A 57671-nucleotide genomic window follows, 5' to 3' on the forward strand; every position below is an offset into this window, starting at 1 on the left:
TGCCTTCTTTAGTATCTAACTTAGCGTTTATTGTACCAACATTGCTAATATTTCCAGCTTCATCTTTAGCTACTAATTCTAATTTTTCACCATCTTTTACATCATTTAATGTTGCTTTAAAGTTACCATCAGCATCAGCTTTTACTTCAGTTTTACCATTTATTGTTACCACTGCATTTGGCTCTGTTTTACCTTCTACAACATAATTACCATTTAAATCTGGAGTTCCTGTTAATTCTCCTAATAATGGAGCTGTAGTGTCTATTGTCGTTGTAGCAACATCAGATACTATTTTATCATTTACATTATAAGTTACTTCTACCTTAACTTCTCCATCTTTTTCTGGAGTATAAGTAGTTGTAAATGAGCCATCTTTATTAAATGTAACATCAACAACTTTATCATTAATTTTAACAAGAGCTTTATTTTCAACAAATTCAACAGCATTTCCATTAGCATCAACTGGCTTAATTGTTCCACTAATTGTAAGAACCTTATTATTATTTAAAGTATTTTCAACATTAACACCATTGCCTGCAATTTCAACATCAACTTTAGCATCTACTTCTTTACTTGCAGCTTCTAATATAGTAACAACATCTGCTTTACCTTCAAATTTAACTTGAATTAAACCAATATTATTACCAATAATATTCGCATCAAGATTGATTGTAAATGTGCCATCTGCATCAATGTGTCCAACAACTTTAATATCATTTACAACACTATTTAATATATTACTTTGAATATCAAATTCGTAATCTCCTGCTACGCCTTGATAATTTTCTAATTTACCTTTAAGCACTAAGCTATTGCTATCAACTGTTGCTGAATGATCTTTTATAGTATCATCACCATTTACTTCTGTAATAACAAGTTTATCAAATACTGGAGCTACTGGCTTATCTTCAGGTTTAACTTCTGGAGTTACAACATCTTCAGTTTTATCTTCTTCAGGTTGTTTATTGTCTTCAGTGTTTTCAGGTTTATCTTCAGGTTTAACTTCTGGAGTTACAACATCAACTGGTTTATCATCTGTATTATCAGGAGTAGCTGGAACATAAAATATATTTGCTGTATCGCTTACGCTACCTATACTTAATTTAATCATTCCTTGTTCGTTATTTACAACATTAGAATCCATTGTAAATGTAAATTCACCATTAGCATTTACATAAGCTGTAACTTTTTGCTCTAAACCTGCATTGTTTAAATTGCTATTTACTGTAAATGTGTATTCGCCTTCTTTACCTTTGAAGTCATCTAATTTAGCAGTAATTACTAATTTTCCTTCACTAACTTCTGCTCTATCATCAACTGCTGTATTATCACCATTGATTGAAGTAATAAGAATATCTGTAAATAGTTTAGTAGCAGGGTTTAATGGAGTAGATGGGATAACATTATCAACTGGTTTATCTTCAGGAACAACTGGAGTTGGTTCAGGTTTAACTTCAGGAGTTACAACATCTTCAGTATTTTCAGGTTTATCTTCAGGTTTTACTTCTGGTTGAGTATTGTCTTCAGTTTTATCTTCTTCAGGTTTATCTTCAGGTTGAATATTGTCTTCAGGTTTATCTTCAGGTTTAACTTCTGGAGTTACAACATCTTCAGTATTTTCAGGTTTATCTTCAGGTTGAATATTGTCTTCAGGTTTATCTTCAGGTTTAACTTCTGGAGTTACAACATCTTCAGTATTATCAGGTTTTTCTTCAGGTTTAACTTCAGGTTGAGTATTATCTTCAGTTTTATCTTCTTCAGGTTGAGTATTGTTTCCTGTATTATTTTCTGGATTTTCAGGAACTACATTGTCATTAGCACCATTATTTCCTGGAATTGTAGGAATTTCGCCATTGTTAGCTTCTCCATTAATTTCAGGTGTTACTTGATTACCTTGTGCTAATAAATCATTAAGATTTGCAGCACCTAAGCCGTTGTTGTTAAAGTTAGTAATAACATTATTATCAACTTCTCTTGATAATACATCTGCATAAACTGTGCTTTCGCTACCTGATTGGTCAAATACAACATCATTTAATGTTCCAGTAGCACCAGCAGCACCAGCTTCACCAGCAGCAGTTGCGTCTAATTCTATTTCTCCATTGTTATTTACTAAGTTATTGATTAAGTTATTGATTTTATCATCAATTGCAGCTTCATTTTCAAAGCTTTCACTTGTTAAAATACTATTATCAATCTTTGCAACATTATCTCCTACAATATGTAAAACTTTGCCACTGCTAAGTTCTATATCAACACTTGTATCTTTTCCGATTGTTCTAATAGTATCATTTAGTGATACTGCATCGCCTACATTTAGTGACTTCTCACCATTAACATTAATAGCTTTAACATCGCCTATTAATTTAATAATTTTTCCAGCTTCCGCCATAATATTTCTCCTTGTTGAATTTCAAAACAAGGTTAATTTAACGAAAATATATAAATTCTATTATTGCCCTTCAGTGCAAAAAATATAATTTTTACAAAAAAAGGCAAAAAAATGTATAAAATATTAATTACAAGCTTTAGTAAAACCTAATTCACAAGCTTTTTGAAAGAATTTTTTTGATTTAGAAGAATCTGTTTTGATATATGTCTTATCATTATCTTTTAATCCATCTTCATACATATATCCAAGTCTAGAACAAGAATAACCATCGCCAATCTTACAAGATTTTTCATAGTTTTTTATAGCTTTTTCAAAATCATTATTATGTTCTTGTAATACCGCTAAGCTAGCACAAGAATCTTTATCATCTAATTCGCAACCTTGCTCATAATACATTTGAGTTTTTTCTATATTGTTTAAATATCTATAAACATCTCCTATTGACTTGCAAGCTTTATAATTTTTATTATTACACTCTTTATCGCTTAAATCAGAAAAATTAGATATTTTATTATTAACAACTTGGGTAGTTAAATACCAATTTGACACCATCTGACAACCATAATCATCGCCTAAACCACAAGCTCTTAAATAAAAATCAATTCCTTGATTAGGATTTAAATTATTAGCAAGTTCTATACAAGAATTAGCAATTCCACCATTGCAAGCTTTAAATAATTCGTCTTGTTTAAATTCTTTATATTCTTTTTTTTGTAAATAAGCATAATTATCACAAGCTTCATAAATATCATTCTTACAAGCATTATCTAATAAATCATTCGCTTTTTTTATATCCTTATTAACACCAAGTCCTAGATAATACATTTTCCCAAGACTTCCACAAGCTTTTTTGTTATTCAAATCACAAGATTTTTTATAATATTTATAAGCATAAGAATAAGAAATCCCCGTTCCTAATCCAAATTCATTCATCTCTCCTAATCTATAACAAGCATTAGAATTATCTTTATTACATTCTTGTTTAAAATTAGGATAAGCTTTTTTATATTCACCCTTTTCAAACAAACTTTCATTAGCACTTAAAGATACCAAAATACCTAAAGCTAATAATATTTTTCTCATACAATCTCCTTAAAAAATATCAAATAAATTAAAGTAAAAATAATATGTAAAAATCGTAAATACTGAAGAGATTAAAAGGGTTGCATTTAGGAGTATAGTTGAAAAATGATTAACGATTTATTAGCTGCAACCCTTTAAAACAAGGAATGGCGTATTATAACCTCACAATTATTAAAATAATATTAAACTAAATAAAAATTTTATAAATATTTTATTTTTTATATTATTTATAAATTATTTTCTAAATCTATGCTAAATAAATCATAGTTTTTCCTATAATCTTTTGTAGAAATATTAAAAAACCCTAATAAAGAACTAAATAAATTATCTTGAGATAGTTTAAAATCAAGTTTATCTTTATTGTTATACTCATAATTAGTCCATAAAATAGCCGGAATTTGAATTTGTTCTTTTGGTGCTAAATAATATGGCATTCCGTGCAAATAAAACCCATTTTCTCCTAAACTTTCTCCGTGATCACTTAGATAAAATAAAGCTTTTTTATCAGCATTATCAGTTTTTAAAACATCAATCAAACTAGCTACTATAAAATCAGTATAAAGCAAGGTGTTATCATAAGTGTTATATAAATTATCTTCGCTACATTCTTGCAATTTATTTGTATTACAAGTTGGAGTAAATTTTTCAAATTCTTTTGGATATCTAAGATAATAACTTGGCCCATGAGAACCTTGTAAATGCACTATTATTAATGTATTTTTATCTTTTTTACTTTTTAATATATTCTTAGTTTCATCAACTAACCATCCATCATAATCTTTACTTTTAATAATAGAATTAATGTCATTACAAACATTTTGACAACCTCCAGAATTATTATCTATCCAACGCACATCAATAAAACGATTTAAAAGATTTAAAACATTCTCATAATTTTCACCTTTTTTAAAATCCACCCTATCATGCAATGAAAACATACAAGGTAAAGATTGAGCAGTGGCAGTCCCGCAAGATGTAAAATTACTAAAATAATTAATATTTAAATTCTTAGTATAAAAATTAGTATCGTTTTTAGCATATCCACCTAAAGAATAATTCTTTGCCCTTGCAGTTTCTCCTACTACTAAAATAAAAGTTTTGCTCTCATTATCATCTTGAATAGAAGCATCAAGCCCTATTTTTACCATCTCTTCTTTAGGAGTAAATTTTGATTTTGTTATTTTAATAGCAGAATATATTTGATGAAATGGCACATTGTAATATCTTATGTCATCATTAGTTCTAATAAAAGGTATAAAAGTTCTAGAATTAGTAAATACTATGACAAAAATCAATATAGCACTTAAAATAATTGAAACTATTTTAGCTAGATAATAACCTTTTTTTATATTAATAAATCTTAGCAATACTATTGGTAATACAACGCTTAATAATATAAAAAATACAAAAGATAAAGAAAATAAATCGCTCATTTCTCTTTTGTCTGTTAAAAATACATTAGCTACCATATTTCCATCAATAACTACATTGTAAGTTTTAATAAAATATATACTAAATCCAGTGCATATTATTAAAATAACAGAACAAATATAAGCCAAAATTCTAAAAAAACATAATATATTAATAACTAAAAATATCAATGTAAAATATATAATATTTACTATTGTAAAAAAATAAATATCACTTATTTTATTACTCAAAAATGTAAGCATAGAAAAATAATTCAAAGCGATTATATATGCACTTAAAACAAAATTAAATAAAATTGGATTTATCTTTAACATTTACTACCTTTTTGTATAGTTTTTATCATTATAAATAACTTAATTTAAGGAATAGTTTTGAGATTAATTTCGTGGAATGTAAATGGTTTAAGAGCAATTTGTGATAAAGATGGGTTTTCATTTTTAGAAAAATACCCTACTGATTTTTTAGGTATTCAAGAAATAAAAGCAACACCTGATAAATTTCCAAAAGATATAAACAATTTAGGCTTTAAAGATATTAAATCAAATTCAGCAAAAAGAGCTGGATATTCTGGTGTTATGAGCTTTTTAAATTTTGAATGCGAGAGTAGATTTGCCCAATTTTTTCCTGATGATGAAGGAAGAGTTTTAGAGCATAGTTTTAAAGATATTGTTTTGTTTAATATATATTTTCCAAACGGACAAAGCGGTGATGAAAGATTAGATTATAAAATGAAATTCTATGATGATTTTTTAGAATATTTAAAAAAATTATTATTAGAAGGTAAAAAAATCATAATTTGTGGAGATGTAAATACAGCACACCGCCCAATAGATTTAACTCACCCAAAAGCTAATGAAAAAACAAGTGGATTTTTACCAATTGAGCGTGAGTGGATTGATAGATTGCTTGATGCTGGATTTGTTGATACATTTAGATATATAAACGGAGATATTCCTGAAAAATATTCGTGGTGGAGCTATCGTGCAGCTGCTAGAAATAGAAATGTTGGTTGGAGAATTGATTATTTTTTCATATCAAATAATCTTACCCCTTATTTAAAAGACGCCTTTATATTAAGCGATGTAATGGGCTCTGATCATTGTCCTGTTGGTATTGATATTGAAATCTAAAATAAATGAGTTTTTAAATTCTAACAATATTTGCGTAGTTTCTACAAACGAGCCTTATTCGGCTACTTTGTTTTATAAATTTGATGAGATTAATGAAGCATTGCTTTTTATCTCATCGCCTACTTCAAGGCATATTAAATTAGATGAATTATTAAGTGCAGCAATTTATGCAAACAATCCAATTAAAGGCGTTCAAATAATAGGAAAATTATTATTAGCAAATGAAACCCAAAAAAGGCTTTATTTAAATACATATAAAGCTGCTAATTTTGCACTAAATCACAAAATTTATGCGCTAAAGCTAAAATATTTAAAATACACAGATAATACCCTAATGCTACCTAAAAAAACGGAGATTTTTTATGAATGAATTTATACTTGATATAAGTGCTACTTTATTTTTTAGTTTTTTACTAATTTATTTTGTAATTAAAAGGATAAAAAAATGAAAGCATTAATTATTTGCGATAGTTTTAAAGGCTCTCTTAGTTCAAAACAAGCAAACGACGCTATCAAAAAATCTTGCGATAAATTAAATATAAACTCAATTCAACTAGCTATTTCTGATGGTGGAGAAGGTTTTTTAGAAAGTATAAATGATAAAATCAATGCTACAAAAATCTATTTAAACTTAAAAAATGCTTATGGTATTAGAGATTATAAGGGTTATTATCTTTTAAAAGAAAATAAAGCATATTTTGAAATGGCAGAATTTGCAGGATTAATCGCTCTTAATGAAAATGAAAAAAATCCTTGCAAAACTAGCACAATTTCACTAGGTATTGCCATAAAAGACGCTATTAATAATGGTGCAAATGAGTTTATAATAGGCATTGGTGGCTCGGCTACAAATGATGCTGGAATAGGAATGCTAAGTGCTTTAGGATACGAATTTTTAGATGAATTTGAAAATATTTTAAAACCTATCGGAGAAAATCTAATAAAAATTGCAAAAATAAATGATAAAAATGTATTAAAAGAGCTTAAAAACTGCAGCTTTAAAATAGCTTGTGATGTGAAAAATCCACTATATGGAGAAAATGGTGCAGCGTATGTCTATGCAAGGCAAAAAGGTGCAAATGATGATGAAATTAAAATGCTTGATTTGGGTTTAAAAAATTTTGCAAAAGTTTGTGAAAAATATTTAGCTAAAGATTATTCACAATTTCAAGGTTGTGGTGCTGCTGGTGGGCTTGGATTTGGCTTTAAAGCATTTTTAAATGCGGAATTTGAAAGTGGTTTTTCGTATATTAAAAACCTTTTAAATCTTGAAGAATTGATTAAAAACTCTGATTTAATAATAACAGGAGAAGGTGCTTTTGATAATCAAAGTTTAATGGGAAAAGTAATCGGAGAAATTAATCAAATTTGTAAAATTTATGATAAAAAATTAATAATATTTTGTGGTTTAAATAATAGTGATTTTAAAAATTGCTTTTCTTTAACAAAAGCATTTTCTAATAAAACAAAAAATGAATTAATGCAAAATAGCATTGCCTATCAATGCTTAAATGAGCTTTCGTTTAATGTATTGCAAACTTTTCTTGCTAAAAAATAATTTTTAACAAGGAGATATTATGCTTAAAAAAATTATAACTCACGAGCTTTTTGCTCCAATTTTATTGATTTTTATGACTATACTTGCTTTAGCTCTTAAAAATTCAAATCTAAACACTTATTATGAACTCATTACTAATTATAAAGCAGGTGTGATTTTTGGAGATTTAAACCTTATAAAACCACTTACTTTATGGGTAAATGATGGGCTTATGGCTATATTTTTCTTTTGGGTTGGATTAGAAGTTAAAAAAGAAATCCTAATAGGAGAATTAAGCAATATAAAAGCTGCTAGTTTGCCACTAATTGCAGCACTTGGTGGAGTAATTGTCCCTGCTATAATTTATAGTTTAATTAATATAAACGATAGCTTTGCTCTACAAGGCTTTGCAATACCGACTGCAACTGATATTGCTTTTGCTTTAGGAGTTTTATTATTACTTGGAAATAAAATTCCAAAATCTTTAACAATATTTTTACTAAGCCTTGCAATATTTGATGATGTTGCTGCAATTATTATAATCGCTTTATTTTATACAAATGAGCTAAGTATTTTAAGTCTTAGCCTTGCTACTTGTGGTTTAGCTATTTTGCTATTATTAAATTATTTGCATATTTGTATAAAAAGCCTTTATGTGATTATTGGTGCATTTATTTGGGTTTGTGTTCTTAAAAGTGGAGTTCATGCGACTTTAGCTGGTATGGCGTGTGCGTTTTTTATACCATTAAATACTAAAGATAATAAAGAATTTTTAGAACACATAATGCACGATTTAACACCTTATATAAATTATTTTATATTGCCTTTATTTGCTTTATTTAATGCTGGAGTGTTGATTAATGGTCTTAATTTAAATGATTTTAATGCGGTATTTTTTGGAGTATTTTTAGGTCTATTTTTAGGCAAACAATTAGGTGTATTTAGCTTTTGCTTAATTGCTAGTAAATTTGGCTTTAAATTACCATCAAATAAAGTTCAATTATATGGAGTTTGCATACTAACAGGTATTGGTTTTACTATGAGCTTTTTTATAAACACTCTTGTGTTTGAAAATAATCCTGAATTATTTAATAGTGCAAAATTAGCAATACTTAGTGCTTCTTTTGTATCAGCTGTATTAGGCTATATTTGGCTAAGATTTATAAGCAAATAATCATATTAACTCCTATAAAAAGGAGTTAATTTAAATTCTATTGTATTTATAATAAGCAGCACAAGCACCTTCACTACTTACCATACAACTTCCTATTGGATTATTAGGCGTGCATAAATTACCAAAAACTTTGCAATCAGTTGGCTTTGCAAGTCCTTTTAAAATCTTAGGGCATAGACAGGCTTTGTTTTCTGCTTTTGTATTTGTTTTTATATCAAATACTTTTTTTGCGTTTATATAATCATATTCATCTTTTAGCTCCAAACCGCCATTACTAATAACGCCTAAGCCACGGAATTCAAAATCATCACGCCTAAAGTATTTTTCAATTAATTCTTTAGCTTTTTCATTACCATTTTTACTAACTAATCTTGAATATTCATTATAAACATTATGAGTTTTATTCTTAAATTGTAAGCTTAAATTTAATAGTGAGTGCATTAAATCAACAGGCTCAAAACCACTTATAGCAAATGGTTTTTTATAAGTATTAGCCATATTTAAATATGCGTTTTCTCCTATTATCACGCTTACATGTGATGGGGCTAAAAAGCCATCAATATTACAATCTTTATCATTTAATAAGGCTTCAACAGGCTCAGGAACTCTTACATGATTTATATGAAAAAATACATTTTTAAGTCCCATTTCAAGCACTTTTTCAATCAAAACCGCACTCATAGGAGTAGTAGTTTCAAAACCTATTGCAAAAAATATAATCTTTTTATCTTTATTTTCATTTGCGATTTTTAATACTTCTAGTGGACTATAAAGCGCTCTAATATCCTTGCCTTGTGCTCTTAATTTTTCTAAACTCGTATTACTAGCAGGAACTTTAATTAAATCAGCAAGCGTGCAAAAAATAGCACCTTCCATACTTGCTAAAAAAATAGCTTCATCAAGCCTACTTTTTGGCATTACACAAACAGGACAACCTGGCCCATGAATAAAATTAATATTAGGCAAAAGAGAAGGGATTGAGTATTTTATAAGCGAATGTGTATGTCCGCCACAAATCTCCATTACATTATAAACCCTATCAAGCTTAACATTATTAATTAGTTTTTTTAAATTATTAATAATATTTGCGTCTTTATATTCTTTTATGTAATTCATAAAAACCTACTTTCAATCTCTTCGCTACCTATCTCATCTGCAATTTGCTTATATAATTCTAAGCTTTCCTTAGCAGCTGCTTCATCAATTTTTTGCATAGCAAAACCAACATGAATTAATACAAAATCTCCCACATTAACCTGCTCAGGTATCAAATCAAGGCTAACCCCACGCTTAATCCCTAAAGTATCAACCTGTGCAAAATTATTTTCATCAACACTTAAAACTTTTGATGGTATAGATAAACACATATTAACTCCTTAAAGATTTAAAATATTCGCAAAGCTCGGCAATTCCTTCGCCTGTAGTGCTGCTAACGCAAAAGATTTTTACATTTGGATTTAATTTTTTTGCTTCTTGCGTGATAGTTTCTAGGCTAAAATCAAAATATTTTGCTATATCCATTTTAGTTAATACTATCACATCAGCTCTTTTAAACATAACAGGATATTTTGCTACTTTATCACTTCCTTCAGGACTTGATAAAAGCACAACATTTAAATTCTCGCCCAATTTATATGATGCAGGGCATACTAAATTTCCTATATTTTCTATTACACAAAACTCTGAATTACTAATATCAAGATTTTTTAGAGCTAAATCTATCATTTTTGCGTCTAAATGGCAGCTTTGACCTGTGCTTATTTGATATGCTTTAGCACCTGCTTTGATAATCCTATCAGCGTCCTTATTAGTCTCTAAATCCCCTTCAATTACGCATAATTTTAATAAATTATTTTTTATAATATACTCAAGTAGAGTGGTTTTACCACTACCAGGAGAGCTCATAAAATTAAGGCAATATAAATTAGATTTTTTAAAAAATTCTTGATTAATTTTTGCTTGATTTTCGTTTTCAGCCATAATTTTTGCTTTTGCTTCAATGATTACTTTCATTACCTACTCCTTAAATTTTTCACATTTTACTAAGTAAAAGTATTTACAATGGCAACAAAAATCATTTTATAAATAATAGACCAAATTCTAAGTAAAAATTTAATACTAATATTTAAATTAATTAAAACTTAATTTTTAAAATTAATTTAAATATTTAACTTTTAAATATAAAATTTATCAATTTTTTTTAATTAAAGGATAAAAAATGGATATTCTTATGAATTTACCTAATTCTTTACAATTTGCTATACAACTAGCTATTGTATGTATTTGCCTATTTTATGGCTCAAAAAAAGGTGGAATTACTCTTGGAATGTTAGGTGGCGTTGGGCTTATTGTGATGATTTTTGGCTTTGGTGTAAAACCAGGAAAACCAGCAATTGATGTTATGCTAACTATTTTAGCAGTTGTTGTGGCTAGCGCAACACTTCAAACCAGTGGTGGTCTTGATGTAATGCTTCAAATAGCTGAAAAAATTCTTAGAAAAAATCCAAAATATATTAGTATTTTAGCTCCAATTACAACTTGCACCCTAACAATTCTTTGTGGCACAGGGCATGTTGTTTATACAATTTTACCTATTGTATATGACATAGCTATTAAAAACAATATTAGACCTGAAAGACCGATGGCAGCAAGTAGTGTTTCAGCACAACTTGGAATAATTGCTAGCCCAGTATCAGTGGCTGTAGTAACTCTAACAGCATTTATTATTAATAGTAATCATCACTTAGCAGGATTTGATGGATATTTGGACTTACTTAAAATTACAATACCATCAACTTATTTAGGAGTGCTTTGCGTTGGAATATTTAGCTGGTTTAGGGGTAAAGATTTAGATAAAGATAGCGAATTTCAAGAAAAAATTAAAGATGAAGAATTTAAAAAATATGTTTATGGTGGTGGGTGCAAATCATTAATAGGTGAAAAATTACCTAATAGTGCTTGGTTATCAATGTGGATATTTTTAGGCGCTATTGCCTTAGTTGCTATTTTAGGATATTTTTCAAATCTACGACCTGCATTTAACACAAAAGTTGATTCAGCAAGTATTTTAATCGTAGATAATAATGCTAAAACAATAAAAGAAATACCTATTAAGAATTCAAATCTCATAATTACTTATAATGAATTAAATAAAACTATTAAAGATGGTAAAGTAAAAAGCACGAAAGAAAATATAAAAGCAATTAGCATTGATAATAATCTACAAATAACACAAGAAAATAACTATGTAATTATTAATAATGAAAAATTTGAAAATGCAAAAATTATTTTTAGCGATAAAAAAGAACAAGCAAAACCTTTAGGTATGGTTGAAGTAATTCAAATTTTTATGCTTTTGGCAGGTTCATTAATAATAATCTTTACAAAAACTAATGCAAATAATATTTCAAAAAGTGAGATATTTAAATCTGGAATGGTTGCTCTTGTGGCTGTATTTGGAATCTCTTGGATGGCTGATAGTATGGTTGCAACACATACTCAAATGATAAAAGATAGCTTAGGAAGTATATTAAGCGAATATCCTTGGACTTACGCAATAGTTTTAATAATAATTTCTAAATTAGTAAATTCTCAAGCAGCTGCACTTGTAGCGTTTGTGCCACTAGCTTTAAATATAGGAGTTAATCCAGCTGTTATTTTAGCATTCGCACCAGCTTGTTATGGCTATTTTATTTTGCCAACATATCCAAGTGATTTAGCAGCTATTCAATTTGATAGAAGCGGAACAACTCGTATAGGAAGATTTGTAATAAATCATAGTTTTATTATTCCTGGTTTTATAGGTGTTATTACTTCAAGTATTTTTGGATATTTTCTTGCGAGTTTTTATGGTTACTTATAAATTTTGCCATATTTTAGGGCAAAATTAAGATTTTAATTTTACTAATATTTAACTAGAATTTAAAATATTATTTTCCAATAAAACTATAATTTAAAACCTAGAAACTATAATCTCAATTATCTTATCATCTTCTAATTCAAGCCTAATGCTAACACTTTTGCCCAAAAGTATTTTAGTAAAATAAAAATATTCATTTTTCATTTTAAATTCTAACTGGCTTAAAGTCTTTTGTATCTCATCATAGCTTTTGCCTTTTATATCATTATTTATATCATCTAATATGCTTTTATCAAGCACAAGGCAAACTCTTTCAAGGTTACTACACTTTAAATTTGACTTTAAAATCCTTGTTATAAGCTCATTGGGTTGTTTTAAAAAATCATCATAATACCACCAAGCACAAAGTATAGCCAAAGTTAAAGCTAAGTATTTTTTAAAATAAACATTATAGTTTTTTCTAGCAGTATATAAATATACAAAGCCAAATATCGCAAATGGCACGAGATTTTTAAGAGTATCAATGCTCTTATAAACGCTTTTATCATAAAGACAAAAATTATAAACAATCTTAGCAAGGCAAACACACGATATAAAAAGCGAAATATGTCTTAAAAGCAAATAAAACTTATCTTGCAAGATTATCTTACTATCCAAATCATCTTGAAATAGCAAAATATAAATCCTAGAAAAAAGAAAAGCAAATATAAAGCAAGGAATATAACTAAAATCTCCTATATAAAATGGTATAAAAAACAAAAACCAAGCTAGATAAAAAAGCGTATTTTTAAAAATCATATTAGCTTTTGCTAAAAAACCTTTTAAAGCCATTTTGTTATCCTTAAAAGTAAAAATATTTAAATTTAAAAATCACTAAAAATAAAATTGAAATTCCTAATTTAAATACCTTTTAAAATATCTTGAAAATACATTAAATTTTAACGGAATTTAAAATCGGAATTTCAATATTTTTTATCCTTTAATATCCTAATTATTCAGCCTTTTTATCCAAAAAATTATCAATATTTTTTGTAATATACATAAGAACATATAAAACTATCATTATAAGAATTGTTCCTGTAATTAGTGCGAATTGCTCCATTTGAAGCACAGAAAATAATACTGCATAAACACCGCCTAAAAATAGTAGCATTCCAAAGCCAAATTTTTTACTATTTGTAAGAGCTTTTATATAAAGTGCGTTTGGTATTACGACCATTAATGTAGCGATAATATAGGCAAGTTCAAAACTAAAATATTCTGACATTGAAAGCAAAACCAAATAAAACAAAGTTAGCGAAAATCCAACAACTCCGTATTGGATATAATGAGTTGGTTTTTTGCCTAAAATTTCAAAAACATAAACCACAAATAAACTAAGCATTATAAATAATATGCCGTATTTAGCAGCTCTTATTACTTGTCTATAATGAGTAATGCCTTCGTATAGATTAATGCCGATTAGATTATCATTTAGATAATGATTTGAATTATTTATAGCTTTTTGATAATTCATAGTAAATGGCATAATTTCATATTTTGCGTTAAAGCCGTTATTATCAAGATTTTTACTAACAGGCAATGTCCCATAAAAACTCGGTTTGCTTTCTTTTGAATTAATATCTAAGGTATTCTTTTGCGCTAAAGGAAGTATCTCTATACCTTTTGAGCCCCTTAATGTGAAAGAAATTTCAAAAGGTGTATTATTTTTCAACATATTTTTATTAATTAGTGATGAAATTCCATATCTTAAATGAGAATTTTTACTATTTGTCCCTGCGTTAGGTTTTAAATCAATGCTATTTAGTTTAAAAGTTGAGATATTTACTAATGATTTTGCATCTAATAAACCTAAAGATAAATAAATTTCATCAAAGTCTTGCGGTAATTTTTCATCTAAATCAGCAAAATTACCACCAATGCTAATATTTGCGTTATAAACACTAGCTTTATATATTCCTTTTTGTCTAACCTCATCTAAAATATCAATTTTTACATCAATTTGGCTTGGGATTATGATTTTTTCGTAAGGGACTTTTTGCGTAATCGTATTGCCTTCTTCATCTTTTATATTTTGTTCTTTAGTGCCATTTATTACTAGAAAAATCCCATGTATTGTTTGCTTTTGACCCCATTCATTACCTAGAGTATCAACCATATTTTCATAAGTATCATTTCTCTCATTTATTATGCCGTTTATGAAAAACAATGGTATTTGAAGTAATATTGCAAGTAAAAATATAAAACCTACTTTTTTAGTTATTGAATTAGATGGTGTTTTAATCATTTTATTTCCTTTTAATTTTTAAAATATTTATCATATACAAAATAAGCTTAAATTACAAATACCAAACGAAATTCCTATTTTAAATTCCACTGCAAATAATTAAAATTTATATTTATTAAAATCACTCAACGATTTTTTTATTATATTTTTCCACAAAGCTTAAATACCTAGCTTTTTTAAAAGTTCGTTTGATTTTGCTAGGTTTTTGCTAAGTGATTTTAGGATTTCATCTACACTTCTTAGCTCTTTTTCTTCTTTTATATTTGGATTTTTTGCACTTAAATCATAGTTTTTAAGAGCAAGTTAGCTTTTACTTACAAGCCAAGAATTATTAGTAACCTTACGCTCCTTAACACAAGCTAGAAAATCTTTAAAATGCTCATACTCTAAAGGCTTATTTTTAGTTAGTTTATAAGGTGGTATTAGCTCATAATAATACACCTCATCACTATCATTTAAAAACCTTTTACCAAGCGAGAAAAACAGCACATTAGTTTTAACAGCACTATAAGGCAAAAATACCCCACTAGGAAGGCTTAAAACACACTCTAAATTATACTCATTTACTAAATCTTGCTTTACGCTTGTAAAGGCGTTTGAGTTTTGAAACAGCACTCCTTCAGGCACTACCACAGCACATCTGCCGTTTATCTTAAGGCTTTTTAGGATATGTTGTAAAAATAGTAGCTCAGTGGCGTTTGATTTTACTAAAAAGTTGTTTTGGATTTGCTCTTTTTCTTTGCCTCCAAATGGTGGATTTGCTAGAATTATTTCATATCTATCATCTTCGCTTATGTCGGTGATTTTTTTATTTAGGGTGTTTGTTTTAATGATATTTGGGGATTTTATGCCGTGCAAAATCATATTCATCACACCCATTGCATAGCTTAGTGGGGTCTTTTCTTTGCCGTGCAAGGCGTCATTTTGCATAAAATCTATCTCATCATTGCTAAGGCTTGTTTTATCTCTCATCACATGCAAAAAGCTCTCACACAAAAACCCACAACTACCACAGGCAGGGTCATACACACGCTCATTTGCCTTTGGGTCTATCACTTCAACGATAGCTTTTATAAGTGGTCTTGGGGTGTAAAACTCCCCACTATTTCCCCCATCGCTCCCCATATCTTTTAGCAGTTTTTCATACACTAGGCTTAGTGCAAACGCATCATCATCTTTGCTAAAGCTACATTCATCAATGATATTTATGATATCTCTTAGCGTGTGTCCGCTACTTATTCTGTTGTCAATATTTTCAAAAATACCACCGATTTTATACTCAATGCTTTTAAAATCATCGTTATTTTTAAAGCTTTTTAAATAGACAAAAAGCTCATTATTTACAAACTTAGTCAAATCATCACCGCTTAGGGCATTTTTAATATCTAGTGTGCCATCTTCTTTTTTAGGTGCTGCCCAACTGCTCCAAGCAAATTTGCTATCAAGTATGCTTACATACTCTTTATCATCATAAAACGCCTTATCTTCAAGCTCTTTTTCATAATCATCTAAGAATTTTAAAAATAGTATCCAGCTAATTTGCTCCGTATAATGCATAGCCCCACTTATGCCATCATCACGCCTTAAAATGTCTGTTATTTGGTCTATTTTGTTTTGCATTTTTGTCCTTTTATATCTTTTTGATATGTTAATTTTTTAACATATTAGGCTTAGAATTTATTTCGTGTATTTTAAATCTTTGCTATTTTAAAATATATGTATTTTACACTTACTTTAAAGCTAAATCACTTAAAACACACAAATCCACTTAAAAAAGCATAAATCCTAAAAAGTCTAATTTTTAGCATAGAAATTCTAAGACTTATCCAACCACCGAGTAATGCTCGGTAGTTACCAACAAACGAAATTCTTTATAGAATTTATTCGTGTATTTTTAGCTCAAATGTCACTTGTTTGAAATTATGAATAAATGAAATTCCTATTTCAAATTCCATTCCAAACAAACGACATTTAAGCTAAATTATGGATTTAAATTCCACTCACAAGCCACCCTTAAAGGCTAAGTCTAATAAACTTTCTTTTAACTCTTTATAATCTTTTAGCCTTTTTGTATAAAGCTCTTTTAGCTCTTTTATGGTCTTTGCTTTGCTTTCTTGCTCTTTTAATGGTGGCAATGCTATATTACAAGAATGTAAAACATTTAAATTTAATTTAGCCGTATGTGTTCCACCACCTATCTTGTTATTTTCAATCCAAATATCCATAAAAGGAGAGTTTAAAAAATGAACTAAATAATCTACACAAAAACCACCTTTAGGTTTTAATAACCCTAAACTAACGAATATGCTAAATTCAAAATCTAAATCTACTTTAATAGCTTTACCTAGCGTTCCAATACGACAAATTAAAATATCGTTTATTTCTGGCTTGGCTCTTTTTGTAAGCTTTAAATGCTCTTCATTGCTAATATATCTAACATCGCTTAAATCAAAAAATCCTTTTGAAATATTTTTAACCGATAAAAATGGTATTCCATCATCTTGATATGTTGGGGTTTTATGTGTTCCATCTGTTATATTGCAAATATCCCCAAGTTTTTCCCATTTCCAAGTGGGTGGGAGTGTGTAAGTGTCGTTGTCTAGCTTTGATTTTAGGGGGTTAAAACTATCATTTAGGATACTTTGCCACAACTCATCAAGGCTTAGCAAATCAGCTTTTACTAGCCTTATACTCTCATCAATACTTGCAAATTTTTCATCAAGTATCTTTACGATTTTTCTTTGCTCTTCTAATGGTGGCAACGGAATTGTAAAATTTGAAAATTCTTCCTTTGTAATAGTTTTTATAGTTGCACCACGAGCCTCTTTCTTTTCAATATCAAATCTGCTTTTTAATTGGTAAGCAAAATATTTTTTATCAATATCAGATAAAAATTTGGTAAAAACAGCAAGTGTTCTATCCATAAAACAATCATATTGAGTAATAGCAACTTTACCGATTGTCCCTTGTAATGTTACAATCACGCTACCTTTTTCAACAAAAACACTTTTTGGTTGAGCTAATGTAGAAATGTTTTGTTTAGTTAAATCTTTTAAAAGAAAATTATCTCCGACATCAGCAACTTGAACAAATGGCATTGAACCATCTCCACCATACCACTCTTTATTTCCATATGGTTGTGGAAAAGAACCCCTACGATATTCTGATATTTCTGTAATTTTTTTCCACTCCCAACCATTCGGTAATTTTGTCATTTACTGCACTCTTTCATTATGGATTTGGCATTTGTAATAATTTAAAAAATGTTTTATTTCTCTCTAATGCAAATTTTTTTAAATCTTGTATAGATAAAAGTGTCAAATATAATTGTTCTTTCTTATCTTTATCATTTCCTCTAAATGCATAAATCCCTTCATAACTTCGTATAGAATTTACAATTTGAACTGTATTATTGTTATTATCATTTGAATATGCTTTATAAATATCTTCTTGGTCTGCTATGATATATCCATAAAATTTACAGTTTTTGACATCTATATTTGCCCCACCTTTTGTCTTAGCTTCTTTATAAATTTTTTCTGCATATCTTATTATTTGTCTTATCATTTCACTAGGGTTATATGCTTGAGTTGGTCGTTTTAACTCTAATAACACAACCTGTGTTGGTTGTGTATCATTATCCATATAATATAATTCTACATCAGCATTTTCTTCTCCAACTTGTGCATTATATGCTGATGTAAAATATGAAAATCTATCATCAAGTAGCCATAAATTATGTTTTGCTATTTCTAAACTTTTGCATTCTCTATCAGTCAATAACTTATGAAAATCATCTTCTTTATATTCTTTATTAGCCATCATTTTATCTAATAAATTTATTATACGCTTCCTATGCTCTACATATAAATATAAAGCTGATTTTTGTAATCTTTCATCAAGTTGTTTGTCTTCTTTTGAATTCCAAAAATCTTTTTCAGCATTTCCTTTTTCATAAATTGCATTTTCTATAAAGTCTCGCTCTTGTTCTATTTTAAAACCATTTATTTGTTCTTCTGATGGCATAAATTCGGCTAAGTAAGGTAGATTTTCTTTTGCTTTTCTTAACATTTTAATAGACATTGTTTTTTGTTTCTTAAAATCATCTTTAAAGTAATTATCTAAGATTTTACTTATCTGTTCTTCTAACTCATCTTTTATGCCATCTATATCTATATCCAAGCCATCTAGACTTATTCTATCATCTAGCAAATCAGATGAAATAAATATAGTTTTATTATTATCCTTTAATTTTCTATCATATTTTATTTTTGAATTTGTTGATAATCCGTGAGCTACTAGTTTAATATTTATACTATCTGATTCTAATAAAAACAATTTAAACTCATACTCTTCGTTACTAATGATAATTTTTTCATTTAAAATTTCTGGAGTTGCATAATTGATTTCATAGCTATTTTTATTGATTGTAAAAGTTATATTTATTTTTGTTTCACTAGCTAATAAAAATATAAAATTTTCCATAAGCCAAGTTTGTATATTATTTTCATTGTCGTATTTTTTTATAAAAGTTTCTAAGAGCTTTTTATTTACTATCATCTCTAATATGGTGCCATCTTCTTTACCTTTAGCTTCATATGCTTTTAATTCAAATAAATTATTGATATTTTCTTGTGGATATTTAAAGAATAATTCTTTTTCTTGATTGATTGTTGTAAAGTATGCAATTGTCGTAAAATATGCAATTGTCAGTCTGCCTAAACCTTTCGAAGGTAGCTTATTGTCTCTTTTGTTTTTATTTTCTTGTGCTAAATTGCAAAAAAGTTCTTTATCTTCTTCTGAGAAACCAATGCCATTATCTTCGATAGTGATTTTATCTTCATCAATACGAATGTTTATTTTTGGATTGTAATTTTTAGTATTTCTATTTTTAATTATACAAGCATGAATAGCATTAGAAATACATTCTCTTAATAAAAGCTCTACACCGTTTTTTTTATTTTTATAAAATTTTTCAGCAATTTTTTTTATTTCTACATATGAACTTGTCATTTTATCTCCTTAAAAGTACAATTATACCCTAAAAAGCTCTTCTTGGAGCTTTTCAAAACTTGCCTTGAGTAGCTCTTTTGAGCCAAAGCCTTGTGCGATTTTGTCCTTATCTAGCGCACTGTTTGTTAGCAAGGTGCCAAGTCCTGCGTCAAATTCTTTTATGCCAAATCTTTCGTATTTATCAAGCAAGAAATTCATAAAAGCCATAGCATTATCATCTTTTATATCCTTTATAAACTCCGTATTTTTAAGGCTTTGCACTCTGTCCTTTCTGCTCTTTTTAAACGCCCCAAAACTAAGATAAGCAAACACATCATACAAATCACAATCATTTGCGTGTAAAACATGCCTTAGCTCTTCTAAGTCTTCATCGCTTATGCCATTTGCTTCTAAAGTCTTTAAAAACTCAAGCCTAGTTTTTTTCTCACTCCAAATCTGCCTTAGCATTTGTTCGTTTGCTACGACCGCTCTAACCTTACCTAGCACTGCTTCTAAAAACTCTTTAGTATTTAGTGGGATACCATCGTTTAAGGTGTATTTTATCTCTACCTTTTCTAGTCTTGGGTATTTGCCAAGATATACCACTGGCTTATCTTTGCTTGGCTTTTTTGTGATTTCTTTCGGTTCTTTTTCTTCTTTGTTCTTTGGCTTTAGCTTGATAGGCTCATCACTCATCATCTCGCCATCCCACTCACTATCATAAAAAAGCTCGGTTGAGTTAGTAAAATCAATTATCGTGAAAAAATCCTTGCCTTTATAAACTCTAGTTCCTCTACCTATGATTTGTTTAAACTCTACCATAGATGCAATATTTGAAAGCAAAACTATATTTCTAACATTTCTAGCATCTACTCCTGTGGTTAGCATTTTTGAGCTTGTGAGTATCACTGGGTAGGCTTTGTCGTTGTCTTGAAAAAGGCTTAGATAATCAAGCCCGATTTTACCTTCATCGCTAGTAACCCTTACACAATAATCATTGTGATTTACGCTTTTGTGTTTATCAATGTAGTGTCTTATTTCACTTGCGTGTTTTTGATTAGCACAAAAGATGATGGTTTTGTCCATATAGAATCTTCCATATTTTCTAGGATTAGCTTTGCTACTAGGTCGTTGTAGGCTGGTATGCTTATGTTTTTTTCAAACTCGCTAAATTTATAGCGGGGTTTTTCTAGCTCTCCTTTTACTATATCGCCAGTGCTGTAAATATAGCCATCGCTTAGGCTTGTGCTTAGCTTTTTTACCTTATACGGGGTCAAAAATCCATCATTTATGCCGTCTTTTAGGCTGTATTTATAGATACTTTCGCCAAAGTATTTATAAGTATCTATATTAATATCTGCTTTTGGTGTGGCTGTTAAACCTAACTGGGTGGCACTTTCAAAATATTTTAAAATCTCTTGCCATGAGCCATTTTCGTTCGCTCCGCCCCTATGGCACTCATCAATGATTATAAGGTCAAAAAAATCTTTTGGAAATTTAGTGTAAAACTCATTGTAATTTTTGTCTTCACTTGCTAGGCTTTGATATATTCCAAAATACACATTTGCACTTTTTATCATTCCGTCTTTTTGGCTTGATTCTAGACTAACGCAGTCATTTTCTATTGGGTTAAACTCTCCTAAGGCTTGATTTCTTAGGCTTATTCTATCGCATAGAAAAAGGATTTTTGGCTTTCTTGGGGCGCTATCTTTGTTCCATCCAGCGTTAAGCAGTCTTGTAACTATTGCAAAGGCTATGGTGGTCTTGCCTGTGCCTGTGGCTAGGGTTAGAAGCATTCTTGATTTGTTTTGCAAAATGCCTTTTATCACGCTATCAACGGCTATTTTTTGATAGTATCTTAGCTGTTTGTTTTCTACTGCTAATTCTTTTTGGCTTAAAAGGTTTTGCTTTGCTAACTCGCCAAAGGTTTTTTGATATAGCTCATCAGGGCTTGGGAATTCATCTATAAATTCGCCTTTTGATAACCGCATATCATACTCATAAAGCTCATGCCCATTGGTTGAATATACATAGCGAATATTTAGGATTTTTGCATATTCTTTGCCTTGCTGTAAGCCGTCTTGGCAGTCTTTACCTATCCTTTTGGCTTCTATTATTGCTAGGTTGTTGTTTTTGTGATGAAGTAGATAATCAGCGAATTTTCTAGCCCCACGCTTACCGCCGATTAGTATCCTACCATCAGTGAAATAATACTCTTTCCTAATGTTTTCCTTAAGCCACCCAGCGTTTTCTAGCTTTATATCAATGTATTTTGCTCTAGTTTCGTTTTCTAACATTTAAATCCGCCAATAATTTATGAAATTTATTAGAAATATATATAAAATTATTAAAAATTACAAATATTAAAATAATTTTTATATTAATAATCTTTTAATAAATGTAATAAATTACTTATAAAAATTTGTTCTTTGCTTTTTAATTCTAATATTGGACTTTCATCTTCTTTAATACTATCTAAATTAATCCCTAAAATAGCCATGCTGCTATCTTTACCAACTACTTGCTCCATAGTCACATCATCAGTATTAGGAGATAAAAATATCCCCAAAGGTGCGTTAAATCTATACATATAAGCACTCATTTGATACAAGTCTTCTCTACTTATAGCGCCATCTACACAAGATATTTGACCAAAACAAGAATAATTTTTATATTTTGCATCTAGCACAGCTACAAGCTTACTATCTTTATAAATAAAAAAATCAGGTCTAAGCTCTCTTTTGTTATCATTAAAAAGATAGTTTTTACTAGCAAAATTACCATTAACGACCCTAAAACCTTGCAAATTTTTACTCATTATCTTATACAAATACCCTTCCCAAACTTCGCTCAAATCTAAAAAATATCCAAAACCATTAGAATTATCAAAACTTGATTTTGAGCCTTGATTTTTGATGATTAGCTCACTTAAAGATACTACCTTTTGATAAGCTTTATTTAGCGGGGTATAGTGTATGCTTTTTAGCTCATCTAATCTCACATCATCACCAACTTTAAAATCTCTTAACATTTGAATGTGTGATGAAACACTATTTAACATATTGCTAAAACCTAGCTTTAAAAGATGATTGTATGCCTTTAAAATAGCTCTATTTATAGGGGTATTGTAAGTTTGTTTTGAGTAAGAACAATAAAATCTATTAGCATTTACAAGGTTGTGTTTTATATGATTTGATATATCTAGGCTACCTTTAAAATACTTTTGATTTTTCTTTATTCTTTCGTAGTTTTTAGGGATATTTGATTTGTTTAAAGCATACTCAAGCGAGCCAACCCAAAGCATACATAAAAGCCAGTGATTATGCTCAGAACTTGCTGAACCTGTGACGCTTTTAGGCAGATAAAGCCCTAAAGCGTATGAGTAAAGATAATCCCTAATAGTATCTCCAAAACGTGGGAAGATTGTGATATTTATAGTGCCTTTTGAGTAAAAGCCTACATAATAAGAAGTTTTTAAAATGATATTATTTTCATCAATATAATCACAATCAATTATATCAACATCATCTTTTTTATAAGCATTCGCACTAATGCTTATAAAATCTAGCTTATTGTCTTTTAGCTCTTTTATGGCTTGCATAGCTAGGCGTGTGTTTGCTTGAGTTTTAAAAAAACATATATACTCATTACAATCACGCAACTCTATGCTTTTAATCTCTACTTTTGATTGCAAAAATTCTTCTTTTTTCATTCTTCATCTAACTTTTTAACAAAATGTTTTTTTATCTCATTTATGCTCTTTTTAACATTGCTATCATCATAACTTAATCCTAGATATTCCATCAAAAGTGGCTCAATATGATAAATCCAAAGCTTTTCTAAGTGTTGTGGGTTTATGACAAACTCATCTTTATCCATAAAGTTTTTTATTTTCATAAAATACGCATGACCGATTTTGTAATAATCTTGAGTATTTTCTAGCTTTATACCTTTTAAGCCTTCTGTATTGATTTCTTGTTTTAATCTTTCATCGTTTGTTAAAATGTAGTTTAATTCTTTACATCTTTTGATATATCCATTGATGTTAGTTTTTATATCTTGATTGTTATTTATTTCTTGAGAATTATTTTCTTTTGTGATATCAGGAATAATACCAGCTATCACATCATAATCCACACCTACTTCATAAAAGCCAAATCTTCTTCTAAGTGCTAAATCAAATGTAGCCAAACTTTTATCTACATTATTCATAGTGCCTATGATATAGACATTGCTAGGTATACAAAACTCATCAAAATTAGCCACACTCACACTCTCATCACGATATTCAAGAGCATAAAGCAACTCCCCAAATACTTCACTAAGATTAGCTCTATTTATCTCATCTATTATAAAAATAAATTTTTTATCTTTATTTTCTTTTGCACAATCGCAAAACTTTTTAAATATCCCATCATTTAGCGTATAAGATAAGCTACCATCATTTTTTACATTTGGAGCTATACCACCTATGAAATCTTGATAAGAATAATTTGGATGAAACTGCACTATATCCCAAATAATATTTTTATCTAAATTTGTTTCGTTAATTTCGCTTTTTTTGAAGTTTTTAATTCTATAGGGTTCGATAATTTTATTAATATCTTCTTTATCTTCATCGTTATCGGTATTCTCTTCATTGTTATTAAAACTTTTCAGTTTATTTATCCAATCATATACTACTTTTTTAGCTGAATAAGTCTTACCTGTCCCTGGTACTCCATAAAGTATGATTTGCTTATGAGTTTTAAGTAAATCTGAGATATTTTTCATATCGGTTTCGCCTATACATAAAAGAGATATGATTTTTGAAAGCTTTTGTAAATTTTCTTTCTCTTCTTTGGTTCTATCTTCGTTTGAATTTAATTTAGTATTAAAAATTTTTTCATAAATTTTATCACTCACGCTTTGCCAAATTTTAGGAAAACTATCAAAATGACAATCAGTGATAATCCAAGGATATTCTTCTAAGTTTTCTCCGAAATTATATTCCTTATTGTCATGCCATTTGTATTTCAATATTTTAAAATTTTTATCTTTAAATAATTCAACAAAAATCTCTTGCATAAAATTAGATTTTAAAAAATTTCTAAAAGCATCTAAGCTTATAGGGTGTATTACCTTATCAGCATTCGCCCACATCCACATAAACTTATATGGGAAGCGAAACTCTAAAATTTCTTGTTGTTTTTTATGTTCTTCAATTGCGATATCTTTTTTACTATTATCATCGGTAAATGTTCTGCGAGTTAGCCTGCCTATTTTTGCTTTCTCCCTAAATGGATACATTAACGATATGTTATTATTTTTTGTAATATCTTTTAAATTAGCATCAAAGCATTTTTTTATAAATTTAACAAATTCTATAAATAAAGTATTATCAGAAAAATGAGAATTAATCCAAGATGACTGACCTTGTGAATAAGTAGAGCCTTTATACTCATCATAATAAATAGAATTTGAAAGAATTCTGTATTCATTTATAACTTTTGGATTTTTTGTAAAATCAAAACCACCCATAATACTAAGTAAATAAGTAATGAAATTCTCCTTTTTTATATTTTCTATTTCTTTGTTAATATTCAATTCTAGTTTTTTGCTTAAAAAATTATTTTGATTTTTAATACCAATAAATCTAATATCTTGCACAAAAACTCTAGCTAGACCCATATTATTCGTTCTTAAGTCGTTAATATTACTTATTTCTTCATGATTTTCTACTGCTGTAATTATTTTATCATAATCAATATCATTTTTCTCAATAATACTAAAAACATCTTTTACATTATCAATTCTATCGTTAACTACTTCTTTATCTTTTTTTAAACCTTTAAAACCATCATTTAAAAAATACTTCAAAACATTTTCATCTATATACATTTTTTCTCCTTAATTGTTTTATGACTACAAGAATATTAGTATTTCATAAATCTTGTAATTTCTATTTTAAATTCTTAATAAAAATATCAAAATTTAATCCTAATTGTTTTTACCTTACCATCAAATTTATAATCATCTGGGTTTAGTGCTTCAACCCTTTTAAACTCTTCACAAGCTATATCAAGTCCTTTTTCACAAGCTATTTCATAATATCTTTTAAGTGTTTTGATATTGCCTTCAAAATCAAATTGTAAAAATTGCTCTACAAATTTAGCTTTTTGCATACAAACATTAACATTAATTTCACAAGCTTTTAAACTATATTCATCATATTTTCCATTATTTTTACTAGCGTTTAATTCAGCGTATCTTAAACAAGCTTTTTCATTTTTGTTTTCACATAGTTTTAATAAAATTTCTTGATTTTTTGTGCCTTCATTAAAAGCTTTTTCACAATTATTATTTTGTAAGCATTCAGCTTCTGCTAACGCTAAATTATTGTTTTTTAATTTTATATATTCAAGCTCAACACAAGCATTATAATTTCCCGCATTGCACGATTTTTCAACATATTTAACATTATCTACCATTTTATGCTCAACCAATAAATCGCAAGCTTTTATATAATCTATTTCGCAAGCCATAGATAAACTTTCTTCTATTATAGTATTAGAAAGATGTCTTTGAGCATATATAAAATCAATGCAAACTTTTGGAAAATCCATATATAACTTATCTCTTAATTCCTTAGCTTGATATTGATAAGCAACTCTTGTAATATCATAAAAATATTCAGCACAAGTTTTTTTATAATTAAACTCTTCAACATTTTGACAAAAATCAATAGGTGAAGGACTACTTTTTATCACTTTATAACAAGCATTTAAATCATTATTTTTACATTCATAATCATCATCTGCATAACAACAAAACAAGTACAAAAATAAAATTAAAATCTTTTTCATAATTCCTCCTTATAAATATCTTTTAGATAATTAATTGATAATTCTTTACATAAATCATTATCTTTTAAGCATATATAATCTATAAAATATTTTGCTCTTTTATAATTTTTCATTTTATATTCAATCATAACAGCATCTTTACAAAACATAATATTGCTATTTAAACACAAATTCTCATATATTTTAGAATAATTATTGTAAAAATCCTTATTTAAATTAGTAGTATTTTCTATATATTTTTTACAAGAATTTAGTTTTGTTATATCGCATTCATCTTTATAAATATTAAGCATATTATCTTGATTAAAATCATAACTATAACAACTTCCACCATACTTACAAGCTAATTTCATATAATGCTTTAAAGCTTTATAATCCTTTTTATCTTTAAATTCTTTAGCTAAAATTTCACAAGCTTTAGCATATTTATTATCACACGCTTTTTTATAATCTTTTATTAGCATACAAGCTTCATTTATATTATTATCACAAGCTCTTCTTAAATATTTAGTCTTTTTAATTTCATCTTTATTAACTGCTAATTCATAACAAGTGCTAGGGTTTTTCTCACACATCAAATCATCATTAGTTTTATATTTATAATTTATAAAAACATAGCAAAATCTACTATCTTCATTACATTTATTTTCAAGCAATTTATAAAAATATTCTTGATTTTTAGAATTCTCATTTATTAAAGCATAAACTATATCAAAACAAGAATTATTATCATAACAACCCAGCTCTAATGCTCTAAAATAAATATTTTTATCAGTAATTAAAGAATTTAAATAAAGTTGTTTTAAATAATCACAATATTTATAATTTTTATCATTACAATTTTTTAAATATATTTCATTTATTTTGTATTTTTCTTTATTATCTAAACTTAAATAAATCTCATTTATTGCTTTACATTTATCCTTAAATTTATCTATAAAATCATAATCTTTTACATATTTTTTAACCAAAATATCACAAAACTCATTAGCATTTATATTAATAAAAAATATCATAATAATTATAAAAATTCTCATTTATTATCCTTTAAAAACATACAAGCCTTACTCTCACCTAATTCACAAGATTTTTTATATAAAATATCACTAAAAATATTTATATTATTTAGTTCTAATGCAAGAGTAAAACAAGCTTTAGAATTATCTTCTTTACATAATTTATAAAGCCTTTCATAATTTTTATCAGAAACTACAAAATAATCAATTTTATTATGTTTTATACTTTCTTTTCTAAGAAAATCACAAGTATATTTTTTATTTTTTCTGCAATATTTAGCTAGTCTATCAAAATCAATAGAATCTGTATCAAACGAAGCTAAACAATCAAAATCATTACCATACTCGCAAGATAATTTATTATAAAACCTATTTTTATTTATATCTAAAATATAAATATCAGCTAATTTATTGCAAGCATTTGCATATCCTAAATCACACGATTTTATAAATAATTTTTCATTATTAAAATATTCTAAACCTAGTTTATAACAAGCTAAAGCATAGTTTAAGTCGCAATAATATTTATAAATTTTAATAGCTTGATTTTTATCGTTAATATTAGAAGATTGTGTTAATTTATCAATATTTTCTATAGAACTTATAAAAAATAAAAATATAATTAATTTTTTAATAATTAGCATAAAATCCCCCTTTAAATTAGGAGATTATAGCTAATACTAATAAAATTAGTTTTTATTTTTTAATAAATCTCTGATTTCTGTTAGCAGCACTATATCTTCGCTTGGTGCAGGAGCAGGAGCTGGTTTTTCTTCTTCTTTTTCTGCTTTTTTAAGCTTATTGATTAGCTTTACAACAACGAAAATTGAAAACGCAATGATTAAAAAATCAACTATATTTTGAATAAATAAACCATAATTAACGGTTACATTTTCAGCTTCTTTAGCACCTTCTTTAATAACCAATTTTAAATCACTAAAATCAACTCCGCCTGTTAAAACTCCAATAATAGGCATAATAATATCAGCCACAAGTGAGCTTACAATCTTACCAAAAGCAGTTCCTATAACCACACCCACAGCTAAATCTACAACATTTCCACGCATTGCAAATGTTTTAAATTCTTGTAATATTTTCATATTCTCTCCTTGAAAAAAAGGCGAGATTTTAACAATAAATAATAAATTAATCCTTAAATTCCATATTGTTTAAGAAATAGTTTAACTGCCCTAAAGCTATGCAGCCATCGTTTATCGCTTCGTTTTTTGGAGTATAGAATTTATATTCTTTATCATTTAGCAAAAGATTTAAAATGCTTTTATTACAAAACACCCCGCCACTTAAAATCGCTTTTTTATTAGGACTTAAAAACTTAACAATATAAACAATGGTATTAATGAATTTTGAACAAGCTAAAACCTTGCTTTCATTTAAGCAAGTTGCAAAAATATCCTTATAAATAATCTTATTATTTTTAAACTCAATTTTGTAAATATCTTTGATATTTTCATCATAAAAACTCTCAATAAGCATTCCTGAATGTGCTTCAAATTCATTTTTCTTAATCCCTAAAACTAAAAAGGCAAAAGCATCAATAATTCTACCTAATGAGCTAGTATTTATAGTGCAATTTTGCAATGCTATATCATAATTTAGATTAGTTTCACACGGGATTTCGTATTTTTTTAAAATACTATAAGCTAATAGTTCATTATTTTTTACATTAACTAGCTTAAACTCATCAAAACAAAAAGCTGTATTTATAGTGTTTTTAGTAATATCTAGCACTTCGCCACCACTTATATGATGATTATTTTTATATCCTGTGCCATCAAAACAAAAGGCTCTAATATTTCTTAGTCCAATACTCATCGCATGGGCTGCGTGATGGTAGATTTTTATAATCTTTGTATTTTTACTAATTCCTATTTCAAATTCTTTTGTTATTTTTTCGCTATGAATAAAATGTGGGTGTAAATCACACAAAACATAATCAAATTTAATCTTATAATTTTTCACAAAAAATCTTAGAGTTTTTACAAAATGTTTATAAACACTAATATCCTTTAAATCCCCAATATAAGGCGAATTAATACAAAACCCATTTATGTATATTAAAAACTCGTTTTTTTCTTCCATTCCAAGAGCTAGGATATTTATATTTTTTTTAATTTTATGCTCGTAATAAAAAGGTCTAAAGCCCCTAGCACTTCTTAAATGATGGTATTTATTGGCTACAACTTGCCCTACACTATCATCAATTTTATTAATTATTTTTCTATTATGATTTATTATTAAATCAGGTTTTAAAATCTTAAAATCGCTTTTTTTAGAATAAATCATCTCGCCACTTTTGTTTGCACTTGTAGCTACTATTGCAAAATCAAGCTCTTTAAATAATATATGAAATATCGGAGCACTTGGCAAAAATACTCCGATATTTTTAAAATCAAAATGTATATTAAAAGCACTCTGATTAAGGCTTTTTAGTAGCAATATAGGTCGCTCTTTGCTCTTTAAAATACGCTCTTCAAACTTAGTAAAACTAGCATATTTTTTCGCCATTTTTATATCTTTTACCATTATTGCAAGTGGTTTTAAAGCTCTATTTTTTAGCATTCTTAATTTATTTACCGCATTAAAATCATTAGCATTGCATAATAAATTAAACCCACCAACACCTTTTAAAGCTACTATTTTTCCAGCTTTTAGATATTTAACAGCCTTTGCTAAATCAAGATTAAGCTTAGCCCCACAATCATTACAAGCAATAGGCTCTGCGTAAAATCTCCTATCATTAAGATTATTATATTCACTATCGCAATTTTTACACATTTTAAAAACACTCATAGAAGTGTTTGTTCTATCGTAAGGGATTTTAGAAATTACACTAAATCTAGTGCCGCAATTAGTGCAATTTATAAAGGCGTGATTAAATCTTCTTTTTAATTTAGGATTATTAAGCTCTTTTATACAATCCTTACAAGGGGCGAAATCAGGCAAAATTACTGCAAGATTACGCTTATCTTTGCTTGGTTTTTTAATAACAAAATCATTATAAGTTTCATTTGTTTTAATTATTTTTACTTTTTCTATACTTGCTAATGGACGATTTTTTTTAAGAATTTGTTTTAAGTCTTTTATAAAAACTTTTGCTATTTTTTCATCACAATCAAGTGCTAAGCTAACTCCTAAAGTATCATTTAAGATATAGCCATTTAGCTTTTTTGCTTTGGCTAATTTGCAAACTTCAGGGCGAAATCCAACTCCTTGCACCCTGCCACTAAGTTTAATTAAAACACTCACAATTAGCCCATTTACTGAACTTAAATTGCTTGTTTAAAAACGCATTGTAATTTAAAAAACTCTGATAATTCATAAGCATTGAGCAAATCTCACGCTCGTTTTCGTTAAGTTTTCCTATCATTAAAACAAGTGCTTCAAAAACACCAACTTCTATTAAAGCTGCGTTTGCTAATCTAAAGCTCATAATTGATGAGATAAACTTAGCTACATTTAAGCCATCTTCATTAATCTCACAATCAATTCTAACTCCCTTTGTATAAGTATTTGGCACTACTTTTAAAATATCAGAATCTAGCAAAATATCTGCTAATTTTATTAATGAAAATATATTTTTATTTTCTAAACTAAACTCATTTAAAATGAACTTTTCTTGATAATTTTTTAATAATTTTTCGCCTTGTTCTAAGCTAAGTAATAATTTTATTAATTCATCTTTATTTTTAGGGATATTAAAGCTTAATTTATCAATATTAAAAGCAGTTGATAATTGATTTGAATACGGATTATTAATTACACAAAATGTATCAGCAAAAGGAGCTATTAATAATAAATCTTTAGGCTTTTTTACAAAATAAAGCTCATCTGTATTTTTTAACTCATTAAAAAGCTTTTTACTATTAGCAAATGATACATATAAAAAATCTCCTAAATTATGTGCTTTTTTATAAAGTGGTTTTAAAGCTAATTTTACAAATGGTTTTTCATAAGCATTAAGTAAAATTTGAGTATTTTTATCACAAATAAAAGCCTTTTGTAATAATTCATAATTAGCAATTATTACAAAATCACTTTTTGTTGTTTTAGTATAATCTAACTCATTTAAACCTAAATCATCAAAAACTTCATCACATAAGTTTAAAGGCAATCTTGGAATTTCAATTTCAAATTCTTTTGTTTTTTGTGTATTTTCTAGCTCTATTTTAAAATCTTCTAAAAATAAAAAATAAGGTATTTTTTTAAAATATTCATTAAAGGCTAAAACTTTATCTTCATTATCATCTATAACTAAAGAAAACTCATCATCTTCATAATAAAGCTTATAATTTACATTATTTATCTTGGCAATTTTTAGTAAAAATAATCCGAAATCTTTTAATTTTATTTTGAAATCATATCTAATTAACACTGCTTAAATTCCTATAATTTTCTATCGCTTGTTCTATACTAAAATCATTTTTAAATTCTAACAAAAATCCATCTTGTTTAAGCTCTTCTAAAAGACATTTTTGCATTAAAGCAAAAGATTTTTTAACCTCATCGCTTAAAGATATTTTCATAGGTTCAAGTCTTTTAGGCACAATGCCTAAGATTTTGCAAATTGGCAAATCGCCTACTAAACTCATAAAATTAAGCATCATTTGCATTTCAAGTTCGTGAGCACTTCCTTGATAATTTATATTACTTGGCACTTTGTCATAGTCAAAAAACACAACATCGCCCACTTCTAAATCATCAGCATTTATACAATCAATCACATAAACTTTATCAAAATCAGCAATTATATGAGCTAAATTCATAGCCATCGTCCCGCCGTCTAAAAATACTAATTGATGCGAATCTTGATTTTTAAATTCTTCTTTAATATAAATATTAGGAGCTAGATTTTTCCTAAAATACTCAAGAAAAATAACTCCAGCTCCTTCATCTCCTATTAAAATATTTCCAATTCCTAGGACTAAAACTCTCATTTGTATTTATATCCACTAAAAATAGCGTCCATTGCACCATCTTTACCTTTAATTGCATTAAACACTGCCATATAAATATGAACACCAACAAAAATCATAGTAACCCAAGTTAAAATATGATGAATTATCCTAACATTTGCAAGTCCGCCAAACATTACTTCAAATGGTTTAACAAAAGGAGTTATTGCACCAGCAAAACCTTCGTGATAAACATTAATATATAACACAAAACCTGTGATTATTAATAATGCTAAAACAATATAAAAGAAAAAATAACTCACAAATTGAAGTGGATTATATACACCTTTTAAATGTGGGTGTTTTCCTAAAAATAAATAAAACTTAATTTGCTCTATCCATACTCTTAAACTAAAGCAATCTTTAATACTAACTCTTTCTTTTTTACTAAGCTTATCAAATATAAAAAGATAAAGTTTAAAAATAAAACAAGCTAATAAAACAAACCCAGCTACATTGTGCACGAAACGAAATTTAGCCTGCATAAATAGATTTGGCTCGGTTGATTTATCAGGTGCAATAAACACACTAGCAATATAAAAGCCACTTATACAAAGGGCTAAAATAGCAAATGCTCTTAGCCAATGAGTTGCTCTAAGCCCTATTGAAAACTCATAATGTTTCATATCAAACTCCTACTTTATATTCGCCTAACTTATTGCCTTTTTTATCTAATACATGCACAGCACAAGCAATGCAAGGGTCATACGAATGGATTTTTCTAATAATTTCAAGTGGCTTGGTTAAATCTTCAATCTTTAGACCAATTAAACAAGCTTCATAAGTTCCCATTTTACCATTTGCATCTTTTGGACTTGCATTCCAAGTAGATGGAACTACTGCTTGATAATTTTGCACTATACCATCTTTAATTCTAATCCAATGACTTAGCATTCCCCTAGGAGCATTACCTATAAAGCGACCTTTGTATTCTTTAGAATTATCTATTTTATATGGAGCGCAAGTGCTTTGATCTACTTTTAGATTTTCAACTAAACTATCAAGAGCTTTAAGTGCGTGTTCGCTTATTATTTTTGCTTCAATCATTCTTGCTGCAGTTCTTCCTAAAGTGCTAAGTAAGTCTTTAAGCTCAATATTTAATTCAGCTAATAAAGCGTCAACTTCTTTTGTAACGATTGGATTTTTAGCTAAATAATTTACAACTATAGTAGCAAGTGGTCCTACTTGAACAGGTAAATTATCATATCTTGGAGCTTTAATCCAGCTATATTTTCCATTCATATCAAATACTTTAGAATCTTCTAATTCGCCTTTAGCGTTTAGAGTTTTTTCATCTTTTAGACCTGTATAATTTGGCTCTTGTTCGCCATCATAAGGGTGTAATGCTTTATCGTTTTTATACCAAGACCTTGTTGCTTCTTCTGTGATTTTGCTCTCATCAATAGCACCTAATACAGGATTGCTTAGCATATTAGTTACAATTCCACCTTTAAATAAATAATCATCTCCTAAATAAAACTCATCAGCACACATAAAATTATCAACGCCAACATCATTCATTACACTTGGCTCATTTTTATAAACAGTTGCAGCCATCTTAATATCAGCTAAATAAGCACGATGAATAAAATCGCTAATTTCTAAGAATTTAGTTTTATACTCGCCAATTCTAGCAGGGTCAAGTATATCCATAACGCAAGTTACACCACCTACGGTTAAGCTTTGTGGGTGTGGTTGTTTTGCACCAAAAATAGCCATTAATTGTGCTGCTGTTCTTTGCACTTTTAAACATTCTAAATAATGACTTAACGCTACTAAGTTTTGCTCTGGGCTAAAGCGATAAGTTTTATGTCCCCAATAAGCATTCGCAAATATTCCTAATTCTCCTTTATCTACGAATGTTTTTAATTTTTCTTGAACTGCTTTAAGTTCTCCTACACCACAAACTAAAGGCTTATCACACCATTTTAAAGCTTCAGCTTCAGCTTTTGCTGGATCAGCACTTAAAGCACTCACTACATCAACAAAATCAAGCCCGTGTAATTGATAAAAATGCACACAATGATCGTGCATATATAAAGCTGCATTCATTAATGTTCTTGTAAGTTTTGCATTTTTTGGTGGAACTATACCTAAAGCATTTTCAGCCGCTTCAATACCTGCTCTATAATGCGAATAAGTGCAAACTCCACAAATTCTTTGAGTCATAAAGCCAACATCTCTAGGGTCTCTTCCTTTTACAATAGTTTCAATTCCACGCCATAATGTTGAACCCGCATAAGCATCAGTTACTACATTTGCATCATCAACTATTACTTCTACTCTTAAATGTCCTTCAATTCTTGTAATTGGATCTACTACTATTTTTTGCATTTTTTATTCCTTGTCTTTTTTAATTGCTGAAATTGTTGCGTGAGCAGCTATTGCTACTCCTGTTAGAGTTAAAACACCAATGCCTATTTTATCACTCATAGCATCAGCACCCATTCCGCTAAATACGCTTTGAAATAAATGTGATTTTAAAGGTTCTTCGTAAGTTCTCATACTATCCCAAAAATCAGGCTCAGAGCAACCTATACACCCATGTCCTGCACCAATAGGCCAATTTATGTGCTGATTAAATCTTTGCTTAGCACAATTATTAAATGTATATGGACCTTTACATCCTACTTTATAAAGACAATAGCCTTTCTTTGCACCTTCATCGCCAAAACTTTCTACGAACTCACCCGCATCAAAATGTCCCCTACGCTCACAATAATCGTGAATTCTATGCTCGTATGCCCATTTTGGACGATTAAAATTATCAAGTGGCATTGTTCCAAATAATAATATTTGCAAGATTGAACCTACGATATTTTTTTCACTAGGCGGACAACCTGGGACATTAATTACGCTTTTATTTGTGATTTTACTAATCGGAACTGCGTTTGTTGGATTTGGTGTTGCTGCTTGAATACCACCAAAGCTTGAGCAAGTTCCAATTGCTAAAATAGCAGCTGCATTAGCACAGGCATTTTTTGCTATTTCTTCGCCTGTATGCCCTTTAGCACCTAAAGTTAGATAAAAACTAGAGCTTCCTGCAGGAACTGCACCTTCTACTAATAATACATATTTTCCTGCGTGTTTTTTAATAGCGTTTTCTAAATTCTCATCAGCTTGATGACCACTTGCTGCCATAACAGTTTCGTGATATTCAATATTTAAATAATCAAATATCAAACTATCAATAGTAGGTGCATCGCTTCTTAATAAACTCTCACTACAGCCTGTGCATTCTGCCATATGAAGCCAAATTACTGGGGTGTTACTAGCATTATTTTCAACAGCATTAGCAATACTTGGTGCAAAAGTAGCTCCAAGTCCTAGCATAGTAGCCATTCCACTAGACCATTTCAAAAAATCTCTTCTACTAAAGCCGTGTTCGCTTAGTATTTGCATTAAATCTTTTTTATTATTAGGATTTATTTGCATAATCTCTCCTTAAAAAAATTTATTAATGATAGTATTTTTTTAAAATCTAAAAGTTACAAAAAAGACAAAATAAATCTTAAAATTATTTAATTTTGATAATTGAATTTCTTATAAAATTCTTACAATTAAACTTAAAAATATTATTTTATTAAGGTTTTTGTTTGATTGATTTATGCTAATTTAAATTCTAATCTTGCTAATGTTTTTAAGTAAAGAATTTAATTTTTATAGGCTTAGTTTTCGCACTAAGCCTACTTATAAATAAAGCCTTATAAAGTATTTTTTAACTCTAAAGTTTTTCTTGCAATATTTGTGATTTCATCCCAATTTTTAGCCTTTATTAGCTCTTTTGGTGCAAGCCAAGAACCACCAACACAAAGCACATTTGGTTGGCTTAAATATTCTTTAGCATTATTTTCGCTAATACCACCCGTAGGACAAAATCTAACATCACTAAATGGCCCATAAATAGCCTTTAACATAGGCACTCCACCAACAACACTAGCAGGAAATAATTTAAAGGTATCAAGCCCATATTCAAGCCCAAGCATTAGCTCTGCTGGACTTGCAATACCTGCTATTAAAGGGATTTTATAATCAATCTCTTTTAATAATTTTTCAGTAATTCCTGGACTTATTGCAAACTTTGCACCAGCATTAATAACATCTTTATATTGCTTAGCATTAATTACTGTTCCTGCTCCAACGATTGCTTCAGGAACTTCTTTACTAATTAACTCAATTGCTTTTAGACCTGCAGGAGTTCTAAGAGTAATTTCAAGCACTCTTACTCCACCTAAAACTAAAGCCTTAGCTAAAGGTAAGGCATCATTTATATCGTCAATTGCTATCACAGGAATTACTGGATTTATTTTTAAAATTTCTCTTGCATTCATTATTTCTTCCTTAAAAACTTACTCCGCCTTCTTCGGCGCTTAAACAACTATTTCTTAAAGCTTTAAAAAGCTCTCTACCACTACCTAACTCATTTGCACTTAAATCAATATGCCTAATTTCTCTAGTTAAGAAATCATCTTCTAATACATTTAAAGTGCCATTGATTGCGTCAAATTCTATCAAATCCCCATCTTTAATCTTAGCAATATTTCCATTTAACAAGGCTTCAGGACTTGTATGAATTGCTGCAGGAACTTTTCCACTAGCCCCACTCATTCTACCATCAGTAATTAATGCGACTTTATATCCTTTAGACATTAATACCCCTAAAGGCGGAATTAATTTATGAAGTTCAGGCATTCCATTTGCTCTTGGGCCTTGATATTTTACAACTGCTATGAAGTCTTTATTCAATTCGCCTTTTTCGTAAGCTTTCATTAACTCAAGTTGGTCGTTAAATACGATAGCTCTTTGTTTAATATATAAATTATCATCGCTTACAGCACTTACTTTAATTACCGAGCGACCAATATTTCCACTTAAAACTTTTAGCCCACCTGTAGTGCTAAATGGCTTATCATAAGTCGTGATTATTTCAACATTTCTGCTATTTTCAAGGCATTTTTCATAAGTAATTTCATCATCTTTTAAGATAGGATCTTTCGTATAATTACTAAGCCCAAATCCTGCTATAGTATTTACATCATCATGTAATGCACCATTGTTTAATAATTCATTAATTACAAACGACAATCCACCCGCTTCATAAAAATCATTTATATCAGCCTTACCATTAGGATAAACCTTAGCTAAAAGTGGAGTAATATTTGAAATATCATTAAAATCATCCCAATTAATAATAATTCCCGCAGCCTTTGCAATTGCAATTAAGTGTAAAGTATGATTGGTTGAGCCACCTGTTGCCATAAGCCCTACTATTGCATTTACTATACTTTTTTCATCTATCATTTTACCTATTGGTAAAATACTTTTATCTTTTACACCTTTTGCAAAATGTCTAGCACTAAAATCAATTATTTTTTCTCTTAGCCTTGTATTTGGATTAATAAAAGCAGAATTTGGCATATGAAGACCTAATAATTCAATCATAACTTGATTTGAATTAGCAGTTCCATAAAAGGTGCAAGTTCCTGAACTATGATACATTTTCATTTCAGTATTTAATAAATCTTGCTTAGAAATAAGTCCTTGAGCGTATTTTTCTCTAGCAATACTTTTATCAGAATTACTAAGTCCTGTTGGCATAGGACCACTTGGAATAAACATAGCAGGTAATTGTCCAAATCTTAATGCTCCCATTAAAAGTCCAGGAACTATCTTATCACACACTCCAAGATAAAACGCCCCATCAAAAACATTATGAGATAATCCAATCGCTGTGCTCATAGCTATTACATCACGAGAATAAAGGCTAAGTTGCATACCATCATAGCCTTGAGTAATACCATCACACATTGAAGGAGTGCAGCTTGCAACTTGAACGCTTACACCTTCTTTTATACAAGATTGCTTTAATTTTAAAGGATAATCCTTGTAAGGTTCGTGAGCTGATAAAACATCGTTATAGCTTGAAATAATAGCTAAATGAGTGCTATTTGAATTATTTAATTTTTCTCTTACGCTTTCAGGAATTGCTGCATAAGCGTGAGCTAAATTAGCACAACCTAACTTTGAGCGATTGATTTTTTCATTAGCACTATCTATTAAATTAAGATAATCTTTTCTAGTTTTTTCACTTCTTTTTATAATCTTTTCAGTGATTTCTAATAATTTTTTATTTGTCATAAATAAGCTTCTTTCATTTAAAATATTTGATTTATTATAAATAAATAAATGTTATTAATGTTAAATCCTTTTTAGTAAGATTTAAAAAATTATTTTTACTTAGGGATTATTTATGAAAACTAATTTTGATTTTTTATTATTCGGAGCTACTGGAGATTTAGCTCTTAGAAAACTTTTTCCTTCACTTTATGAAGCCTTTTTAAATGACTTGCTTCACGAAGATTTTAAAATACTTGCTACAGGTAGAAGTAAGCTTAGCTTAGAAGAATTTAAGCAAAAATTAAACGATAAATCAAAAATCCATTTAAAAGATACTACAAAATGGAACGATTTTTTAGAAAAAATATCTTATGAGAGCGTAGATATTAATAATCTTGAAGATTTTAAAAAACTTAAAAACAATTTAAGAGATGGCAAAGATACTATTATATATTTTTCAATTTCGCCTGAATTTTTCATCACTTGCTGTAAGAATTTAAGCGAATTAAATATGAATAAAGACAATGTTAGAATAGTTCTTGAAAAACCTTTAGGAATGAGTTTAAATGAATGCAGAGCAATCAATGAAAGCGTAGCAAAATATTATAAAGAAGAACAAATTTATAGAATTGATCATTATCTTGGTAAAAGTATGGTTAAAGAATTATTTGAGTTTAGAAAACAAAATCCACATTTTAATGCACTACTTAATAAAGACTATGTAAAAAGCATTAATTTATATGTTTTAGAGCGTTTAGGTGTTGAAAGTCGTGGAGAGTTTTATGATAGTTGCGGTGCTTTAAGAGATATGTTGCAAAATCATATGTTACAAATGTTAGCTTTATTTATGATTGATATTAATTCAACTAATATTAGAAAAGCTAAGCTTGAATTTTTTAACTCACTTGAAAAAATTGATTTTAAAAATGTAATTAAAGCTCAATATGAAGCTAATGAAGATAGCTTAAGTTATTTAGACGAATTAAATGTGGCTAAAGATAGTAGGACAGAAACTTTCGTATCAATTAAAACTAGTTCAAATCAAGAAAATTATAAAGGCGTTTTAATAAAACTTGCAACAGGCAAAAGAATGGCTGAAAATAAAGTATATTTTGATATTGACTTTAAAAATGGTGGGAAAATGTATATAGAAATCCAACCAAAACCTAAAATCAAATTCCTTTTAAAAATAGCCGAAGAGTTTAAAGAATTTGAAATAGGAATTTGTGATATTGAAAAAATGCCACCTTATGAAAGATTACTTTTAAATGTAATTAATAAAGATTTAAGTTCATTTAATGAAAAAGATGAGCTAGAGAGTGCTTGGAAATGGGTGCAAGATGTAATTGATAATGATGATTTTACAATGCATAAATACAAAGCCTACACAAATGAAATTATTTTTAAGGACTAAGATGAGATTATTTACATTCAATGACAAAAACATAAGCGAAATCGCTTTATACAAAGAATTAGTATTTTCATTAAATGAATGTATTAATAGTAAAGGTAGCGTAAATTTTTATGTATCAGGTGGTAAAAGTCCTAAAGATTTATTTATTAAATTAAGTAAAGAAAAGCTTGACTGGACTAAAGTAAATGTATTTTTAGTAGATGAAAGGATTTTACCTACAAATCACGAAGATAGCAATACAAATCTAGTAAAGCAAAATCTATTACAAAATGACGCTAGTAAGGCTAATTTAATTACTTGTATTAAAGATGAATTAATTAATGATTATGAAGCTTTAAAAAACCACGCTAATAATATTTATCAAACTCCTGATATTTTGATTTTAGGTATGGGAGCTGATGCTCATACTGCATCAATCTTTCCAACGGCTTCTAATTTAGATGAATTATTAAGTGATGAAAACCAAGCTTATCACATAGTAAAAACTCCTAATTACGATAGAATTAGCCTTAGTTTAGAAAGCATATTAAAAGCTAAAAGAATATTTTTAAATATCAGTGGAGATGAGAAATATCAAGTATTTTTATTGGCTTGTAAAGAAAAAAATAAAAAATATCCAATAAGTTATGTAATTAATTCAAAAGGAAATTTAGATGTCTATTACGCAAAATGAATATCCAAGATTATTAGCAGATATTGGTGGAACTAACGCTAGATTTGCATTAGAATTTAAATCAGGAAATATAGATAAAATAGAAGTCTTACAATGCAAAGACTACGATACTATAATAGATGCTGTAAGAGCATATTTAAAAGATAAAAATGTAAATGTAAAACACGCTGCTTTTGCAATGGCAAATCCTGTTACAAGTGATTTTATACAAATGACTAATAATCATTGGGCTTTTTCAATCAATACCACAAGACTTGCATTAGGATTTGATACTTTATTAATTCTAAATGATTTCACTGCTCAAGCACTTGCTATTACAAAATTAAATAGTGATGAATTAGTTCAAATTGGTGGAAGAGAAGCTGAAGAAAATTGCGTAAAAGCTGTTTTAGGGCCTGGAACAGGACTTGGAGTTAGTGGATTAATCCCTAGTAAAAATGGCTATATTGCACTATCAGGTGAAGGCGGACATGTTAGCTTTGCACCTTTTGATGAGATTGAATCAATGATTTGGCATTATGCAAAAAACAAATTCGGGCATGTATCGGCTGAAAGATTGCTTAGTGGAATGGGACTTGAGCTAATATATGAAGCTTTAGCACATAAAGAAGGTATAAATGATACTTTAGACGCTAGTAAAATTAGCGAACTAGCATTAAACGAAAAATCAGCTTTATGTAGATTAAGTCTTGATATATTTTGTGCAATGCTAGGAACAATTGCTTCAAATCTAGCATTAACTCTAGGTGCTAGGGGTGGTGTTTATATTTGTGGTGGAATAATTCCTAAAATATTAGAGTATTTTAAACACTCATCATTTAGAGCAAGATTTGAGAATAAAGGTAGATTTGATAGTTATTTAGCAGCAATTCCTGTATTTGTGGTTTTATCAAAATTTCCAGGTATAAACGGCGCTAGTGTGGCACTGCAAAATCATTTAAAGGATAAATAATGTTAAGCAAATTAAAAAGCTATGAAAAATTATGGTCTTTATACAACAAATCAAAAGATACTCATATGAAAGATTTATTCGCTAATGATAATAATAGAGCGAATAAATACTTTTTAGAAGTTGGTGGGATTAAGGTTGATTATTCTAAAAATAGAATAGATGAAGAGATTTTAAGCAATCTTATTAATCTTGCAAAAGAAGCTAATTTAGAACAAAACATTAAAGATATGTTTAGTGGTAAAAAGATTAATACCACAGAAAATAGAGCGGCTTTACATATTGCTCTTAGAAATCGTATAAATACACCTATTTATGTAGATAATGAAAACATAATGGATGATGTAAATGCAGTGCTAAACAAAATGGAGAAATTCTCTCACGCAATAAGATCAGGCGAGTGGCTAGGCTATACAAATCAAGTAATAACTGATATTGTAAATATAGGAATTGGTGGCTCTGATTTAGGACCATTGATGGCTTGCGATGCTTTGAAAAAATACGCACACCCAAGACTAAAAATGCACTTTGTATCAAACGTAGATGGCTCAAAATTACAAAATGTATTAGATAGCGTTCATCCAGAAACTACGCTTTTTATAATAGCGTCAAAAACATTCGTAACTCAAGAAACCCTAACAAATGCTTTAACTGCTAGAGAGTGGTTTTTAAATCACGCAGTTAATAAACGCTTTGTAGCTAAGCATTTCGTAGCAGTTTCAACTAATAAAAAAGCTGTTGAAGAATTTGGAATAGATAGTAATAATATGTTTGAGTTCTGGAACTGGGTCGGTGGGCGTTATAGTTTGTGGTCTGCAATTGGTCTTCCTATTATGATTTATTTAGGAAAAGAACATTTTTGGCAAATGCTAGAAGGTGCATATTTAATGGATTCACATTTTAGCTCGGCTGAATATTCTAAAAACTTGCCTGTAATTTTGGCTTTAATAGGTATTTGGTATATTAATTTTTATGGTGGTGGCTCACATATAATCGCACCTTATGATGAATATTTAAAGCATTTTCCAAGATTTATTCAACAACTTGATATGGAAAGTAATGGAAAACAAGTTAGTAAAAATGGGGAATTAATTAATTACGAAACTTCTCCAATCATTTGGGGTGAAACAGGAATTAACGCTCAACACGCATTTTTTCAACTACTTCATCAAGGAACTCATATAAGTCCGATTGATTTAATAGTAAGTCTTGAAAAACCACACGATATGCCAGAGCACCACGAAATTTTAATTAGCAATGTATTCGCTCAAGCTGAAGCCTTTATGAAAGGCAAAAACAAGGATGAAGTAAGAGCTGAACTTAGTAAAAGTAATTTAAGTGAAAGTGAGATAGAAAAGCTAATCCCACATAAAGAATTTTCGGGAAATCGCCCTAGCAATACGATTTTATTAGAAAGAATAAGCCCTAGAAATCTAGGCAGCCTAATTGCATTATATGAGCATAAAATATTCGTTCAAGGTGTGATTTGGGGGATAAATAGTTTTGACCAATTTGGCGTTGAATTAGGCAAAACTTTAGCTAAAACAATACTTGAAGAGCTAAGAAGTGATGTGAGTTACGAGCACGATAGCTCAACTACAAATCTAATAAAATTATATAAAGAGTTTAATAAAAAATAATTTTAGGAATTTCTTTATGAAATTCCTATTTTAAATTCCACGAAAAAAGGAGAGAAAAGTGATTACAAATGATAACCTATTACAAGTTTTAAATAAATTAAATTTTAAAAAAGATAATGATTTTATTTATAAAAAGCAATATTTAAATAACATTTTTATTATGGTTGATTTTAAAAATAGAAAAATTATATTTCCAGAACAAATTAAACTCCATGACAAAACTACATCAAATTTTGAAAAAAATGAAAATTTTGTAGTATTAGAGTGTATAGATAGGTTATTAACAAAAGGCTACGATCCAAACCATATAGAATTAGAACCAAAATATAAATTAGGTAGAGAATCGAAGTCTAGCGGAAAAGCAGATATTTTAGTAAAAGATAAATTAGGTGAATCATATATATTAATTGAATGCAAAACATACAAAACAAAAGTTGATGCTAAAGGTAGTGAATTTGAAAATGAGTGGAATAATATGCTTAAAGATGGAGGGCAATTATTATCTTATTTTAGACAAAATAAAAAAGTAAAATTTTTATGTTTATATACTAGTGATTTTATAAACGATGAAATATATTATTTTAACTATATACTCAATATGCAAGACAATGAACTATACCTTAAAGAAAATGATTATAAATTGAGTTATATATCAGCAAGTGATGAAAATGAAATTTTTAAAGTATGGAAAGAAATTTATCAACAAAATTATTTGACAAGTGGAATTTTTGAGTCTGATATAAACCCATATGAAGCTGGTAAATTATCATTAAAATTTACAGACTTAAAAGAATTTGACCATCAAAACAATTCTTTATACAATGATTTTGCGACTATTCTAAGACAACATAATATATCAGGTAAAGAAAATGCTTTTGATAAGCTTGTAAATTTGTTTTTATGCAAAATTTATGATGAGACATTTAATAAAAATAATCTGGAATTTAAATATCGTGGAATTATGGCAGACACTTACGAAAGTTTGCAAGATAGACTTATGAAATTATATAAAAATGCAATGAAAGAATTTTTAAATGAAGATATTACTTATGTTGAAAATGCAAATATAGAAGATGTTTTTAACACAACTTCAAGAAGCAAAAAGTCTATGCAAAGTATGCAAGAACAAATTCAAGATTATATAAGGCAATTAAAATTTTATTCTAATAATGATTTTGCGTTTTTGGAAGTTCATAATAAAGATTTATTTTATAAAAATGCTATAGTTTTAAAAAATATAGTTAGGCTTTTTGAAGATATACGATTAACAGAAAATAAAGTTCAGCAATTTTTAGGTAATTTATTTGAATTGTTTTTGCAAAAAGGCATGAAACAAGATGAGGGGCAATTTTTTACACCAATTCAAATATGTGAGTTTATTATGCATTCTTTACCTATTGATAATATAAATAAGCCTTTAAGAGTGATTGATTATGCTTGCGGAGCAGGACATTTTTTAAATACATATGCAAGTTTTATTGAAAAACAAATTAATGATAAAGAAAAATTAAAAGAGTATTATAAAAATATTTATGGAATTGAAAAAGAATATAGATTGAGCAAAGTTGCAAAAGTTAGTGCAAGTATGTATGGGCAAAATGAGATAAATATTTTTTATGCAGATGCTTTAGCTAGTAATGAAAATATTGAAAATTATTCTTTTGATTTATTAATTGCTAACCCGCCTTATTCGGTCAAGGGTTTTTTAGAAACTTTAAGCGAAAAAGACTTAGAAAAATATATACTATTTAATAAAGACATAAATAAAGATACTTTTAATTCTATAGAATGCTTTTTTATAGAAAGGGCTATTCAGTTATTAAATGATAACGCAAATGCAGCGATAATTTTGCCATCACCATTTTTAAGTAATAGTAATATTGGAAAATATCAAGAAGTAAGAGAACTGATATTTCAAAATTTTGATATAAAAGCTATTGTTGAGTTGCCGTCTGGTACATTTGGAGCTACTGGAACCAACACTATTATTTTATTTTTGCACAAATTAAAAACATATGATAAAGATAAGGATTTAGGTTTAACATCTAGTTCTATAAAATTTAAAACCTTGCAAGATAGATTAAAAGCTTCTAATTTGATAGATGATGATAATTTTGTAGATAATGGCTATATAGACGAATATGTAGCTTTTAGAGGTATAAAAAAAGATATTTTTATAGATTTAATAAACGAAAATTATACAGATGAGTTATTAGAATGCTTTCAAGATTATTTGGATGATTTTTATAAAAGCAATATTTATAAAAAATTAACAAAAAGCAAAGTTTATAAAGATTCTACTATAAAAGAAGATTTAGAAAATGGTGTTTTTATAGAGTTTGTAAAAAATATTGAAAATAAAAAGTTGATATATTTTTCTATGATAAAAGATAATAAATTGATTATTGTAAAAGCTCCTGATAAAAACGATGAAAAAAAGAAATTTTTAGGCTATCAATGGAGCACAGATAAAGATGATCCGGGATTAAGAGAATTAAACGATCCATACAATACACCCTTATATGATAAAAATAATATTAATAATGACGAAAAAATATCTTATAAAATTAAAGAATTATTTTTAAATAATGAAATTATAATTAACGATGAATTAAGTAAATATGTAAGTTATGAAAAAAATTATAATTTAATTGATTTTAAAAATGCAAATTTTAATTTAAAAATTAATATCAATTTAACCAATTCGCATAATCATGTAGAATATTTTTGGAAAAATAGCAAATATCCAATCATAAGTATCAAAGAATGTGTAAATGATATTATTAATGGTTCAACACCTTTAAAATCTCAAAATAAGTATTGGGACAAAAAAGATATACAATGGTTAACCATACCTGATTTTACAAATAGCATATATATAAATGAGACAAAAGATTATATTTCACAATTAGCAGTAGATGAAAAAAAAGTAAAAATTGTGCCTAAAAATTCAGTGTTGTTGTCTTGTACAGCAACAATAGGTAAGTGTGCAATAAACAAAGATATATTAACCACAAATCAACAAATTAATGCTTTAGTTTGTAAGCTTGATAAAGTAATACCTGAATATTTGGTATATATTTTTAGAATGTACTCAAATGAACTTGAAAATCTAGCTAGTAAATCGAGTGTTAAATACATAAATGTCTCAACTCTTAGTAGTTTTCAAATTCCATTACCTCCTTTGGATGTTCAAGAACAAATAGTAAAAGAATGCGAAGAAGTAAATAAGCAATTTGAAACAATAAGAATGAGTATAGAAGAATATAAGAGATTAATATCTGAGATATTAAGTAAAGTTGGAATTATTAGCAGTAACGGGGGGAGGGATTTAAGAGTTGAGCTATTAAAATTCTTAAGTATTTCTTTAGATTTTATCGATGACTTATCAAATATATTAATAAATAATAAAAAATTAGGACAAATTTGTAAGGTTTTAATCGGTGGTACACCTAGTAGGAAAAACCATTTATACTATGGTGGAAATAATTTATGGGTTAGTATTGCTGAAATGAATGGCAATATAATATCTGATACAAAAGAAAAAATCACAGAACTAGGTGTAAAAGAATCAAATGTTAAGTTAATACCAAGTGGGACTACTTTATTAAGTTTTAAATTAAGCATAGGCAAGGTTGCATTAGCCGGAGCTGATTTATACACAAACGAAGCCATTGCTGGGCTTATACCTAAGGATAAAAATATAGTTTTAGATAAGTATTTGTTTTATCTATTTAAAAATAAAGTTATAGATTTGGATCTAAAAAATAAAAATACATTTGGCACTAGCTTAAATTCTCAAATTTTAAAAGATGAAGTTGAAATACCATTAATACCTATTGATAAACAAAAACTTTTAATCAACATTATAGATAAAATAGAGAATAAGATTTATGAACTCGAAAAAGACATCAATGATAAAAACAACATAATAAATAAAATACTAGCAAAATATATATATTGATAATTATATATTATTGATATAGTATTTTATAAATAAGGTAAAATATACAAAGTATATTGCTTATATATTATTGTGCTTGAAAGTAAAGGCGTAGATAGCAAAATCAATCTAAGAAGTGATGAAAATGCGAAAATTACTAACGCAGAAAGTCTTTTTAAAGGTATAAATATTACCTTTGAAAAACAATTTAATAATGATAAATTAGAAACAATTATAAAAAATATAATCAAGAAAAAATAATTAATCTAATTTAAATTCCTTAAAGGATTTAAATTAGAATACAAGATTATATTAAAAATATGTGGTGTTAAATGTTTTCTTTTATTAAAGAATTAATAAAAAAATCTTTATTTGTTGGTTTGAGTTTAGCGTTTTTTATCATTGCTATTTTCGCTTTTTTAATGCTTGTTCAGTATTCATACGATATCTATAGTAAATACTTTAGTTCAACTTATGATAAATTTCTTAAAACCAAAAAAGAGCTTTGCTCTCTTGAAAGGCAATTAGAAGTAGAGGGCTATTTATTATTTTGGGATTTTAAAAATGAGTATACAAATTATAAATATGATTATTCTAAAAGCGGATATAAATGTAATTTAGAAAAAGAAGAAAAATATAAAAGAGCAATTGCAAATTATTTTAAATTAAGTAATGCAAAAATATATGAAGTGCAAAATTATAATAGCATTGATGAAGTTAAATCTCTTAAAACTTTAGATAGTTTAGAATTAAAAGAAGTTAATGAATTTAACAATAATCTAGTATTTTTTGAAAAAAGATTTTTTGATAAAAATTCATTTCAATTTATAGATGGAGATGAAATGCAAGTAATGTTATATAACTCATATACTAAGGAAAAAGAAGAGAGAGAATATTATATAGATGGGTGTGGTTATGTAATCCCAACATATAAAATAAAATACAATTAAGAAGATATAATGGCAGTAAAACTACAAATAATGTTTAATTATTTATAGTTTTACAAGAATTTAAATCAATAGGATTAAATAAGTTCCATTGTTTGTTTTACTATTGATAATTCTTCGTTAGTTGGAATAACTAAAATTGGGTATTTTGAATCAGCTTTTGCTATATTTCTAGCTACTTTTTCACGCTTAGCATTTTTTTCTTCATCAATACTAAAGCCAAGATGTGCAAGTTGCTTACAAACCGCAGCTCTCATTAAATCATCATTTTCACCAATACCTGCTGTAAAAATTAGAGCCTTAGCAGGAGTTACTGCAAGGTATGAGCCTATGTATTTTGCAATTCTATAGCAAAACATATCAAATGCTAATTTTGCTTTCTTATCACCATTTTGCATTTTTTCTTCAATTTCACGCATATCATTTGCACCACAAATTCCTAATAAACCACTTTGTTTATTGCAAATTTTATCAAGTTCAGCAATGCTTAAACCTTTATTATATGCTAAATAAAATAAAGCTCCAGCATCAATATCCCCACATCTAGTTCCCATCATTAATCCTTCAAGTGGAGTAAGACCCATTGAAGTATCAACGCATTTACCATCTTTAATAGCACTAATACTTGCACCATTTCCTAAGTGAGCTGTAATTGCATCTATGTTTTTAATACCTAAGAATTTTTCTGCTTCACGAGTTACAAATTCATGAGATGTTCCATGAAAGCCGTATCTTCTAACTCCATCTTCTTCATAATATTTATTAGCTATTGCATAGCGATATGCGATTTCTGGCATTGTTTGATGAAATGCTGTATCAAATACTGCTATATTTTTAACACTTGGAGCAAGATTTATAATTGTTTTAATTCCTGAAATATTTGCAGGATTATGTAAAGGTGCTAATTTTACTAATTCATCTAAAGCTTTTAAACATTTATCATCAACTAATGTTGCTTTAATAAATTTATCTCCACCATGCACCACACGATGACCTACTGCTGCTAATTCATTAAAATCAGTTAAAAGTCCGCTTTTAGCAAATAAATCACGAACTACTTTTAAGCCATCTTCGTGATTATTTATGCCACCTAAATGTTCTAATTCCTTGCCATCAAATTTAATTTTTGCTCTTGAATTGCTTTCTCCAATTTGCTCAACCAAACCACTCGCAACACTATCTTCATTAAAAAATAATTGGAATTTCAGTGAGCTTGAACCTGCATTTAAAACTAATATTTTTTTCATAATTTTTCCTTTTTTATAATTTATTGTGCTTGAATTGCACTAATTAAGCATGTATTTACAATATCTTCAACCAAACAACCCCTACTTAAATCATTAATAGGTTTGTTTAAACCTTGCAAAACAGGACCAACCGCAATAGCCCCTGCACTTCTTTGCACTGCTTTATAAGCTATATTTCCTGCATTTAAATCAGGGAATACAAATACATTTGCCTTTCCTGCTACTTTGCTATCAGGCATTTTTTTACTTGCTGTTGCAATATCTACTGCTGCGTCAAATTGTATAGGACCATCATAATTTAATCCCTCATAAGATTTTGCTAATTCGCACGCTTGTTTTACTAAATCAACGCTTACTCCACTACCGCTATTTGCAGTTGAATAAGATAGCATTGCAACTCTTGGCTCAAAACCAAAAGCCTTATAAGTAGCTGCACTAACACTTGCAATTTCGGCTAGATTTTCAGGAGTTGGATTAGGATTTACCGCACAATCAGCAAAATACCAAACCTTATCACTTAAGCACATAAAAAATCCACCACTTACACTCTTAACACCTGGTTTAGTTTTAACTATTTGAAGAGCTGGGCGAATTGTATCAGCAGTTGAACATGCAGCCCCACTAACCATAGCATCAGCGTAGCCTAAATGCACTAATAAAGTTCCAAAATAATTTCTATCTTTTATAAGTTCTTTTGCTTGCTCAAGGCTCATTCCCTTTGATTTTCTAGCTTCATAAAGTGCATTTGCACATTCATCATCTAATGATGAATTACCTGGATTATAAGTCTTAACATCATCTAAATCTATACCTAAATCACTAGCTTTTTGTGCTATTTCTTTATTGTTTCCTAAGATAATTAATTTAACAGCTTTACCTTCTAATAAAATACTAGCAGCCTTTAAAATACGCTCGTCATTTCCTTCTGGTAAAACTATGGTTTTAATATTTTCTTTAGCCTTGCTCTCTAGCATAACTTCAAATGCCATTGGACTTACATAATCAGGTTTTTTAAGATTTAATAACTCATCTAAGCTTGTATTTTCATTATATAAACTTGCGTATTTATGATGAATTTTAGCAAACTCAAATTTGGTTAAATCATTATCAATTACATAATTTAAATTAAGCTCTTTACTTAGTTTTAGATTTATCCAAAAAGTATCAAGACCACCAAAAACTCCAAAACTAGCAACTAATACAAAATCATATTTAGCTTTTAATTCATTAACTTTAATGATTATATTTTTATAAAAAGTATTTTCATTTTTCAAATACTCTTTAACGCCTATTGCACTATCGTATAAGTATTCAGTTTTTATATTATGCTCTTTTGATAATTTATTTAAACCACACACCCCGTCTTCACAAGCAAGTGCTTGGAAAACAACAATATTTGAATATTTTTTTGATAATTTTATAGCAAGATTATCTAAACTTTCCCTGCTTTGTTTTTGAAAGTAAATCGCATTCATTGCTACTCCTTCATTGATTAAATTTCGCTAGAGTATATGCCTAAAATATTAATAAATAAGGAAGAAAATATGAAAAAAAGTTACATAAAATATTTTGTTTTCTCTTTGTTAATTTCAGGTTGTGGTTTGGCTGATCCGCAAATGGATATGAAAGCTCCAACATATGTAGAGCAAATTGAACCTAAGGCTGATAATAATTTAGGAAGTCCAGGCTCACTTTTTGGAAAAGGCTCTAATCCACTTTTTAGCGATAATAAAGCTATGAATGTAAATGATATAGTTACAATAATTATTAAAGAAGATACAAGCCAAAGTAGTAAAGCTAGTAAAAGCACGAATAAATCTTCTAATGCTAATTTAAATTCCGGAGTTTTTGCAGGATTATTATCAAGTCTTAATAAATCAGCAGATATTGGCTTTCAAACAAAAAATAATTCAGATTTTAGTGGTAGCGGTCAAGCTAGTAGAAATGAAAAATTTCAAACAACAATTAGTGCTAGGGTAATAAAGGTATTAGCTAATGGAAATTATTTTATTGAAGGAAAAAGACAATTATTAATAAACGGAGAAAAACAAATCGTTCAAATCTCTGGAGTAATTAGACCTTATGATATAACAGGTCAAAACACAATTGAGAGCAAATACATAGCAGACGCTAAAATACTTTATTCAACTCAAGGCGAAATTGATAAAGCTACTAAAAAACCTTGGGGAACAAAAGCAGTTGAAACTATTTGGCCTTTTTAACCTTAATTTAAGGTTAAAAAGACTTTATTTCTTATCATCTTCGTTGATTTTTAATAATAATTTATAAGCCTTATATACATTTGAAATTGCAGCTGCTATTCCAAACGCAAGTCCTACGAAAAATAAAGGCTTATAAATCTTAGCGAGTAAAATTCCTAAACCAACACCAATTAGCACTGCAACTACAATGCTAATACCTAAGCTTAGATGATTTGCAGCATCTATTACACTTTTTACTTTTTTAGCTCTTTTATTTTCTTCGTTATGCACGAATAGCCTTTTTGAACGCATTTATAAATATTTCAAATTCTTTATCTTCAAACTTAGAGCAAATAAATGCAGTTTCATAGGTTGATGGTGCAAGATTTACTCCATTTTCTAGCATAATTTTATGAAATCTTGAAAACTTAGCTGTATCACTTGTCTTAGCGTCATCGTAATTTAATGGGTATTTTTCATTAAAGAAAAATCCTAACATTGAACCTATATTTTTAGCTACAAAAGGCACTCCTGCACTTTTACTCTCATCTAGCATAGCATTAATTGCATTTTTTGCCCATTTATCACATTTTTTATAAATATCATCGTTTAATTGCTCAAGATTTGCAATACCTGCTGCCATTGCAAGTGGATTTCCGCTTAGCGTTCCTGCTTGATATACTCCGCCTAGTGGGCTTAGAAGTTGCATAATTTCTTTTTTTGCAGCGTAAGCTCCAACAGGAAGTCCCCCACCAATAACCTTACCAAAACAAACCATATCAGGCACAACTTTATAAATCTCTAAAGCCCCACCTAAAGCAGCTCTAAAACCACTCATAACTTCATCAAAAATCAAAACGATTTTTAATTCATCGCAAAGCTTTCTAAGGTCTTCTAAAAACTCTTTTTTAGCAGGGACAAAACCCATATTTCCTGCAATTGGTTCAATAATAATCACACCTATTTCACTACCATTACTCTTTGCTATAGCAATTTGCTCTTTTACGCTTTCTATATCATTGTATTTAGCTGTATAAGTATCTTTTACAGCGTTTTTACTAACTCCACTTGAGCTTGGAGTATTAAAGGTCGCTAAGCCACTTCCTGCATTTACTAAAAGCATATCAGCGTGTCCGTGATAACAACCATCAAATTTAATAAGCCCATCACGATTAGAATAAGCTCTTGCTAAGCGAATTGCACTCATAGTAGCTTCTGTCCCACTATTTACAAATCTAATTTGCTCTATTGCAGGATATAACGATATAACTTTTTGTGCTAATTTGCTTTCAGCTAATGTAGGAGCACCATAACTTGTGCCATCTTTTGCTGCATTAATAATAGCGTTTGTTACATTTATATCAGCGTGTCCTAAAATGCAAGGCCCATAGCTTTGAACTAAATCAAGGTATTTTTTATCTTCAATATCAATTATATAAGCACCATCGCCCTTTTTTATAAATACAGGCTCACTACCTACACTTTTAAATGCTCTTACAGGAGAATTAACCCCACCTGCTATTAATGTTTGTGCTTGTGCGAAAGCTTCTTTATTTGTCATTTTTTTCTCCTTTTTTCTTGATATATAAGTATAAATTTTTTATTTCTTCATTTGTTAAATAATAATTTGGCATTATATTTTTTGAACTTGTTTTACTAACTAAGGCTTTATAAAAATTCTCATAACTAATATTTTTAATACTAGGGATTATTACTTGAATGGTTTTTCCATTTTCTTTATAAGTAGCAAATATTTGCTCACTTCCATCAAGCCCGTGACATTTATCACAACCAATTCCCCTTGGGTTTTGATACAAGCTTAATTGATATTCATCTTTGCTTAAAAAATCACTATTAGCATAAACAAATACGCTAAAAACTAATAATATTAATTTTGATTTCATTTTATAATCCGTTGTTTTTAAGGGTTATAATACAATCTTTATTTTTATAAAGGTTACAAATTGATACTAGATGGAAAAAAATTAAGCAAAGAATTATACGCACAATTAAAACTCAAAATTAATGAGCTAAAAACCAAACCTTGCTTAGCTGTAATTTTAGTAGGAGATGATTATGCTAGTGGGGTTTATGTAAGAAGTAAATTAAAAGCTTGTAATGAATTAGGAATAATTAGTAAAGATTATAAGCTAGATAGTAGTATTAGCGAAGAAGAATTATTAAAAATCATAAGAGATTTAAATGATGATGATAGTGTAGATGCTATCTTAGTGCAACTACCTTTACCAAATCATATCAATAAAGACAATATCATAAACGCTATAAATCCTATTAAAGATGTAGATGGTTTTACTCCACTTAATTTAGGTTTAGTTTTAGCGAATTTAAAACCACATTTTTATGCTTGCACCCCGCTTGGAATTGATATTTTGATGAAGCATTATGGTATCAGTGTAAAAGGCAAAAATATTTGCATAATAAACGATAGTATCATAGTAGGTCGCCCACTTGCTGCTATGATGATTAATGAAGGTGCAAGTGTTAGCGTATGCCACAAATATACAAAAGATTTAAAAGAGCATACTTTAAACGCTGATATTTTAATAAGTGCTACAGGTGTAATTCATCTAATAAATGATGATTTTATAAAAAATGGAGCTATTTTAATTGATGTTGGGATTTGCAAAGAAATTGATGGCAAAAAACTATCAGGAGATTATCTTAAGACAAGTAATAAAGCTAGTATGATTACTCCAGTTCCTGGCGGAGTAGGACCTATGACTATTTATGCACTAATGCAAAACACATATGAAGCAAGATTAAAAAAGGAAGAAAATGCAAGAAAATAAAACAAAATGGCAAAAATTAGTTGATTTTTGGAATTCATGGACAGGGACTATTGTATTTGTTCTTGTTTTTATATTTTTCGTAGCTCAAGCTTTTACAATACCAAGTGGCTCTATGAAAAACACACTTTTAGTAGGAGATCATTTATTTGTAAAAAAATTCGCCTACGGGATACCAACTCCTAGAATTCCATTCCTAGAAGTTCCTGTGTTGCCTGATTTTAAAGGCGATGGGCATTTATTAAGCTATGCTAAGCCTAAAAGAGATGATATAGTGGTGTTTTTGTATCCGCACAATACAAAGCTACATTATGTTAAACGCTGCGTTGCTTTAGGAGATGATGAGATAATATTTGCAAATAAGACCCTTTATGTGAGAATGCACGAAGGAGATGAATATATGAGAGCAAATTATCCTGCTAATAAACAAGTGATTTTACAAGGCAAATTATACATAAAAGAGCCTTATACTAAAAAGGGTATTCATTATGATGAAAGAGTGGATTTTGATAAGGTCATAGAATACTTTATGGCTAAGGGTGAGTTTGTAATGAAGCCAATTTATGTTAGTGAATTAAGAAGTGATATTAAAGCGTATTATTATAAGGTGCCTAGCAATGAATACTTTATGATGGGTGATAATCGCGACCACTCAAATGATAGCCGCTTTTGGGGAAGTGTAGATTATAAATATATTGAAGGTAAGCCTTGGTTTGTTTATCTAAGCTGGGATGATGATTATAATATCCGCTGGGAAAGAATGTTTAAAAGCGTTGATACCTTAGAAAACGATGAAAGATATATCCATCACGAAATAAGCGATATTAATTCTCTTGATTGACAAAAATATCTAATTCAAATTCTTGTGATTTGAATTAGAATTTATTTTATAATACATTATATTTTAAAGGTAATTTATATAAAAATTAAAATTATTTAATTGTATTTGAAGACTTTTCACTTAAAATCTTTTCAATTTTCTTTTGTTGTTTTGCTATGTATTTTTCGCCTAGTGGTTGTGCTTCTTCTCTAAATTCCATTTCAAATCCGCCTTTACTCATTGCAGAATACTTTTGTCTAAACTCTGTGTATAAAAAATAAACAGATAAATCATCAACAAAAGGCAATGAAACTAGCTTGGTTTTAGTTTGATATATTGTGTAAGTTTTTAAGTTTTTACCATTTAAGAAAAATAGTGCTAAATAGCTTGATAAAATATCTAATATTACAAAAAACATAATTATAGGAAAGAAAATTATTCTAGCTATCTGATAGTCTAATCTATAATTTAAGCTTTTATTTTCTATTTCTTTAATATTGTAAGCATCCTTATTAAATATATATGAACACGCTAAAGCAGGTCGTTTGGATTGCAATCTAAAAACTATATCACTTTTATTTATCGTTGCGGTTACTTTTTTGTAACTTTTTGCTATACCAAAAACACCTGCTTCATCTATCTCATAAGTATCAAAATATATCTTTTCATTATCTATGCTAATATAAAAATCATTATTTTTAACAAACCTAAGTCTTTTTATTTGTCTAAGTTTTAAAAAGAATGCAACGAAAAAAATACCATCAATAATGCCACTCCAACCTTTTTGAATTCTTCGTATGTCAGTCATTGTTTTTTCGGGTTTACTATTTAATTCATTGATAATATCTATTGTAAAATAAAACAAGATAAAAATAAGTAAAATTGAAAAAATCTCATTAAATAACCTAATAAGCTCTAAGCTATATAAATAATCGTTTTTTATTTTATAATCTTTTAAATTGTCTATATTCAAATTTATCCTTTATATTTAATAAAACTAATTATAAAAATTACTAATATTTTTATAACTTGTTTTCATTTTAATTCTCCTTTTAATTTATTTAAATAATTTGTATAAACATCATTAGAGCAACTACCTCTTCTATAATAATTACCTAAACTAAGATAATAGTTATCAACAAATAACCTAGTAAAAGAATCATAAATTCTATTAAGATTAGGGCTAAGTTCTAAACTCAAATTATTTAAATTTGTTATTGCATAACTACAAGGTTTATAATAACCATAAATATCATAATTTATTAGTTTATCTTTGCTAAGTCTAGTTGGTAATTCTGAAGCTTCTTCTTCAAAAATTTTTTCATATTTTTTATAATTTTCATATAATTGCACTTCTTTATCAACTATCAATTTTACACTTTTAAAAAACTTACCATCTATCGTATAGTTTTGCTTTTTAATTGTGCTTAATAATAAGGTATTTGGTTTTTTAAGTTCTGTTACTTCGTGCTTTGGACTTTGCTGTAAATTAAAATGACTTATTAATAATATTCCGTGAAAAGCAATCATTAAAAATGAGAAAAAATAAAAGGTAACTTTAATAAATTTTTGATTTTGTTTCATTATTAACTTATAAAACCACCAAATTAATAGTGAAAATACAATTGGTAGCAATAGTTGTAAAACTACAAACCACCCACCGGCATCTCTATCAATAAGCCCAATTCTTATAACCAAATATAAAAATAAAATATATAAAGCTATTATAAATCTAGGATAGAGCTTTAATCCTATAAATAAAGTAAGAGTAAAAACAATAGGGTAAGTAATAAAACTTGCATATGGTATAGGAATTAAAATACTAATAATCCCACTAGCTAAATCATGTAAATTATCTAAAAAATATGTTAGATATATTAAAAACTCATTCATATCTTACCTTTAAAAATAAGATTAATTATAGCAAACAAAAAATTATTAATCTATTATTTATTGTCTTAATGCTTTAATTTATATAGTTAATGATTTGATAATTTATTTCATTTGGATATTCTCTTAAATAACACACTACTCCGTAATCTTTATCATTACAGCTTGTTATAAAATCTTTATAAATTATTTTATTATCACATAATGATGGATTGTTTCTAATAAAAACTTCGCAATCTCCTATAAATTTTCTAAGCAGATATTGTTTTGGTGGATTTGTGTAGCACTTGCATTGAATTAGCCT

47 protein-coding genes and 2 pseudogenes (1 of these 49 running past the window's edge) are annotated in these 57671 nt (G+C 28.2%); 15 read left to right on the plus strand and 34 right to left on the minus strand.

All coding sequences use genetic code 11. The annotated features are described in order from the left end of the window. The 3 genes from AVBRAN9331_RS04915 to AVBRAN9331_RS04925 all read right to left on the minus strand — a co-directional run. A partial coding sequence (locus AVBRAN9331_RS04915) for an Ig-like domain-containing protein (RefSeq protein WP_336612535.1) occupies positions 1-2392 on the minus strand: 2392 nt, incomplete at its 3' end. 123 nt (positions 2393-2515) lie between these two features. Beyond that, positions 2516-3475, minus strand: coding sequence for a tetratricopeptide repeat protein (locus tag AVBRAN9331_RS04920; protein WP_214117959.1), 960 nt, complete (start codon positions 3473-3475; stop codon positions 2516-2518). Positions 3476-3702: 227 nt separating this feature from the next. Then, positions 3703-5220, minus strand: a complete 1518-nt coding sequence (locus AVBRAN9331_RS04925; RefSeq protein WP_336612536.1) for a phosphoethanolamine transferase — start codon at positions 5218-5220, stop codon at positions 3703-3705. Between the two features lie 57 nt (positions 5221-5277). On the opposite strand from AVBRAN9331_RS04925, the gene AVBRAN9331_RS04930 reads away from it, so the two are divergent. From AVBRAN9331_RS04930 to nhaA, 4 genes are all read left to right on the plus strand, one after another. Then, positions 5278-6036 (plus strand): exodeoxyribonuclease III, encoded by a 759-nt coding sequence (locus AVBRAN9331_RS04930; RefSeq protein ID WP_214117957.1) that lies wholly within the window; start codon positions 5278-5280, stop codon positions 6034-6036. Next, positions 6026-6406 carry a hypothetical protein gene (locus AVBRAN9331_RS04935; protein ID WP_336612537.1) on the plus strand — a complete coding sequence of 127 codons (381 nt, stop codon included), beginning with the start codon at positions 6026-6028 and terminating at the stop codon, positions 6404-6406. Before AVBRAN9331_RS04930 ends, AVBRAN9331_RS04935 begins: the two co-directional genes overlap by 11 nt. Before the next feature lie 75 nt (positions 6407-6481). After that, positions 6482-7594 carry a glycerate kinase family protein gene (locus AVBRAN9331_RS04940; RefSeq protein ID WP_336609280.1) on the plus strand — a complete coding sequence of 371 codons (1113 nt, stop codon included), beginning with the start codon at positions 6482-6484 and terminating at the stop codon, positions 7592-7594. A 19-nt stretch (positions 7595-7613) separates the two neighbouring features. Beyond that, positions 7614-8747 (plus strand): Na+/H+ antiporter NhaA, encoded by a 1134-nt coding sequence (gene nhaA / locus AVBRAN9331_RS04945; RefSeq protein ID WP_214117954.1) that lies wholly within the window; start codon positions 7614-7616, stop codon positions 8745-8747. 30 nt (positions 8748-8777) lie between these two features. Here nhaA and hypD read toward each other — a convergent pair whose 3' ends face one another. The 3 genes from hypD to hypB are packed head-to-tail and all read right to left on the minus strand — an operon-like array spanning position 8778 to position 10760. Beyond that, a complete protein-coding gene (gene hypD, locus AVBRAN9331_RS04950) occupies positions 8778-9863 on the minus strand; it encodes a hydrogenase formation protein HypD (protein ID WP_214120190.1) in 1086 nt (361 codons plus the stop codon). Next, on the minus strand, positions 9860-10114 hold the full coding sequence (locus AVBRAN9331_RS04955) for a HypC/HybG/HupF family hydrogenase formation chaperone (protein WP_214117952.1): 255 nt from the start codon (positions 10112-10114) through the stop codon (positions 9860-9862). The genes hypD and AVBRAN9331_RS04955 overlap by 4 nt, the downstream gene beginning before the upstream one ends. A 1-nt stretch (position 10115) precedes the next feature. After that, positions 10116-10760 carry a hydrogenase nickel incorporation protein HypB gene (hypB, locus tag AVBRAN9331_RS04960; protein ID WP_214117951.1) on the minus strand — a complete coding sequence of 215 codons (645 nt, stop codon included), beginning with the start codon at positions 10758-10760 and terminating at the stop codon, positions 10116-10118. A 205-nt stretch (positions 10761-10965) separates the two neighbouring features. Between hypB and AVBRAN9331_RS04965 the strand changes: the two genes are divergently transcribed. After that, positions 10966-12609 (plus strand): anaerobic C4-dicarboxylate transporter, encoded by a 1644-nt coding sequence (locus AVBRAN9331_RS04965; protein ID WP_336612538.1) that lies wholly within the window; start codon positions 10966-10968, stop codon positions 12607-12609. Positions 12610-12699: 90 nt separating this feature from the next. Here the strand turns inward: AVBRAN9331_RS04965 and AVBRAN9331_RS04970 are convergent, their stop codons facing one another. The 20 genes and pseudogenes from AVBRAN9331_RS04970 to edd all read right to left on the minus strand — a co-directional run bounded on the left by AVBRAN9331_RS04970 (position 12700) and on the right by edd (position 38857). After that, positions 12700-13437: a hypothetical protein gene (locus AVBRAN9331_RS04970; RefSeq protein WP_336612539.1), complete on the minus strand. Its 738-nt coding sequence runs from the start codon at positions 13435-13437 to the stop codon at positions 12700-12702. A gap of 160 nt (positions 13438-13597) precedes the next feature. Further along, complete coding sequence (gene creD, locus AVBRAN9331_RS04975; protein WP_214120186.1) at positions 13598-14893, minus strand: cell envelope integrity protein CreD; 1296 nt, start codon at positions 14891-14893, stop codon at positions 13598-13600. 159 nt (positions 14894-15052) lie between these two features. Then, positions 15053-16513: pseudogene (locus AVBRAN9331_RS04980) on the minus strand (type I restriction-modification system subunit M). 380 nt (positions 16514-16893) lie between these two features. Next, on the minus strand, positions 16894-18108 hold the full coding sequence (locus AVBRAN9331_RS04985) for a restriction endonuclease subunit S (protein ID WP_336612540.1): 1215 nt from the start codon (positions 18106-18108) through the stop codon (positions 16894-16896). 16 nt (positions 18109-18124) lie between these two features. Beyond that, positions 18125-19906: an ATP-binding protein gene (locus tag AVBRAN9331_RS04990; protein WP_336612541.1), complete on the minus strand. Its 1782-nt coding sequence runs from the start codon at positions 19904-19906 to the stop codon at positions 18125-18127. A 21-nt stretch (positions 19907-19927) separates the two neighbouring features. After that, a pseudogene (gene hsdR / locus AVBRAN9331_RS04995) lies at positions 19928-22182 on the minus strand (EcoAI/FtnUII family type I restriction enzme subunit R). 83 nt (positions 22183-22265) lie between these two features. Then, on the minus strand, positions 22266-23597 hold the full coding sequence (locus AVBRAN9331_RS05000; protein ID WP_336612542.1) for an McrC family protein: 1332 nt from the start codon (positions 23595-23597) through the stop codon (positions 22266-22268). Further along, on the minus strand, positions 23594-25765 hold the full coding sequence (locus AVBRAN9331_RS05005; protein ID WP_336612543.1) for an McrB family protein: 2172 nt from the start codon (positions 25763-25765) through the stop codon (positions 23594-23596). The genes AVBRAN9331_RS05000 and AVBRAN9331_RS05005 overlap by 4 nt, the downstream gene beginning before the upstream one ends. An 86-nt stretch (positions 25766-25851) precedes the next feature. Further along, entirely contained in the window at positions 25852-26730 is an 879-nt protein-coding gene (locus AVBRAN9331_RS05010; RefSeq protein ID WP_336612544.1) for a hypothetical protein, read from the minus strand. Beyond that, positions 26727-27767 carry a hypothetical protein gene (locus AVBRAN9331_RS05015; protein WP_336612545.1) on the minus strand — a complete coding sequence of 347 codons (1041 nt, stop codon included), beginning with the start codon at positions 27765-27767 and terminating at the stop codon, positions 26727-26729. The genes AVBRAN9331_RS05010 and AVBRAN9331_RS05015 overlap by 4 nt, the downstream gene beginning before the upstream one ends. After that, positions 27764-28390 carry a hypothetical protein gene (locus AVBRAN9331_RS05020; RefSeq protein ID WP_239802687.1) on the minus strand — a complete coding sequence of 209 codons (627 nt, stop codon included), beginning with the start codon at positions 28388-28390 and terminating at the stop codon, positions 27764-27766. The genes AVBRAN9331_RS05015 and AVBRAN9331_RS05020 overlap by 4 nt, the downstream gene beginning before the upstream one ends. A gap of 45 nt (positions 28391-28435) precedes the next feature. After that, positions 28436-28846: a large-conductance mechanosensitive channel protein MscL gene (gene mscL, locus AVBRAN9331_RS05025; RefSeq protein WP_336612546.1), complete on the minus strand. Its 411-nt coding sequence runs from the start codon at positions 28844-28846 to the stop codon at positions 28436-28438. Between the two features lie 46 nt (positions 28847-28892). Beyond that, positions 28893-31013 (minus strand): carbamoyltransferase HypF, encoded by a 2121-nt coding sequence (gene hypF, locus AVBRAN9331_RS05030; protein WP_336612547.1) that lies wholly within the window; start codon positions 31011-31013, stop codon positions 28893-28895. Next, positions 30997-32139: a hypothetical protein gene (locus AVBRAN9331_RS05035; RefSeq protein ID WP_336612548.1), complete on the minus strand. Its 1143-nt coding sequence runs from the start codon at positions 32137-32139 to the stop codon at positions 30997-30999. The genes hypF and AVBRAN9331_RS05035 overlap by 17 nt, the downstream gene beginning before the upstream one ends. After that, complete coding sequence (locus tag AVBRAN9331_RS05040; protein WP_214120221.1) at positions 32129-32701, minus strand: HyaD/HybD family hydrogenase maturation endopeptidase; 573 nt, start codon at positions 32699-32701, stop codon at positions 32129-32131. Before AVBRAN9331_RS05040 ends, AVBRAN9331_RS05035 begins: the two co-directional genes overlap by 11 nt. Next, the gene (cybH, locus tag AVBRAN9331_RS05045; protein WP_214120222.1) at positions 32698-33345 is read right to left on the minus strand and encodes a Ni/Fe-hydrogenase, b-type cytochrome subunit; all 648 of its coding nucleotides are present in this window, start codon (positions 33343-33345) and stop codon (positions 32698-32700) included. The genes AVBRAN9331_RS05040 and cybH overlap by 4 nt, the downstream gene beginning before the upstream one ends. Position 33346: 1 nt before the next feature. Beyond that, on the minus strand, positions 33347-35053 hold the full coding sequence (locus AVBRAN9331_RS05050; RefSeq protein WP_336612549.1) for a nickel-dependent hydrogenase large subunit: 1707 nt from the start codon (positions 35051-35053) through the stop codon (positions 33347-33349). Positions 35054-35056: 3 nt separating this feature from the next. Continuing rightward, positions 35057-36154, minus strand: coding sequence for a hydrogenase small subunit (locus tag AVBRAN9331_RS05055; protein WP_442862294.1), 1098 nt, complete (start codon positions 36152-36154; stop codon positions 35057-35059). Between the two features lie 269 nt (positions 36155-36423). Then, a complete protein-coding gene (locus AVBRAN9331_RS05060) occupies positions 36424-37050 on the minus strand; it encodes a bifunctional 4-hydroxy-2-oxoglutarate aldolase/2-dehydro-3-deoxy-phosphogluconate aldolase (RefSeq protein WP_336612550.1) in 627 nt (208 codons plus the stop codon). 10 nt (positions 37051-37060) lie between these two features. Further along, positions 37061-38857, minus strand: coding sequence for a phosphogluconate dehydratase (gene edd / locus AVBRAN9331_RS05065; protein ID WP_336612551.1), 1797 nt, complete (start codon positions 38855-38857; stop codon positions 37061-37063). Between the two features lie 112 nt (positions 38858-38969). Here edd and AVBRAN9331_RS05070 point away from each other — a divergent pair, with 112 nt between their 5' ends. From AVBRAN9331_RS05070 to AVBRAN9331_RS05100, 7 genes are all read left to right on the plus strand, one after another. Continuing rightward, a complete protein-coding gene (locus tag AVBRAN9331_RS05070; protein ID WP_214120225.1) occupies positions 38970-40250 on the plus strand; it encodes a glucose-6-phosphate dehydrogenase in 1281 nt (426 codons plus the stop codon). 1 nt (position 40251) lies between these two features. After that, complete coding sequence (pgl, locus tag AVBRAN9331_RS05075) at positions 40252-40923, plus strand: 6-phosphogluconolactonase (protein WP_214117927.1); 672 nt, start codon at positions 40252-40254, stop codon at positions 40921-40923. Continuing rightward, entirely contained in the window at positions 40904-41875 is a 972-nt protein-coding gene (locus tag AVBRAN9331_RS05080; RefSeq protein ID WP_336608669.1) for a glucokinase, read from the plus strand. Before pgl ends, AVBRAN9331_RS05080 begins: the two co-directional genes overlap by 20 nt. After that, a complete protein-coding gene (gene pgi, locus AVBRAN9331_RS05085) occupies positions 41875-43512 on the plus strand; it encodes a glucose-6-phosphate isomerase (RefSeq protein WP_239802695.1) in 1638 nt (545 codons plus the stop codon). Before AVBRAN9331_RS05080 ends, pgi begins: the two co-directional genes overlap by 1 nt. A gap of 58 nt (positions 43513-43570) precedes the next feature. Continuing rightward, the gene (locus AVBRAN9331_RS05090) at positions 43571-47476 is read left to right on the plus strand and encodes a restriction endonuclease subunit S (RefSeq protein ID WP_336612552.1); all 3906 of its coding nucleotides are present in this window, start codon (positions 43571-43573) and stop codon (positions 47474-47476) included. A 72-nt stretch (positions 47477-47548) separates the two neighbouring features. Continuing rightward, positions 47549-47716 (plus strand): hypothetical protein, encoded by a 168-nt coding sequence (locus tag AVBRAN9331_RS05095; protein WP_336612553.1) that lies wholly within the window; start codon positions 47549-47551, stop codon positions 47714-47716. Between the two features lie 71 nt (positions 47717-47787). Further along, on the plus strand, positions 47788-48405 hold the full coding sequence (locus AVBRAN9331_RS05100) for a hypothetical protein (protein ID WP_336612554.1): 618 nt from the start codon (positions 47788-47790) through the stop codon (positions 48403-48405). A 74-nt stretch (positions 48406-48479) separates the two neighbouring features. Here the strand turns inward: AVBRAN9331_RS05100 and AVBRAN9331_RS05105 are convergent, their stop codons facing one another. Together AVBRAN9331_RS05105 and pta are read right to left on the minus strand one after the other, a co-directional pair. Further along, on the minus strand, positions 48480-49649 hold the full coding sequence (locus AVBRAN9331_RS05105; RefSeq protein WP_214117921.1) for an acetate kinase: 1170 nt from the start codon (positions 49647-49649) through the stop codon (positions 48480-48482). Between the two features lie 20 nt (positions 49650-49669). Further along, positions 49670-51124, minus strand: coding sequence for a phosphate acetyltransferase (gene pta, locus AVBRAN9331_RS05110; protein ID WP_336612555.1), 1455 nt, complete (start codon positions 51122-51124; stop codon positions 49670-49672). Positions 51125-51193: 69 nt separating this feature from the next. On the opposite strand from pta, the gene flgH reads away from it, so the two are divergent. After that, positions 51194-51871 (plus strand): flagellar basal body L-ring protein FlgH, encoded by a 678-nt coding sequence (flgH, locus tag AVBRAN9331_RS05115; protein ID WP_239802701.1) that lies wholly within the window; start codon positions 51194-51196, stop codon positions 51869-51871. Between the two features lie 24 nt (positions 51872-51895). Here flgH and AVBRAN9331_RS05120 read toward each other — a convergent pair whose 3' ends face one another. Genes AVBRAN9331_RS05120 through AVBRAN9331_RS05130 form a run of 3 tightly spaced genes read right to left on the minus strand, consistent with a single transcriptional unit; the run spans position 51896 to position 53754 of the window. Then, entirely contained in the window at positions 51896-52141 is a 246-nt protein-coding gene (locus AVBRAN9331_RS05120; protein ID WP_336608663.1) for an AtpZ/AtpI family protein, read from the minus strand. Next, positions 52134-53411 (minus strand): glutamate-1-semialdehyde 2,1-aminomutase, encoded by a 1278-nt coding sequence (hemL, locus tag AVBRAN9331_RS05125; RefSeq protein WP_214117917.1) that lies wholly within the window; start codon positions 53409-53411, stop codon positions 52134-52136. Before hemL ends, AVBRAN9331_RS05120 begins: the two co-directional genes overlap by 8 nt. Then, positions 53401-53754 carry a hypothetical protein gene (locus AVBRAN9331_RS05130; protein ID WP_214120453.1) on the minus strand — a complete coding sequence of 118 codons (354 nt, stop codon included), beginning with the start codon at positions 53752-53754 and terminating at the stop codon, positions 53401-53403. Before AVBRAN9331_RS05130 ends, hemL begins: the two co-directional genes overlap by 11 nt. A gap of 60 nt (positions 53755-53814) precedes the next feature. Between AVBRAN9331_RS05130 and AVBRAN9331_RS05135 the strand changes: the two genes are divergently transcribed. Both AVBRAN9331_RS05135 and lepB read left to right on the plus strand, forming a co-directional pair. Continuing rightward, positions 53815-54660 (plus strand): bifunctional 5,10-methylenetetrahydrofolate dehydrogenase/5,10-methenyltetrahydrofolate cyclohydrolase, encoded by an 846-nt coding sequence (locus tag AVBRAN9331_RS05135; RefSeq protein WP_336612556.1) that lies wholly within the window; start codon positions 53815-53817, stop codon positions 54658-54660. Continuing rightward, a complete protein-coding gene (gene lepB, locus AVBRAN9331_RS05140) occupies positions 54647-55498 on the plus strand; it encodes a signal peptidase I (RefSeq protein ID WP_214117914.1) in 852 nt (283 codons plus the stop codon). The genes AVBRAN9331_RS05135 and lepB overlap by 14 nt, the downstream gene beginning before the upstream one ends. Before the next feature lie 91 nt (positions 55499-55589). Here the strand turns inward: lepB and AVBRAN9331_RS05145 are convergent, their stop codons facing one another. The 3 genes from AVBRAN9331_RS05145 to AVBRAN9331_RS05155 form a co-directional block, all read right to left on the minus strand. Further along, positions 55590-56450, minus strand: a complete 861-nt coding sequence (locus tag AVBRAN9331_RS05145) for a hypothetical protein (protein WP_336612557.1) — start codon at positions 56448-56450, stop codon at positions 55590-55592. A 62-nt stretch (positions 56451-56512) separates the two neighbouring features. Continuing rightward, positions 56513-57370: a hypothetical protein gene (locus AVBRAN9331_RS05150; RefSeq protein ID WP_336612558.1), complete on the minus strand. Its 858-nt coding sequence runs from the start codon at positions 57368-57370 to the stop codon at positions 56513-56515. Positions 57371-57443: 73 nt separating this feature from the next. Next, positions 57444-57671: the 3' end of a restriction endonuclease gene (locus AVBRAN9331_RS05155; protein ID WP_214150618.1), read on the minus strand. Its footprint extends 600 nt past the window's final position; the window shows 228 of its 828 coding nt (coding positions 601-828); the start codon falls outside the window, past its right edge; its stop codon occupies positions 57444-57446.

This window comes from Campylobacter sp. RM9331, from assembly GCF_020137685.1.
Classification (GTDB): domain Bacteria; phylum Campylobacterota; class Campylobacteria; order Campylobacterales; family Campylobacteraceae; genus Campylobacter_E.

Excerpts from the sequence above, each read along its gene's own strand:
- edd (WP_336612551.1), bottom strand. The coding sequence starts at position 38,857 with ATGACAAATAAAAAATTATTAGAAATCACTGAAAAGATTATAAAAAGA.
- mscL (WP_336612546.1), bottom strand. The coding sequence starts at position 28,846 with ATGAAAATATTACAAGAATTTAAAACATTTGCAATGCGTGGAAATGTT.
- AVBRAN9331_RS04970 (WP_336612539.1), bottom strand. The coding sequence starts at position 13,437 with ATGGCTTTAAAAGGTTTTTTAGCAAAAGCTAATATGATTTTTAAAAAT.
- AVBRAN9331_RS05080 (WP_336608669.1), top strand. The coding sequence starts at position 40,904 with ATGTCTATTACGCAAAATGAATATCCAAGATTATTAGCAGATATTGGT.
- AVBRAN9331_RS04985 (WP_336612540.1), bottom strand. The coding sequence starts at position 18,108 with ATGACAAAATTACCGAATGGTTGGGAGTGGAAAAAAATTACAGAAATA.
- AVBRAN9331_RS05010 (WP_336612544.1), bottom strand. The coding sequence starts at position 26,730 with ATGAAAAAGATTTTAATTTTATTTTTGTACTTGTTTTGTTGTTATGCA.
- AVBRAN9331_RS05105 (WP_214117921.1), bottom strand. The coding sequence starts at position 49,649 with ATGAAAAAAATATTAGTTTTAAATGCAGGTTCAAGCTCACTGAAATTC.
- AVBRAN9331_RS05015 (WP_336612545.1), bottom strand. The coding sequence starts at position 27,767 with ATGAGAATTTTTATAATTATTATGATATTTTTTATTAATATAAATGCT.
- nhaA (WP_214117954.1), top strand. The coding sequence starts at position 7,614 with ATGCTTAAAAAAATTATAACTCACGAGCTTTTTGCTCCAATTTTATTG.
- AVBRAN9331_RS05020 (WP_239802687.1), bottom strand. The coding sequence starts at position 28,390 with ATGCTAATTATTAAAAAATTAATTATATTTTTATTTTTTATAAGTTCT.
- AVBRAN9331_RS05005 (WP_336612543.1), bottom strand. The coding sequence starts at position 25,765 with ATGTATATAGATGAAAATGTTTTGAAGTATTTTTTAAATGATGGTTTT.
- pgi (WP_239802695.1), top strand. The coding sequence starts at position 41,875 with ATGTTAAGCAAATTAAAAAGCTATGAAAAATTATGGTCTTTATACAAC.
- AVBRAN9331_RS04940 (WP_336609280.1), top strand. The coding sequence starts at position 6,482 with ATGAAAGCATTAATTATTTGCGATAGTTTTAAAGGCTCTCTTAGTTCA.
- AVBRAN9331_RS05130 (WP_214120453.1), bottom strand. The coding sequence starts at position 53,754 with ATGAAATCAAAATTAATATTATTAGTTTTTAGCGTATTTGTTTATGCT.
- AVBRAN9331_RS05060 (WP_336612550.1), bottom strand. The coding sequence starts at position 37,050 with ATGAATGCAAGAGAAATTTTAAAAATAAATCCAGTAATTCCTGTGATA.
- AVBRAN9331_RS05040 (WP_214120221.1), bottom strand. The coding sequence starts at position 32,701 with ATGAGAGTTTTAGTCCTAGGAATTGGAAATATTTTAATAGGAGATGAA.
- AVBRAN9331_RS04965 (WP_336612538.1), top strand. The coding sequence starts at position 10,966 with ATGGATATTCTTATGAATTTACCTAATTCTTTACAATTTGCTATACAA.
- AVBRAN9331_RS05000 (WP_336612542.1), bottom strand. The coding sequence starts at position 23,597 with ATGAAAAAAGAAGAATTTTTGCAATCAAAAGTAGAGATTAAAAGCATA.
- flgH (WP_239802701.1), top strand. The coding sequence starts at position 51,194 with ATGAAAAAAAGTTACATAAAATATTTTGTTTTCTCTTTGTTAATTTCA.
- hypB (WP_214117951.1), bottom strand. The coding sequence starts at position 10,760 with ATGAAAGTAATCATTGAAGCAAAAGCAAAAATTATGGCTGAAAACGAA.
- lepB (WP_214117914.1), top strand. The coding sequence starts at position 54,647 with ATGCAAGAAAATAAAACAAAATGGCAAAAATTAGTTGATTTTTGGAAT.
- AVBRAN9331_RS04955 (WP_214117952.1), bottom strand. The coding sequence starts at position 10,114 with ATGTGTTTATCTATACCATCAAAAGTTTTAAGTGTTGATGAAAATAAT.
- pta (WP_336612555.1), bottom strand. The coding sequence starts at position 51,124 with ATGAATGCGATTTACTTTCAAAAACAAAGCAGGGAAAGTTTAGATAAT.
- AVBRAN9331_RS05055 (WP_442862294.1), bottom strand. The coding sequence starts at position 36,154 with ATGCAAATAAATCCTAATAATAAAAAAGATTTAATGCAAATACTAAGC.
- cybH (WP_214120222.1), bottom strand. The coding sequence starts at position 33,345 with ATGAAACATTATGAGTTTTCAATAGGGCTTAGAGCAACTCATTGGCTA.
- AVBRAN9331_RS05070 (WP_214120225.1), top strand. The coding sequence starts at position 38,970 with ATGAAAACTAATTTTGATTTTTTATTATTCGGAGCTACTGGAGATTTA.
- pgl (WP_214117927.1), top strand. The coding sequence starts at position 40,252 with ATGAGATTATTTACATTCAATGACAAAAACATAAGCGAAATCGCTTTA.
- AVBRAN9331_RS05100 (WP_336612554.1), top strand. The coding sequence starts at position 47,788 with ATGTTTTCTTTTATTAAAGAATTAATAAAAAAATCTTTATTTGTTGGT.
- creD (WP_214120186.1), bottom strand. The coding sequence starts at position 14,893 with ATGATTAAAACACCATCTAATTCAATAACTAAAAAAGTAGGTTTTATA.
- AVBRAN9331_RS04925 (WP_336612536.1), bottom strand. The coding sequence starts at position 5,220 with ATGTTAAAGATAAATCCAATTTTATTTAATTTTGTTTTAAGTGCATAT.
- hemL (WP_214117917.1), bottom strand. The coding sequence starts at position 53,411 with ATGACAAATAAAGAAGCTTTCGCACAAGCACAAACATTAATAGCAGGT.
- AVBRAN9331_RS05150 (WP_336612558.1), bottom strand. The coding sequence starts at position 57,370 with ATGAATGAGTTTTTAATATATCTAACATATTTTTTAGATAATTTACAT.
- AVBRAN9331_RS04920 (WP_214117959.1), bottom strand. The coding sequence starts at position 3,475 with ATGAGAAAAATATTATTAGCTTTAGGTATTTTGGTATCTTTAAGTGCT.
- AVBRAN9331_RS04990 (WP_336612541.1), bottom strand. The coding sequence starts at position 19,906 with ATGACAAGTTCATATGTAGAAATAAAAAAAATTGCTGAAAAATTTTAT.
- hypD (WP_214120190.1), bottom strand. The coding sequence starts at position 9,863 with ATGAATTACATAAAAGAATATAAAGACGCAAATATTATTAATAATTTA.
- AVBRAN9331_RS05050 (WP_336612549.1), bottom strand. The coding sequence starts at position 35,053 with ATGCAAAAAATAGTAGTAGATCCAATTACAAGAATTGAAGGACATTTA.